This window comes from Streptomyces sp. NPDC047017 (assembly GCF_040644175.1).
Taxonomy (GTDB): Bacteria; Actinomycetota; Actinomycetes; order Streptomycetales; family Streptomycetaceae; genus Streptomyces.
Genome location: NZ_JBEYVW010000005.1, coordinates 1 through 56,119, shown reverse-complemented (window position 1 = coordinate 56,119; position 56,119 = coordinate 1). Strand labels below are relative to the sequence as shown.

The following is a 56,119-nucleotide window of genomic DNA, read 5'->3' as shown; positions in this document are numbered from 1 at the left end:
CAGTCCGATCCGCTCGTGGCCGAGGGAGGCCAGGTGGCGCCATGCCTGCTCCACCGCGACCGCGTCGTCGCAGGAGACCGACGGGAAGCCGAGGTGCTCGATGCCCGCGTTGACCAGCACCACGGGGATGTTCCGGTCGGCGAGCAGCCGGTAGTGGTCGTGGGGCGCGTCCGACTGGGCGTAGAGGCCGCCGGCGAAGACGACCCCGGAGACCTGCTGTTGCAGCAGCAGCTCGACGTAGTCCGCCTCGGAGACACCGCCCTTGGTCTGCGTGCACAGCACGGGCGTCAGGCCGAGCTGGGCCAGCGCGCCCCCGATGACCTCGGCGAAGGCCGGGAAGATGGGGTTCTGCAACTCGGGCAGGACCAGGCCGACCAGCCGGGCGCGTTCGCCGCGCAGCTGGGTGGGGCGCTCGTAGCCGAGCACGTCCAGCGCGGTCAGGACCGCCTGCCGGGTGGCGTCGGAGACTCCGGGCTTGCCGTTGAGGACCCGGCTGACCGTGGCCTCGCTGACTCCGACCTTCTTCGCCACTTCCGCAAGTCGTCGTGTCATGCGCGCAAGAATAGCGCAAGCAGTGCAAGTGACTTGCGAAGTGTGGAGGTGAGTGGGGGCCGCGTCTACGGGGCTGGCGCGCGATGTGCTGTGGTGCGCGGCGCGCTGTGGTCCGCAGTGCGCGGTGCGTGCGTGGCCGCGCGAGGCGCTACGGGGATGCCGCCGGGCTTCGCGGCGGGGCTGGAGCGGGCCTGCCGGGGCGTGCCCGTGGCCAGGGAGGGCGGGCGGTGACCGGGGACGGGGTCCGGTGTGGCCCGCCCGGCGCCGTCGGCGACCTGAACGCCGACGGTGCCGGGTCAGGTCCCGGAGTCCGGCACCACGCTGAGGTGACCGGCCGGGCGGTGGGCGCGGCGCGGCCTGCGCGGGGCCGGGGCGGGGCGGGACTCGCGCAGCACCAGGGTGAGCCGGGTGTAGCCCAGGTCGCGCAGGGTCGCCGGGGCCTCCTCGACGATACGGCACTCGGTGGCGCCCCAGCGCGGGTCGGGGTGCAGCACCGGACGGACGGCGCCGTCGGACTCGGCGGCCGACTCGCCGACCGCGCGGATCCAGTGCGGCAGGCCGTGCCGGTAGGCGGCCTCCATGATCGGGTCCTGGGCGATGTCCTGGCGGATGGAGTGGAGCCCCTGGTCGGGGCCGCAGCGCTCCAGGGTGGCCGAGAAGGCGGCCAGCATCGGCAGGCACCAGCGGGACTCGTGGTCGCCGAGGACCGTGCCCGCGTCCGGGTGGAAGAGCACGAACCGCAGGAAGTTGTCGCCCGGCATGGCCGTCGGGTGCGGGCCGATCTCCCGGAAGAGCGCGGTGAAGGCGCTGTTGGCCAGCACCACGTCCCAGGAGTGGTCGATGACGAGTGAGGGAAAGGAGACGGCCTCCAGGAAGGTGGCGTAGTCCTGCAGATAGGCCTGCGCCTCGGGTCGGACGGGAACGGACCGCGGCGCCGGCCGCTGCCCTCCTGCCTGAAATGCCATCGGGAGGTCACCCCTCTTGCCTCTGCGGCCTTCACGCGGCGCCTTGATCCTCCTGCGCCGACGCGAGCCATGTCAACTATCGTGGCATTTCATGCTGGTTGACGGCTGAAATTGGCCACAGTTGTGGCGAGACCTGGATGCGGGATCGGGCGACCGGCTACTCTCCGGGAAGTTCCCGCCACCCCGACCTGTGAAGAGTCGGTGAGAGACGTAGGAGATCTGTCGGTGACGGACGGCATCGAGGATCCGGGCACCACGGTGCCGGCTGCGCTGCCGGCGGTCGTCGCACGTGTCACCGCGCTCGCCGACCGGCTCGGCGTGCCCCAGGCCCAGGTCTTCGGCGTCGCCCGCCTCTCCGTGGCCTGCGGGGTGCCGCAGGCCGTGGTCACCTCGCTGCTCGGCGGCCGCGACGCGGGCGAACCGGACGTGCAGGCCCGGTTCCTGCAGCGGCTGGACCTGCTGCGCCGCACCCGGCTCAAGCCCAACGGGCGGCGCTACACCCAGCAGGAGATCGCGGACGGCGCCGGCATGTCGCGGCAGCAGGCGGGCGCCCTCATCAACGGCGACCGGCGCCCCACCATGGAGCACTGCGACGCCATCCAGCGGTTCTTCCGGGTGCACGCCGGCTTCCTCACCGCCGAGGACCCCGAGGCGCTCGCCGGGGCGTTGCAGCGCACCGAGCAGGAACTGCTCCAGCGGCTCGCCGACCGCGAGCGGGCGGCGGCCTCGGCCGCCGACGACCCGCTGGAACGGCTGCTTGAGAACCACGGGGTACGCGGGATCGCCTGGCGGGCCGCCCAACTGCCCACCGACCAGCACCGGGACAAGGTCGCCGAGTGGCTGGACATGCTCCTGGAGAGCGTCAAGCGACCCGAGGAGTGAGGAGCGCCACCGCGGCCCTCCGGGCGGCTTTCCGAGCCGCTGTCCTGACCGCTTTCCTGATCGCTGTCCTGACCACTTTCCGGGCCGCTTTCCGGAATGCGTGAGGGCGTTCGGCCCGGCGCGCCCCGCCTGCGGCTCTGCCGCGGTCGCGCTGCGCCGAGTGGGCGAACCGGAGCCGGGCGCGGGGGCATTGTCAGTGGGGCGCGGCAAGCTGGTGGACGCGTCGCCGCCGTGCGGGGGCGCGGCGCCGTCCGGGCCGACCGGGCGGACGCGTGACCGTGCGACGCCGAAACCGGGGAGCGAGCCATGGCGACCGCCGTACTGACCGACCGCGAGCGCACCGCCGTCCAAGCGTATCTGCGGCTGCTGCACACCGTGCGCGCCGCCTTCGACCATCCCGCGGGCACCGGTGGGCCGCCGCTGGTCCCGCCCGCCGTCCTCGCCGAGGCGGAACACGCCCTGGCGGGCGCGGGACTCACGGGCAGCGAGGAGGCGTTCTTCCGGCTCGTACGCCAGTGGTGCCCGCGGCTGTGAAGGAACTGCGGTGAGGGGGCGGGTGGCCGGATTCGTTCGCCGGGGCCGCTCAGGGGTGCGGGACGGTCACCGCCGTGACCAGCAGCCCCTGGCGCACGGCCCAGCGTCCCGTGAAGCCGGTGAGGCGGCCTCCGCCCACCAGCGGTCCCTCGACGAGCAGTTCGGCCCGGAATCCGCCGGAGAGCGCGGCGCCGGGGTCCGCGTGGAGGTCGACGTCGGCCTCCTTGAAGTCGAGCCAGGCGCCGGTCAGCGGGAACCACGCCTTGTAGACGGACTCCTTGGCGCTGAACAGCAGCCGGTTCCAGTGCACGTGCGGCATCCGCTGCGCCAGGAGGTCCAGCCGGTCGCGCTCGGCGGGCAGGGTGACGGCGGGCAGGACCTCTTCCGGGAGCGGCTCGTGCGGTTCGGCGTCGATCCCCAGGGAGGCCAGGTCGGTGGCCCGGGCCAGGGCGGCGGCGTGGTAGCCGTCGCAGTGGGTCATGCTGCCGATCAGGCCGTCCGGCCAGCGCGGGGCGCCGCTGCGGCCGGGCAGGACGGGCTGCGCCGGCACGCCGAGCTTCTCCATGGCGCGGCGGGCGCAGTCCCGTACGGTGGCGAACTGGCCGCGGCGCTTGGCGACCGCCCGCGCCATGACCGCCTCCTCCTCCGGGTACAGCGGGGCGTGGCCGTCGCTCGCCTCGCCGTGCGCCTCCACCGCCACCACCGGGGCGGGAAGCAGCTCTTCGATCACGGGTTCTCGTCCTCCGGGGGCAGGATGCGGCGCAACCGGCCCGGCGGCTGGTCCCGCTTGCGCCATTCACGGGGGTAGCCCACCGACACCTCCTCGAACCGGACGCCCTCGTGCCGGGTGGTCCGCGGGATGTGCAGATGGCCGTAGACCATGGCGGCCACCCGGAACCTGCGGTGCCAGTCGGCGGTGAGCCGGGTGCCGCACCACATGGCGAACTCGGGGTACCAGAGCACGTCCATCGGATGCCGGTCCAGCGGATAGTGGTTGACGAGCACGGTGGGCAGGTCGTCGGGGAGCGCGGTGAGCCGGCGTTCCGTCTCGGCGACCCGGGCCCGGCACCAGGCCTCCCGGCTCGGATACGGGTCGGGGTGCAGCAGGTACTCGTCGTTGCACACGATGCCGGTGCCGTGCGCGTAGGCGAGTCCCTCCTCCTTGGTGGCGCAGCCCTCCGGCAGGAAGGAGTAGTCGTACAGCAGGAACAGCGGCGCCACGGCCACCGGGCCGCCGGGGCCCGCCCACACCGGGTAGGGGTCCTCGGGGGTCGTCACGCCCAGGTCGCGGCAGAGTTCGACGAGGTACTGGTAGCGGGCGACGCCGCGCAGGGTGACGGTGTCCTTCGGGTGGGTCCACAGCTCGTGGTTGCCCGGCGCCCACAGGACCCTGCGGAAGCGGCCCGCCAGTGTCTTCAGCGCCCAGCGGATGCTGGTGACGGTCTCCGCGACGTCCCCGGCCACGATCAGCCAGTCGTCGTCGGAGCCGGGCTCCATGCGTTCGACCAGGGCCCGGTTCTCCTCGTAGCCGATGTGCAGGTCGCTGATGGCCAGCAGCCGCCCGGCACCCCCGACCGTCGCCGTCACCTCTCGTCCTCCCCGTCGTCCGCCCGCCCGATGCTCCCCACGAGATCACACCGGCCGAGGTGGGGACAAGGTGTTCCGGGGCCACGGCCGTCGGCGGTGGCGTGATCCGGTGCCCGGGGAGGGGAATTTTTTTTCCGCGAGATTCTTCGCCCGGGGTGTATCAGGGTCCGTACCACGGACTCTGAAAGGTAGGGGACGGGGAAAGGCGGGGGACGGGGAGAGAACGGGGGAAATCGGGGGAGCACGGGGGAACGGGGGGTCAGGGCGGTCGGTCGCTCAACGGGGGAGCGACCGGCCGCCCCGGCATGTGCCGGGCTCTGGTGGCTACTTGAGGTAGGCCAGGCCGGGGTGGACCTCCGTGTAGTCCTCGACCAGCGCGCGGGCGATGTTCACCGAGTCGACGAGCGGGTGCAGCGCGAAGGCCTTCACCGCCGCGGCACGCGAGCCCGAGCCGGCCGCGGCGAGCACCTCGCGCTCGACCGCCTTGACCGAGCAGACCAGCCCGGTGGCGTGGCCGGGCAGCGGGGCGACCGAGACGGGATGCGCGCCGTTCGCGTCGACCAGGCAGGGCACCTCGACGACCGCCTCGGAGTCCAGCGCCGAAAGGGTGCCGCGGTTGCGGACGTTGAGGATGAGCGTGGTGCGCTCGTCGCGGGCGATGGCCCGCATCAGGGCGAGGGCCACCTTCTCGTAACCGCCCGAGAGGTCGTCGGCCTCCCGCTCCCCCGCTCCGGCGGCCTCCCGGTTCTCGGCCATGTAGGTGGCCTCGCGCTCGGCCCGGGTACGGTTCCACGCGTCGAGCGCCGGCGCCGCCGGGTCCCGTACCTCCTCGTAGAACCGGGCCTGCTGGTCGCGCAGGAACGCGCCGCGCGTCTTCTCCGCCTCCTGGTAGGCGCGTACGGTCTCGCGGCCGAAGTAGTAGTAGTGCAGGTACTCGTTGGGGACCGCGCCCAGAGCGCGCAGCCAGTCGGCGCCGAAGAGGCGGCCCTCCTCGAAGGAGCCGAGCAGGGCGGGATCGGCGAACAGGCGCGGGAGTTCGTCGCGGCCGGCCACCCGCAGCCCGCGCACCCAGCCGAGGTGGTTGAGGCCGACGTAGTCGATCCACGCCTCCCGCGGGTCCGCGCCCAGCACACGGGCGATACGGCGGCCGAGGCCGACCGGTGAGTCGCAGATGCCGATGACGCGGTCGCCGAGGTGGCGGGACATGGCCTCGGTGACCAGTCCGGCCGGGTTGGTGAAGTTGATGACCCAGGCGTCGGGCGCGAGGCGGGCCACCCGCCGGGCGATGGCGTCGGCCACCGGGACCGTGCGCAGGCCGTAGGCGATGCCGCCCGCGCCGACCGTCTCCTGGCCGAGCACGCCCCGCGCGAGCGCCACCCGCTCGTCGGCGGCGCGCCCCTGGAGGCCGCCCACCCGGATCGCGGAGAACACGAAGCCGGCGCCGCGCAGCGCCTCGTCGAGGTCGGTGGTGGACCGCACGGCGGGGGCGCCCGGCTGCCCGGCGGCCTGTTCGGCCAGCACCCGGGTCACCGCGGAGAGCCGGCCGGCGTCCAGGTCGTGCAGGACGACCTCGGTGACCCGGCCCTCGGCGCGGTCCCCGAGCAGCGCCCCGTACACGAGCGGCACCCGGAACCCGCCGCCGCCCAGAATCGTCAGCCTCACCCTCGCACCTCTCCCGCGACGCCCACGGCACCGGACGACGGGTCCACCGCCGGGCCGACACCCACACGCCCCGCACCCTACTCGGCGCACGCCACCCGGCCGGTGAGCCGGCTTCGACGGGTGGGCCGCGGGCGATGCCCCTCCCCCCCCCGGCGGCCCGGCGCCGCCGAGTCCTGTCGGGTTCGTCTCCGCCGGTGTCGAAACGGTGCCCCGGCGGGCCGATACGTGGTTCCATGCGAACCCCACCCCCGACTACTCGGCAGGAACATGATGAGACGTCAACTTCTCGCGGTGGCCGCCCTGTCGGCGGCCGTCACGCTGGGCGCGGCCACCTCCTCCTCGGCCGCGTCCGCACCGGTCTGGCAGGAGACCGGCACCTCCCACGTCGACTCGCTGAGCGGCAGTCAGGGCCTCGCCTCCCGCGCGGACGGCTCGCTGCTGTACCGGGGGCTCGCCTCGACCCCGCTGGACCTGCGGATCAAGGGCTGGAATCACGTCGGCGACCCGGACTCCGCACAGGGCTACGTCTTCGACGCCTACCAGGGCGCGGACGACGCGAACTCCAAGATGTTCGCGGTGACGACTCCGGGCGGCCGGCGCTACGAGTACGTCCATCCGCTGGACGCGGGCGAGAAGGTGAACAACTCCTTCGCCGCCGTCTCGCCCGACAGCCAGTGGCTGGTGTCGGGCGAGTGGGGCGACCAGAACCGGCTCCAGGTCTTCCCGGCCCCGCTGCTCAACCCGTCCACACCGCCGGCCGGCGGCACGCTGCCGCAGGCCCCGCAGATCACCCTGGACAAGCCGGTGCGTGACATCCAGGGCTGCGACTTCGTGAACGACACCCGGCTGCTGTGCGCCTCCGACGACGGCTCGAAGACGCTGTTCCCCGAGGACCGCCCGCTGCTCCAGGTGGACCTGCCCCACGCGCTGGACGGCGGTCCGGTCACCGGGCATGTGACCAGCCTGTTCGCGCTGCCCCAGCGCAGTCTGTGCTCGGGCACCTTCGAGACGGAGGGCGTCGACTACGACGCGGCACGCGGTGTGCTGCGCGCCGAGGTCGTCCCGCCGGGGGTGTGCAAGGTGGCGACGACCGTGTACTCCTACCGCCTGGGATAGCCCCTCCCCCCTGTCGAGTCAGGCGTAGAAACGCGACAGACTCTGCAGGACGGCGGCGGGCCTGCCGCCGCCGTCCGTCTCGATCGTGCTGTCGACGGTGATCTGCGCCCCGCCCGGCACCTCCTCCACCGCGGCCAGCCGCGCGGCGAGCCGGATGCGGGAACCGACCCTGACCGGGGCCGGGAAACGCACCTTGTTCAGGCCGTAGTTGACCTTGGTGGTCACGCCCTCGACCTCCAGCAGCCCGGTGAAGAGCGGGATGAACAGGGAGAGGGTGAGGCAGCCGTGCGCGATGGGCGCGCCGAACGGTCCGGCGGCGGCGCGCCCCGGGTCGGTGTGGATCCACTGGTGGTCGCCGGTGGCGTCGGCGAAGGTGTCGATCCGCGCCTGGGTGACCCGCCGAGGCGACCACCCGTCAGTTCTCCGCGCGAGCCGCGGCTTCGACAGGGGTCCACGGCCCGACCCGACGTTGAGTCCCGCGCGGGCGCGCGCGGGACCCCGCCCGGGTGTCAGCGCAGCTCGGCCCGGAAGGCCACCGGTGTCAGCCCGGTGTGCAGCTGGAAGAACTTGGAGAAGTTCGCCGCGTCGGGGAAGCCGACGGCCGCGCCGACCCGGCCGATCGGCAGTTCGGTGTGGGCGAGCAGGCGCTTGGCCTCCAGGACCACGCGTTTGTCGATGAAGCCCTTGGGTGTCTCGCCGGTGGCGGCGCGGACCGCGCGGACCAGGGTGCGGCGGGAGTAGCCGAGCGCGTCGGCGTAGGCGCTGACGCTGTGGTTGCGGGTGAAGCCGCCTTCCACGGCGTCCCGGAAGAGGGTGAACGTCGTGTCGGCCGGCTCGGCCTGCTGCCGGTCCGCCTCGGCGGAGCGGGCCGCGAGATGGGCGAGCCGGAGCAGGAACGCGGTGAGCGAGTGCCGCAGCACCGCGGTGTGCAGGCTCAGCGGGAGGGTGTCGGTGTCCTCGTACTCGCGGCGCAGTTGGGCGAGCGCGGCCGTCAGTGCCGCGCGCTGGGCGGCGTCCGGGTGCAGCAGCGGCGGCAGGTCGTAGCGGTACAGGCCGGTCGCCTCGACCGTGGCGCGGGGCAGGAAGCCGGGCTGCATGGTCAGCACGGTTCCGCGGTACTCGGCCGCGCGGGAGAAGCGATGGACCTGTCCGGGGCGGATCCACAGCACGTCGCCGGCGGCGGCCTCGTACTCGGCGAAGTCGACCATGTGCCGGACCGGGCCGTCGCCGAAGAGCATGACGACGTGGAAGTCGATGCGGTGGACGCGGTGCAGAGGAGCCTCGGCGTGCCAGGTGTGCCCCGCGCCCATGGGTCCGATCTGGAGTCCGACGCCGCCGAGGCTGAGGTCGACCGGGAAGGGGAAGGTCCTGATCGCCTCAGCGCGGCCACTCCCGCCGCCCGCCGCGCCGCCGCCCTGGGTGATTCCGTCCGCCATGTCCTTCTCGTACCGCCTTGACCGTCCACCGGCCGCTTCGTTCGCCGGGAGGGTGTCCCACTTTCACCACAGGCTGACACACGGAGACCTTCCGGCGAAAAAGTCAGACTTTTAAGTTTGAACGCGTCCGACAGCAATCCCGCTTCCTCCGAGGACTTCTTGAAGATGAGCGAGCAGATGACCGACCGCTTCGAGTGGACCGACCTCGACCGGCGTGCCGTCGACACCGCCCGGCTGCTGGCGGCCGACGCCGTGCAGAGGGTGGGCAACGGCCACCCCGGCACGGCGATGGCCCTGGCCCCCGCGGCCTACACGATCTTTCAGAAGGTGATGCGGCACGACCCGGCCGACCCCGAGTGGACGGGCCGCGACCGCTTCGTCCTCTCCCCCGGCCACGCCTCGCTCACCCTCTACACCCAGCTCTATCTGGCCGGCTACGAGCTGGACCTCGACGACCTGAAGGCGTTCCGCACCCACGGCTCGAAGACCCCCGGCCACCCCGAGTACGGCCACACGGCCGGGGTGGAGACCACCACCGGGCCGCTCGGCCAGGGCGTGGCGATGGCGGTGGGCATGGCGATGGCCGCCCGCTACGAGCGCGGCCTGTTCGACCCCGACGCGCCCGAGGGCGGCTCGCCCTTCGACCACACCGTCTGGGCGATCGTCTCCGACGGCGACCTGGAGGAGGGCGTCTCCGCGGAGGCCTCCTCGCTCGCCGGCCACCAGCGGCTCGGCAACCTCGTCTTCCTCTACGACGACAACCACATCTCCATCGAGGGCGACACCGCCACCGCGTTCTCCGAGGACGTGCTGAAGCGGTACGAGGCCTACGGCTGGCACACCCAGCGCATCGCGCCGGACGAGAACGGCGACGTCGACGTGCGCGCCCTGCACGCGGCGCTGACCGCGGCCCGGGCCGAGACCTCCCGCCCCTCGATCATCGCGATGCGCACGATCATCGCCTGGCCCGCCCCGCACGCCCAGAACACCGAGGCCGCGCACGGCTCGGCGCTCGGTGAGGACGAGATCGCCGCCACCAAGCGCCTGCTGGGCTTCGCCCCGGACCGCTCCTTCCAGGTGGACGACGACGTCCTCGCCCACGCCCGGCAGGCCCTGGACCGGGGCGCCGAGGCGCACGCGGCCTGGGACAAGCGGCTCGCCGAGTGGCGCGGCGCCCAGCCCGAGCGCGCGCGGCTGCTGGACCGGATCGTGACCGGGAAGCTGCCCGAGGGCTGGCAGGACGCGGTGCCGGTCTTCGAGGAGGGCGGGAGCGTGGCGACCCGCGCGGCCTCCGGCAAGGTGCTCCAGGCGCTCGGCGAGGTGCTGCCCGAGCTGTGGGGCGGCTCCGCCGACCTGGCCGGCTCCAACAACACCACCATCGACAAGACCTCCTCCTTCCTGCCGAAGGGCAACCCGCTGCCGGAGGCGGACCCGTACGGGCGCACCATCCACTTCGGCATCCGCGAGTTCTCCATGGCCGCGGAGCTGAACGGCATCGCCCTGCACGGCAACACCCGCGTGTACGGCGGCACCTTCCTGGTGTTCTCCGACTACATGCGCAACGCGGTGCGCCTGTCCGCCCTGATGCAGCTCCCGGTGACGTACGTGTGGACGCACGACTCCATCGGCCTGGGCGAGGACGGCCCCACCCACCAGCCGGTCGAGCACCTGGCCTCGCTGCGCGCCATCCCGGGCCTGAACATCGTCCGCCCCGCCGACGCCAACGAGACCGCGATCGCCTGGGCCGAGATCCTCAAGCGGCACGCCACCCGCCCGGCCCCGCACGGCCTCGCGCTCACCCGCCAGGGCGTGCCGACGTACGCGCCCGACCCGGACGCGGCCAGGGGCGGCTATGTGCTGCGCGAGTCCTCCACCGCCACCCCGGACGTGATCCTCATCGCCACCGGCTCCGAGGTGCGGCTCGCCGTGGCCGCCCGGGAGGCGCTGGAGGCCGAGGGGACCGGCACCCGGGTGGTGTCGATGCCGTCCGTGGAGTGGTTCGAGGAGCAGCCCCGCGCGTACCGCGAGCGCGTGCTGCCGCCGTCGGTGCGGGCGCGGGTCGCCGTCGAGGCCGGTATCGGCCTGACCTGGCACCGCTATGTGGGGGACGCCGGGCGGATCGTCTCCCTGGAGCACTTCGGTGCCTCCGCGGCCGCCGGCACCCTGTTCGCCGAGTACGGCTTCACCCCCGAGAACGTCGCCGCCGCGGCCCGCGCCTCGCTGGCCGCCGCGCGCGCATGATCCGATCGCAACAAGGAAGATGATCACTGTGACCGAAACAACCGCGACCGCCGGAGCGCTCCAGCGCCTGTCCGGCCAGGGCGTGTCGATCTGGCTGGACGACCTGTCGCGGCGACGGATCGACTCGGGCAACCTGGCGGCCCTCGTCGGGACGCGGCACGTCGTCGGCGTGACCACGAACCCGTCGATCTTCCAGGCGGCCATCGGCTCCGGCGCGGGCTACGAGGAGCAGCTCGCCGACCTGGCGGTGCGCGGCGTCACCGTCGACGAGGCGGTGCGCATGATGACCACCGCCGACGTGCGCGCCGCCGCCGACGTGCTGCGCCCGGTGCACGAGGCGACCGGCGGCCGGGACGGCCGGGTCTCCATCGAGGTGGACCCGCGCCTGGCGCACGACACCAGGGCGACCGTCGCCGAGGCGCGGCAGCTGGCCTGGCTGGTGGACCGGCCCAACGTGATGATCAAGATTCCGGCCACCCGGGCGGGTCTGCCGGCCATCACGGAGGTCGTCGGAGCGGGTATCAGTGTCAATGTGACGCTGATCTTCTCCCTGGAGCGCTACCGCGAGGTCATGGACGCCTACCTCGCCGGCCTGGAGAAGGCGCGCGCCGCGGGCCTGGACCTGTCGGAGATCCACTCGGTCGCGTCCTTCTTCGTCTCCCGGGTGGACGCCGAGATCGACAAGCGGCTGACCCTGCTGGGCACCGGGGAGGCGCTCGCCCTCAAGGGCCGGGCGGCGCTGGCCAACGCGCGCCTCGCCTACGCGGCATACGAGCAGGTGTTCGGTTCCGCCGACGGCGCGACCGCGCCGGGCGAGCGGTTCGCCGCGCTCTCGGGCGCGGGCGCGAACCGGCAGCGCCCGCTGTGGGCCTCCACCGGGGTGAAGGACCCGGCGTACAAGGACACCCTGTACGTGGACGAGCTGGTCGCGCCGGGCACGGTGAACACCATGCCGGAGGCCACGCTGGACGCCACCGCCGACCACGGCGTCATCACCGGTGACACGGTGACCGGCGGGTACACGCGGGCCCGCGACGACCTCGCGGCGGTCGAGCGGCTGGGGATCTCCTACGACGAGGTCGTGCAGCGGCTTGAGGACGAGGGTGTCGCCAAGTTCGAGACGGCCTGGCAGGACCTGCTGGACGCGGTCACGAAGTCCTTGAACAGCAAGGGAGTTGACGCGGAATGAGCAAGAAGCCCGCCGAGCCGGCGGCGCGGGACGCACAGGCGGCGGCGAGTCCGTCGCCCGGCCCCGCCGTACGGCCCGAGGAACCGGAGCCCAAGGCGATGCAGCAGGCGCGGGCGGCGCGGGGCACGGGCTCCCGCGGCGCGCGGCCCGAGCCGTCCGAGGTGCGCGTCCCGGTGGTGCCGGCCGCCGACTGGGTGAATCCGCTGCGCGACGCCCAGGACCGCCGGCTGCCCAGGATCGCGGGCCCCTCCGGGCTCGTCATCTTCGGTGTCACCGGTGACCTGTCCCGCAAGAAGCTGATGCCGGCCGTGTACGACCTCGCCAACCGGGGTCTGCTGCCGCCGGGCTTCTCGCTGGTCGGTTTCGCCCGCCGCGACTGGGAGAACCAGGACTTCGCGCAGGTGGTGCACGACGCGGTCAAGGAGCACGCGCGCACCCCGTTCCGCGAGGAGGTCTGGCAGCAGCTCGCCGAGGGGATGCGCTTCGTCCCCGGCGACTTCGACGACGACACGGCGTTCAAGCAGCTGCGCGAGGCCGTCGAGGAGCTGGACGCCTCCCGGGGCACCGGCGGCAACTTCGCCTTCTACCTGTCCGTGCCGCCGAAGTTCTTCCCCAAGGTCGTGCAGCAGCTGAAGAAGCACGGTCTGGCGGAGGGCCCCGAGGGGTCCTGGCGGCGCGCGGTCATCGAGAAGCCGTTCGGCCACGACCTGGCCAGCGCCCGCGAGCTGAACCGGATCGTGCACGAGGTGTTCGACCCGGAGCAGGTCTTCCGGATCGACCACTACCTGGGCAAGGAGACCGTCCAGAACATCCTGGCGCTGCGCTTCGCCAACCAGATGTACGAGCCGGTGTGGAACCGGTCGTACGTCGACCATGTGCAGATCACCATGGCCGAGGACATCGGCATCGGCGGCCGGGCCGGCTACTACGACGGCATCGGCGCGGCCCGGGACGTCATCCAGAACCACCTGCTCCAGCTGATGGCGCTCACCGCGATGGAGGAGCCCATCGCCTTCGACGCGGAGGCGCTGCTCACCGAGAAGCTGAAGGTGCTCAAGTCGGTGCGGCTGCCCGAGGACCTGGGCGGGCACACGGTGCGCGGCCAGTACGCGGAGGGCTGGCAGGGCGGTGAGAAGGTGCCCGGCTATCTCCAGGAGGAGGGCATCGACCCCGCCTCGAAGACCGACACCTACGCGGCGGTCAAGCTCGGCATCGACAACCGCCGCTGGGCGGGCGTGCCGTTCTACCTGCGCACCGGCAAGCGGCTGGGCCGCCGGGTCACCGAGATCGCGGTGGTGTTCAAGCGGGCCCCGCACTCCCCCTTCGACTCCACCGCCACCGAGGAGCTGGGGCAGAACGCGATCGTCATCCGCGTCCAGCCGGACGAGGGCATGACGGTCCGGTTCGGCTCCAAGGTGCCGGGCACCTCGATGGAGATCCGGGACGTGACGATGGACTTCGCCTACGGCGAGTCCTTCACCGAGTCCAGCCCGGAGGCGTACGAACGCCTCATCCTGGACGTGCTGCTCGGTGACGCGAACCTGTTCCCGCGCCACCAGGAAGTGGAAGAGTCCTGGAAGATCCTCGACCCGATCGAGGAGTACTGGGACGAGCACGGCAGGCCGGCCCAGTACCGTTCGGGCACCTGGGGTCCGCGGGAAGCCGACGAGATGCTCGCACGAGACGGACGGAGCTGGCGCAGGCCATGAAGATCGACCTGACCGACACCACGGCAAGCAAGATCAACAAGGCGTTGGTGCAGGGCCGCCGCGCCATCGGCACCCCGGCCGTGGGCATGGTCCTGACGATGGTCATCGTCACGGACGAGGAGAACGCCTACGACTCGCTGAAGGCGGCCGAGGACGCCTCGCGCGAGCACCCCTCGCGCACCCTGGTCGTGATCAAGCGGCACGCGCGCACCCTGCGGGACCGCACCCACTCGCGCCTGGACGCGGAGATCCGGGTCGGCTCGGAGGCCGGCACCGGCGAGACGGTGGTGCTGCGCACCTACGGCGACGTGTCCGACCACGCCGACTCGGTGGTGCTGCCGCTGCTGCTGCCGGACGCCCCGGTCGTCGTGTGGTGGCCGGTGGAGGCGCCGGCGAACCTCGCCGAGGACCCGCTGGGCGCGCTGGCCCAGCGCCGGATCACCGACCTGTACGCCGCCGAGCGCCCGCTGGAGGTCCTGGAGACCCGGGCGCGGCACTACGCGCCCGGCGACACCGACCTCGCCTGGACCCGGCTGACCCTGTGGCGTTCGATGCTCGCCGCGGCCCTGGACCAGGCCCGGGTGAAGGTGACGTCGGCCGCCGTGGAGGCCGAGCCGGACAACCCGAGCGCGGAGCTGCTGGCCCGCTGGCTCGGAGCCCGGCTCGGGGTCGCGGTGGACCGCGTGGGCAGCGCGGGCCCGTTCGTGACGGCCGTGCGCCTGGGCACCGACAACGGTGAGATCGTCATCGACCGGCCCGAGGGCCCGCTCGCCACGCTGACCCTGCCGGGCCAGCCCCCGCGCACCCTCGCCCTCAAGGTCCGCCCCACCTCCGAACTCATCGCCGAAGAACTGCGCCGCCTCGACGCCGACGAGATGTACGCCGTCGCCCTGAAGGGCGACGGGATCAAGGAGACCGTCTGACATGTCCGACACCCCCAAGCTCACCCGCCGGCCGGAGTGGACCGCCCTGGAGGACCACCGCGCCCAGTGGCAGCCGCACCTGCGGGAGCTGTTCGCCGAGGACCCCTCCCGCGCGCAGCGCTACACCGTGCGCGTCGGTGATCTGCGCATCGACTACTCCAAGCACCTGATCACCGACGAGACACTGAGCCTGCTCCAGGAACTGGCCGCGGCCACCGACGTCTTCGGGCTGCGGGACGCGATGTTCCGCGGCGAGAAGATCAACGTCACCGAGGACCGGGCGGTGCTGCACACCGCGCTGCGGGCCCCGCGGGACGCGGTGATCGAGGTCGACGGGGAGAACGTCGTGCCCGAGGTGCACGAGGTCCTCGACAAGATGGCCGCCTTCGCGGACCGGGTGCGCTCGGGCGAGTGGACCGGTCACACCGGCCGGCGGATCCGCACCGTCGTCAACATCGGCATCGGCGGCTCCGACCTGGGCCCGGCGATGGCGTACGAGGTGCTGCGCGCCTACACCGACCGGGAGCTGACGGTCCGGTTCGTCTCCAACGTCGACGGCGCCGACCTGCACGAGGCCACCCGGGACCTGGACCCGGCCGAGACGCTGTTCATCGTCGCCTCCAAGACGTTCACCACGATCGAGACGATCACGAACGCCACCTCGGCGCGCGACTGGCTGCTGCGCGGGCTGGGCGGCGACGAGAAGGCGGTCGCCAAGCACTTCGTGGCGCTGTCCACGAACGCGGAGAAGGTCGCCGCCTTCGGCATCGACGTCGACAACATGTTCGAGTTCTGGGACTGGGTCGGCGGGCGGTACTCCTACGACTCCGCGATCGGCCTCTCCCTGATGATCGCGATCGGCCCCGACCGCTTCCGGGAGATGCTGGACGGTTTCCGGATCGTCGACGACCACTTCCGCAACGCGCCCGCCGAGGCCAACGCCCCGCTGTTGCTGGGCCTGCTGGGCATCTGGTACGGCGACTTCTTCGACGCGCAGACGCACGCGGTGCTGCCGTACTCGCACTACCTGTCGAAGTTCACCGCCTACCTCCAGCAGCTGGACATGGAGTCCAACGGCAAGTCGGTGCAGCGCGACGGCGAGCCCGTCGAGTGGCAGACCGGGCCGGTGGTCTGGGGCACCCCGGGCACCAACGGCCAGCACGCCTACTACCAGCTCATCCACCAGGGCACCGAGCTGATCCCCGCCGACCTGATCGGCTTCGCCAACCCGGTGGCCGAGCTGAGCGGCGGGCTCAGGGCCCAGCACGACCTGCTGATGGCCAACCTGTTCGCGCAGGGGCAGGCGCTCGCCTTCGGCAAGACCGCCGACGAGGTGCGCGCCGAAGGGGTGAGCGAGGAGCAGGTGCCGCACCGCACCTTCCACGGCAACCACCCCACGACCACGATCCTGGCGACCGAGCTGACCCCGTCGGTCCTCGGCCAGCTGATCGCGCTGTACGAGCACAAGGTGTTCGTGCAGGGCGCGGTCTGGAACATCGACTCCTTCGACCAGTGGGGCGTCGAGCTCGGCAAGGTGCTGGCCAAGCGCGTCGAGCCCGCCCTCACCGAGGGTGCCGACGTGCCCGGTCTCGACCCGTCCACCGCCGCCCTCGTGGCCGCCTACCGCGAACTCAGGAAGTGAACTGACATGGCATCGACGCAGTTGGGCCTCATCGGCCTCGGCAAGATGGGCGGCAACATGCGGGAGCGCCTCCGCAACGCCGGCCTCACGGTCGTCGGCTACGACCGCAACCCCGAAGTGTCCGACGTCGCCAGCATGGTCGACCTCGTGGACGAGCTGCACGGCCCGCGCACGGTGTGGGTGATGGTCCCGGCCGGCGCCGCCACCCAGCACGTCATCGACCAGCTGGCGACCCTGCTCAAGCCCGGCGACCTCGTCGTGGACGGCGGCAACTCCCGCTGGGACGACGACGAGAAGCACGCCAAGCAGCTGCACGCGCGCGGCATCGGCTTCGTCGACGCGGGCGTCTCCGGCGGTGTGTGGGGCCTCAAGAACGGCTACGCGCTGATGGTCGGCGGCGACACGGAGCACGTCGACCGGCTGAAGCCGGTCTTCGACGCGCTCAAGCCGGAGGGCCCGTACGGCTATGTGCACGCGGGCCGGGTCGGCGCGGGCCACTTCGCGAAGATGGTCCACAACGGCATCGAGTACGCGATGATGCAGGCGTACGCCGAGGGCTGGGAGCTGCTGGAGAAGGTCGATTCCGTGGACAACGTCCGCGAGGTCTTCCGCTCCTGGCAGGAGGGCACCGTCATCCGTTCCTGGCTGCTCGACCTCGCGGTGAACGCGCTGGACGAGGACGAGCACCTGAACAAGCTGCGCGGCTACGCGGAGGACTCGGGCGAGGGCCGCTGGACCGTGGAGGCGGCCATCGACAACGCGGTGCCGCTGCCCGCGATCACCGCCTCGCTGTTCGCGCGGTTCGCCTCCCGCCAGGAGGACTCGCCGCAGATGAAGATGATCGCCGCGCTGCGCAACCAGTTCGGCGGCCACGCCGTCGAGTCGGCGAAGAAGGACTGAGCCGCCGTGGGGGACCTTCTCCTGGTCCGCCACGGCGAGACGGAGTGGAGCGTGTCGGGGCAGCACACCGGCCTCACCGACCTGCCCCTCACCCAGCACGGCGAGGAACAGGCCAAGTCACTCGCTCCACTCCTGTCCGCGCGGACCTGCGCCCTCGTCCTGACCAGTCCGCTCGCCCGCGCGGTGCGCACCGCCGAACTCGCGGGCCTGATCGGGGCGGTGCCCGACCCTGATCTGCACGAGTGGGACTACGGCGCCTACGAGGGCGTGACCACGGCGGAGATACACCGCACCCGCCCCGGCTGGGACCTGTGGTCCGACGGGGTGCCACCGGGCCCGGAGGGCCTGCCCGGCGAGTCGCCGCGGCAGGCCGGCGAGCGCGCCGACCGGGTGCTCGCCCGCGTGGCGCCGGCGCTGGCCGCCGACGACGGGGACGTGGTGCTGGTGGCGCACGGCCACTTCCTGCGGGTGCTGACGGCCCGCCGGCTGGGCCTGCCGCCCGAGCAGGGCCGGCTGTTCCAGCTCGCCACGGGCACGGTGAGCCGGCTGTCGACCGAGCACGGCCGGCCGGTGATCGCGGAGTGGAACACGCGCGCGTAGCGGCGTGGCGCCGTGATGTGACGGAGGGGCCCCGGCCGATCGGCCGGGGCCCCTCCGTCGCGTCAGGGTGCAGGACGTACGGGCGCGGGGCGGTGTCCCGGTGCCAGGGTGCTGATCATCAAGGTGGCCGGGGACGGCGCCCGCCCGGCGGGCACGCCCGGGCCGGTCAGCGCCCCGGCCGGCGGTTCGCGCCGGCTGGTGAAGGCGGTGGCGGCCGGCCGGCGGGTAGTGGCGGCGGCGCGGTCGACGGTCGCGGCGGCGACTGGGCAGCCGCCCAGGGCGCCGTCCCGCTCGTCCTCGTCGGTCCACTGCCCCACCATCGCGGCGAACAGCGCGCTCGGGCCCGGCCGGTCCAGGCCGGCCAGGAAGCGGGCGACGCGCTGGCCGGCGTACTGCCGGGGAACGGTCCGGCTCAGCCCTCGTTCGCACCTTGGGGAATGCCGTACGCCCGCTCCACCCTCAGCCGCAGCACCAGGCGGCGGTCCTGGACCATCGCCGCGCGATAGGCGTCCCAGTCGGGGTGCTCGCCCAGCACGGCGCGGTACAGGCCGATCAGCTCCTCCACGGTCTCGTCGTGCGGGTCGGCGGCGACCGGCGTCAGGTCGGCGGTGCCCTCGGCGACGGTGTAGGCCCAGCGGTCCGCGCTGGTGACGTGGTAGGAGGCGCGCGGGTCCCGGCGCAGGTTGCGGGTCTTGGCGCGGTCGTCGGTGATCGAGACGCGGATGACGCGCTCGTCCGGGTCGTAGGCGTGGCTGACGTTCGACAGCTGCGGTCGGCCGTCGCGCTTGAGGGTGACCAGCACCCCGCTGTGGCCCTCGCCCAGCAGGGCGAGCAGGGCGGCGTCCGGCACGGGAGCGGGCCTCGGGCCCTGGGTGTCCTGAGTCATACCGCGGTCAACCGCGGCGGCCCGGCTCGTCATTCCCGTCGGCCCAGAACATCACTCACCTGCCCCAAAGGCGGGTAGACACTGTCTACGAATGACTGGTAGACAGTGTCTATGATTGAGTCCGAGAAGGAGAAGGGCCCGGACGGGCTGCGCGAGCGGCTGGTCGACGTCGGGGTGGAGCTGGTGGCCGCCGAGGGGGCGCAGGCGCTGACCCTGCGGGAGATCGCCCGCCGGGCGGGCGTCTCGCACGGCGCGCCGCGCCGGTACTTCCCCACCCACCTGGAGCTGCTGTCCGCCATCGCCCGCCGCGGCTTCGCCGAGCTGGCCGGGCGGGTGGCGCGGGCGACCGGCGAGGGCCCGGCGCACCCGCGCGCCCGGCTGGCCGGACTGAGCCGCGTCTACCTGGACTTCGCGCTGGACAACCGCGGCATGTACGAGCTGATGTTCCGCCACGACCTGCTGGAGAGCGGCCACCTGGGGCTGCGGGACACCAGCCTGCCGCTCTTCGGCGTTCTGGTCGACCTCGTCGGGCGGGTACGCCCGGACGCCGACGCCCGCACGGTCGCCGGTTCCCTGTGGGCCGGGCTGCACGGCATCGCCCAGCTGTGGGGCTGGGGCAGCCTTCGGCTCGCCACGGGCGCCGACACCCCCGGCACCGTGCTGCGCGCACTCCTCGACGCGCACCTCGGCGCGGAAGACCACGGCTCGTCCGCAGGTGACCGTGGCCCGTCCGCGGGGGCCCGCGGATGAACCGCGCTCAGGCGGTGACCCTGGCGAGCAGCATCGCGGGCGCGGTGATCGTCGCCCTGGACGGCACGGTGCTCACCGTCGCGCAGCCCGCGCTGCGCCGGGACCTGGACGCGTCGTACGGGCAGGTGCAGTGGACCAGCACCGGGTACCTCGTCGCGGTGGCGAGCCTGCTGGTGTTCGCCGGGCGGCTCGGCGACCGGTACGGGCACCGGCGGACGTTCGCCATCGGCATGCTCGGCTTCGCGGCGGCGTCCGCGGGCATCGGCGTGGCACCCGGCATCGGCTGGGTGATCGCGCTGCGCGTCGCCCAGGGGGCGTGCGGGGCGCTGCTCCAGCCGGCCACCCTCGGGATGCTGCGCGCCGCTTTCCCGCCCGACCGGCTCGGGATGCCGCTGGCGGTGCGGACGAGCGCCATCGGCCTGGCGGCGGCGGCCGGACCGGTGGCGGGCGGCGCGCTGGTGGCCGGGCCCGGCTGGCGGGCGGTGTTCTTCCTCGGCGTCGGCCCGGCGGTGCTCTTCGGCGCCCTCGCGCTCGCCGGGCGCGAGGCGCCCCGGGCACGCGCCCGGTCCGGCGCGCCCCGGCTCGACCTGCCCGGCGCGCTGCTGCTCGCCCTCGCGCTCGGCTGCGCGGTGCACACCCTGGCCACGGCGGGGCAGCCCGGCCGGGCGGGCCCGGTCACGGTCACGCTGACGGCCCTCGCCGCCGCGGCCGCCTTCGTCCGGCACGAGCGGCGTGCCGCCGACCCGCTGCTCCCGCCGGACGTCATCGGCTCGGCCGCCGTCGGAGCGGCGCTCGCCGTCCTGGTCGCCGCGTCGGCGGCGCTGTCCGGCACGCTGTTCGTCATCACGTACGTCCTCCAGGACACGCTGGGCCTTGACCCCTTGCAGAGCGCCCTGCGCAGCCTGCCGCTGGCGGCGCTGATGATCCTCGCGGCACCGGTGTGCCCGGTGCTGCTGCGGCGCCTGGGCGCCCGCGCGACGGCCGGGGCGGCGATGGCTGCGCTCGCGGTGGGTGTGCTGGTGCTCGCCCGGGCGTCGGGCACGTTCGCCCTGTGCGGCGGCTTCGCGTTGCTCGGGGCCGGGTTCGGCACGGTACTGGTGGCGGCGACCCAGGTCGTCGTACGGGAGGCGGCCGTCGCCTCCGCCGGGGTGGCGGGCGGGCTCCAGCAGACCATGATGAACGTGGGACCGGCACTGGGCGTGGCCGCGGCGACCGCGCTGCGCGGCCTCGGCGGGGGCGCGGGGCTGCCGTTGGCGGTGCTCGCCGGGACCGCGGCGGCCGGGGCGGTGGCGGCCCGCGCGCTGCCCGGGCGTACGCCGGCGGATCGCGCGCCGGTGGACGCCGCGGGTCAGGACGGGTGGGCCAGCACGTCCAGGTGGGGCAGGTGGTGGTCCAGCCGCTCCCGTTTGGTGCGCAGGTAGGTGATGTTGTTCTCGCACGGCGGGATCAGCAGCGGCACCTGTTCGGCGACCCGGACGCCGTGCCGTACCAGCGCCTCGCGTTTGCGCGGGTTGTTGGACATCAGCCGCACCGAACGTACGCCCAGGTCGTGCAGGACCCCGGCGGCGGCGCCGTAGTCCCGGGCGTCGACGGGCAGTCCGAGGGCGAGGTTGGCCTCGACCGTGTCCAGGCCCTCCGCCTGGAGGGCCATCGCCCGCAGTTTGCCGAGCAGTCCGATGCCCCGGCCCTCGTGGCCCCTCACGTAGACGACGACACCGCCGCCTTCGGCCACCACCGCGCGCAGCGCCGCGCCGAGCTGGTCGCCGCACTCGCAGTGCCGGGAGCCGAAGGCGTCACCGGTCAGGCACTCCGAGTGCAGCCGGACCAGCACCCGGTCGGTGCCGATGGCACCGTGGACGAGGGCCACGTGCTCGTCGCCGCGGTCGTGGTCCAGATAGCCGACCGCGCGGAAAGGACCGTACCGGGTGGGCAGCGGGGCATTCACGACGCGCTCCACCCCCGTACGCCGTGGGGACTTCTCACCGAATACGCCGAGGTTCTCTGTCATGATCTGCTTTCTGAGCGGAGACGAAGGGCCAAAAAACAATGACGGGTTCACCTTCACGGCCGGCGGCGCGCTGCCCGGTGCCGGCGGACACCACGGAGGACATACGGAATCGGGAGGCCGGCCGTTCACGCCGGGTCGCCGTCCTGCCGGTGGGCAGTCACGAGCAGCACGGCCCCTTCCTCCCGCTGGCGACCGACACCCTGGTCGCGTGCGCCCTCGCCCGGGAGATCGCCGCCGTGTACCCGGTGCGGTCGCTGCCGCCGGTGACGGTCTCCTGCTCGCACGAGCACGCCGCCTGGCCGGGCACCGTCAGCATCTCCTCGGTGACCCTGCACGCGGTGGTGCGGGACATCGCGGACTCGCTGCGCCGCTCCGGGGTGGAGGCGCTGGTCGTCGTCAACGGCCACGGCGGCAACTACGTGCTGTCCCACGTGGTCCAGGAGGCGTCCGCGCGCGGTGAGCGCATGGCGCTCTTCCCGGCCGCCGAGGACTGGGAGACGGCCCGCGTACGGGCCGGGGTGCGCACCTCGCTGCTGACCGACATGCACGCGGGGGAGATCGAGACCTCCGTTCTTCTGCACGCCCATCCGGAAATGGTCCGGGCCGGGTACGAGAAAGCCGATGTGGTGGCGGACGACCGCCGGCAACTGCTCACCACCGGAATGTCCGCCTATACCGAATCGGGCGTCATCGGCCGTCCTTCCCTGGGCAGCGCGGAAAAGGGGAAGGAATTGCTGGCGAGCCTCACGGCGTCCTTCGCGCCGTATTTCTCACTGCTCACCTCGGACGCGTAGCCGCCGGACGCGTAGCCCTCGGGCGCGGGGGCTGCGGAGGCGGGGGCGCCGGGCACAAGGCCCCTGGGCGCGGGGGCGGCCCGGCCGGCGAGCAGGACGAGGGCGCCCGGCAGGCTCGCCGCGCAGCCGAGCACCCCGTACACCACGGCCACGGCCACGCCGTCGCCCGCGCCGAGCCCGGCGGCCGCGAACGACCAGGCGGCGACGCCCTCCCGGGGGCCGAACCCGCCCACGTTCAGCGGCAGTCCCATGGCGGCCAGCGCGAGAACCGCCAGCGGCAGCAGCACCGCCACCGGGGCCCTCACCCCGGCGACCCGCGCCGCGACCACGAACATCACGAGATGCCCGGCCAGCACGACCGCGGAGGAGAGCGCCACTTTCGGCCCGTGGCGGCGGGAGAGCAGCACGTCGCGCGCCTCACCGGCGAGGCGGCCAGGCCCGCCCCCGGGCCCCGGGTCGGCACCGCTGCCCGCGCGGGTCCGGTTGCCGGTCCCGCGCAGGGCGAGCAGCACGGCCAGTACGCCCATGGCCGCGAGGGCGGCCGGCGGCGCGAGGTGCCGGGCCTGGGTGCGGACCGGGGACGGCAGGGTCAGCAGGACGGCGGCGCCGGTGACGGCGAGGGCGAGTTGCCCGGCGGCCCGTTCCAGGACGACGGCCCGTACGGCGCGGCCGAGGTCCCCGGCGCCGCGCCCGTGCCGTACCGCCCGGTGCGCGTCGCCCAGGACGCCGCCGGGCAGGACCGCGTTCAGGAACAGCGCACGGTAGTAGTCGGCCACGGCCGTCCCGAGCGGCAGCCGGACGTGAAGCGCGCGGGCCGCCGACTGCCAGCGCCAGGCGCTGAACACGGTGGTGACCGCCCCCACCCCGAGCGTCACGGCCAGCGTGGGCGCGTCGACGCGGCGCAGGCCGTCCAGGAGTGCCCCGGTGCCCAGCCGCCACATCAGCACACCGAGGACCGCGAGACCGCCGAGGGGTCCGGCGCGGCGGCGCAGGGCCGTGAGTGCGCGGCCGCCGGTGGCGCGGCGGGTGCGGGTACCGGCAGGGGACGGCGGCGGTGTGGACGGGCGCGGGGTCGCGTCCGGCCACCGCGGCCGTACGTCCGCCGTCGGCGCGCTCATCGGCACACTCGCCGGTACGCTCATGCGCCACCGCCCGGCGCCGGGGGCAGCGCCAGCAGGTCGGCGTGGTGCACGACCACCCGCAACTCCCCCGCCGCGCAGGCTTCCAGGCGTGCGGCGAGGTAGCGGTCGGCGCGCGGTCGCAGCGCGGGGCGCTGTGCGACGGCCGCGCCGACCCAGCCGCGCAGCCACTGGGCGGTCAGCTCACGCGGGCCGGGGCCGAGCCGCCAGGGACTCGGGTACACGCGCACACCGGCTCCGTGCGCGGCGAACGCCTCCCCGGCCGCCGTGACCGCGTCCGGGCCGAGCAGTCCGGCGCGGCGCTGGTGCGCGTCGAACGCCTCGGTGATCTCGGTGTCCAGCGGGTCGGCCGGGGTGAGACCGACCCGGCCGACCACCGAAAGCGTCAGCAGGGCCGGGCAGTTCGCGGCGGCGCAGGCGGCGGCGAGGGCGTCGGTCTCCTCGCGGGTGAGCACGTCGAGCAGCGCCGACGCCGTCACCAGCGACGCCCCGGCCAGGGCCTGCGCGGTCAGCCCGGCCACCTCGTCCCGCCGGGTCCGCACGGTGACCGGCGCGCCGTCGGCGGCGCGGTGCGCGGCGGTGCCGGCCGCGAGGCGCAGCAGGTGGGGGTCGCGGTCGTGCAGGACCCAGTGCTGGCCGCCGTCCAGGCGGGGCGCGAGCCAGCGGCCCATGGAGCCGGTGCCGCACCCGAGATCGTGCACGACGAGCCCGCCGTACGGAGCCGGTGTCCGCGCCAGCCGCTCGCGCAGCGCGCCGACCGCCGCCACGGACCGCGCCCGCGCGTCGGCCGGCTCCCGCAGCCGCAGCCACTCGGGGGCGTAACGGGGCGGCCGCGTCGCCTCCTTCGGGGACGGGGGCGGGGGCGGCTGCGTGGAGCCCCCGGCCCGGAGGCGTACGGTGGCCCGTTCCTCAAGGGGGGAAGCGGGGCCGGCGCCAGGAAGGGCCTGATCGCGGGTGTGCTCGTTCATGCCGCCCTCCGGGGTTCCCCCGGCAGCCGGTCCAGGACGCCCGCCAGGGCCCGCGCGGTGGTCGCCCAGCCGGCGAGGGCGGCGCGGCGCGCCCGGGCGGCCGCCTTCAGGCGGCGGCGCGCCTCGGGCTCGCCGAGCCAGTCGCGCAGTGCGGTGGCGAGGGCCGCGGGGTCCTCTGGCGGTACGAGGATGCCGGGCACCCCGCCGCCGGGGGCGCGGCCGACCGCCTCGGGCACCCCGCCCACATCTGTGGCCAGCACGGGGATGCCGCGCGCGAGCGCCTCGGTGACGGCCATGCCGTACGTCTCCGCGGAGGAGGCGAGGACCGTCAGGTCGGCGCAGGCGTAGCGGGTGTCGAGGCCGGCGCCGCCGCGCGGTCCGGTGAGGCGGACGCGGTCCGCCAGGCCGTGCCGGCCGATCAGGTCCCGCAGGCGGGCGGTGTAGGCGGGGTCCGGGGTGAGGGCGCCGACGCACTCGCACTCCCAGGGCAGGTCGGTGACCGTGGCCAGGGCCTCGACCAGCCGGTGCTGCCCCTTGCGCGGGGTCACCGCGGCCACGCACAGCAGCCGCGAGACGCCGTCGGTGCCGGGGGCGAGGGGGGCGATGTCCGCGCCGGGCGGGGCGGCGTGCACGCGGCCGGGGTCGAGGCCGTGGTGGGCGACGAGACGGCGTACGGCCCAGTCGCTGGTGGCGACGACGGCGGGCACCGCGCGCAGCACCTCGCGTTCCCGGGCGTCCAGCGCGGCGGCCGCGGCGGTGCCGGTTCCGGTCTCGTCGCCGAGCGGCAGGTGGACGAGGACGGCCGGCCGCAGCCGTCGGGTCTCGGGGACGACGATCTCGGGGACCCCGCAGGCGACGAGTCCGTCCAGCAGGACGACCGCGCCGTCCGGGAGCCCGCGCAGGGTCCGGGCGAGTTCCGCGCGGGCCCGTTCCCCGGGCCGGGGCCAGGTGCCGTGCACCGGGTGCTGCCGGACCCGCCAGCCGAAGCCGGGCAGGTCGAGGGTGATCCGGCGGTCGTAGGCGTTGCCGCCGCTGGGGGTGGCCGGGTCGTCGATGCCGCCCGGCACGACGAAGTGCGCGGTGCGCAGGGACATGGGGATGATCCCGGGGACGCTCGGGGGCGGGTACCGGCCGGGCGCGCGGGTGCGGGGGCCGGTCCGGTCCGTGGTCGTGCCGGTCACAGCGCACGCTCGTAACTCGCCCAGGCCACATGGGACTCGTGCAGGGTCACGGTGAGTCCGGCCAGTCCCCGGGCGCCCTCGCCCAGGGCGCCCCGGTGGACGCGTGCGGCGAGCCGGTCGGCGATGACCTCGGCCAGGAACTCGGTGGAGGTGTTGCGTCCGGCGAAGTCGGGTTCGTTGTCGAGGTTGCGGTAGTTCAACTCGCTGAGCACCGCGCCCAGTTCCCGGGTGGCGAGTCCGATGTCGACGACGATGTCGTCCTCGTCCAGCTCTTCGCGCCGGAAGGTGGCGTCCACCAGGAACGTGGCTCCGTGCAGCCGCTGCGCGGGCCCGAACACCTCGCCGTGGAAACTGTGGGCGATCATGATGTGATCACGGACGGTGATGCTGAACAACGGACGACCCTCCAGGTGCGGCACGCCGGTCCCCGGCCGGTACCGGCGGGGTGCCGTGTAGTACGGCTCCGCGTAGTACGGCCCCGCGCTTCCCGTCGTTCAGCGACCGCCCACCGGGTCACTCGTCTCCCGTCGTTCAGCGACCGCCCACCGGGCCACTCGTCGCCGCCGGATAGCGGACCCGGTGGCACAGGGCCGGGATCTCGCCCGAGGCGAGCTTCGGCATGACGGCGGGCAGTTCCTCGAACGCGCACTCCCCCGTGATCAGGGCGTCCAGCGCCGGGTCGGCGAGCAGGTCGAGCGCGAGGGCGAGCCGGTCGCCGTACGTACGGCCGCCGCGGCGGGCCGGGGAGACGGTGCCGACCTGGCTGCCGCGGATGACCAGCCTGCGGGAGTGGAAGTCCTCGCCGAGCGGGAGGGAGACCTTGCGGTCGCCGTACCAGCTCAGTTCGAGGACGGTGCCCTCGGCGGTGAGCAGTCCGAGCGCGCGGGTGAGGCCCTGCTCGGTGGCGCTGGCGTGCACGACGAGGTCGCAGCCGCCGAGCGCCTCCTCGGGCGTGGCGAAACCGACGCCGAGCGCCCCGGCGACCTCGGCCCGCCCGGGGTCGGTGTCGACCAGCTCGACGCGCACGCCCGGGAACCGGGCGAGGAGCGCGGCCACCGAGCAGCCCACCATGCCCGCCCCGACGACGGCGATCCGGTCCCCGATCAGCGGCGCGGCGTCCCACAGCGCGTTCACCGCGGTCTCCACGGTGCCGGCCAGGACGGCCCGCCCGGCGGGCACGGCGGACGGCACCGGGGTGACGGCGGCGGCGGGGACGACGTAACGGCTCTGGTGCGGGTACAGGCAGAAGACGGTCCGCCCGGCCAGGCCGTCCGGGCCCTGCTCCACCACGCCCACGTTGAGGTAGCCGTACTTCACCGGCCCCGGGAAGCCGCCCTCCTGGAACGGCGCCCGCATCACGTCGTACTGGCTGACCGGCACCCGCCCCTGGAACACCAGGGTCTCCGTGCCCCGGCTGATCCCGGAGTACAGGGTGCGCACCACGACCTCGCCGGGTGCCGGGCCGGGCAGGGTCACCTCGCGCAGCTCGCCGTGTCCGGGCGAGCCGAGCCAGAAGGCGCGGGCCGGGCTGTCCATGGCGGGGCCTCCTGAACGGTCAAGGCGGTGGGCCCGTACCGACGGGTGCACGGGCCGCGCACAACGTACGCGGCGTCGATCGACTCTGTCACTCGGCCGGAGGGTGTGCGGTGGCCCTGAACGACACGTACGAGGCGCGGTTCGTCCAGCAGGAGCCGGCGGTGGGGGCGGGGGCGCAGCTCCTGCTGCTGGCGCTGCTCGGCACGGCGGTCGGCATGGGTCCGGCGGGCTGGGCGGCGGGCCTCGCGTGCGCGGTGGGCACCTGGGCGGTGCTCTCCCGGGCCCTCGCCCGGTCGCGGCCGCGCGCCTTCGGCGCCGCCAACCGGGTCACCCTGGGCCGGGCCGCGCTCGTCGGCGGGGTGACGGCGCTGGTCGCGGACTCCTTCGAGGGGTCGCCGCCGGTGGCGGTCCTGGCCGGGCTGACGGCGGTGGCGCTGGTACTGGACTGCGTCGACGGGAAGGTGGCCCGCCGCACCGGCATGGCCACGCCGCTGGGCGCGCGTTTCGACATGGAGGTCGACGCGTTCCTGATCCTGGTGCTCAGCGTGTACGTGGCGGCCGGGCTCGGCCCGTGGGTGCTGCTGATCGGCGGCATGCGGTACGCCTTCGTCGCCGCCGCCCACCTCCTGCCGTGGCTGCGCGCGCCGCTGCCGCCGAGCACGGCCCGCAAGACGGTGGCCGCGCTCCAGGGCGTCCTGCTGCTCCTGGCGGGCACCGGCCTGCTGCCCCGCCCGGCGGCCCTGGCCGTGGTGCTGCTGGCGCTGGTCCTGCTGGCGTGGTCGTTCGGGCGGGACGTGCGGTGGCTGCGGCGGACCGCGCTGTCCTGACCGCCACCGCGCCGGACGAAGGACACGAAGAGGGACCGGCCGCCTCCCGCGCGGCCGGCCCCTCGTCCCGTGACGCCCCTGCCCGGACGCCCGGCCTAGGCGGCCCTCCTCCCCCGCTCCCGGTGCGCGCGGACGATCTCCGCGTACCGGTGGCCGCTGCCCTTGATGGTGCGGGTCTGGGTGGCGTAGTCGACGTGGACGAGGCCGAAGCGCTTGTCGTAGCCGTACGCCCACTCGAAGTTGTCCAGCAGCGACCAGGCGAAGTAGCCGGCCAGCGGGGCGCCCTTGCGGGCGGCGGAGGCGCAGGCGGCGAGGTGGCGTTCCAGGTAGTCCCGGCGCTCGGGGTCCTCGACCGTGCCGTCGGGGCGGACGGTGTCCGGGAACGAGGAGCCGTTCTCGGTGACGTAGAGCTTGCGGGCGCCGTACTCGTCGGTGAGGCGCAGCAGCAGGGTCTCGATGCCGCTCGCGTCGATCTCCCAGTCCATGCCGGTGCGCGGCACGCCGGGGCGGCGTACCGCGCGGGCGTGGGGGGCCGGTCCTTCGGGGTCGTCGGTGACCGTGGCCGGGAAGTAGTAGTTGAGGCCGAGCCAGTCCAGCGGGGCGGCGATGGCCTCCGCGTCGCCCGGCCGCTCGGGCAGCTCGACGCCGTACACCTCGCGCATGTCGGCGGGGAAGCCGCGGCCGTGCACCGGGTCCAGCCACCAGCGGTTGACGTGGCCGTCGTGGCGGCGGGCGGCGGCGTGGTCCTCGGGGCGGTCGGTGGCGGGGTGGACGGTGGAGAGGTTGTTGACGATGCCGATCCGGGCGCCCGGCACGGCGGAGCGGATCGCCTGTACGGCCAGTCCGTGGCCGAGCAGCAGGTGGTAGGAGGCGCGGACGGCGGCGGTGAGGTCGGTCAGGCCGGGGGCCATCTTGCCTTCCAGGTGACCGATCCAGGCCGAGCAGGAGGGCTCGTTGAGGGTGGTCCAGTGCGTGACGCGGTCACCGAGGCGGTCGGCGACGACCGAGGCGTAGGCGGCGAGGCGTTCGGCGGTGGCCCGCTCGGGCCAGCCGCCCCGGTCCTGGAGGATCTGCGGCAGGTCCCAGTGGTAGAGCGTGACGGAGGGGGTGATGCCCGCCGCCAGCAGGCCGTCGACCAGTTCGTCGTAGAAGGCGAGGCCCTTGCGGTTGACCGGGCCGTCGCCGCCGGGTATGACGCGCGGCCAGGCGATGGACAGCCGGTAGGCGTCGGTGCCCAGCCGCCGCATCAGGCCGATGTCCTCGCGCCAGCGGTGGTAGTGGTCGCAGGCGGTGTCGCCGTGGTCGCCGTTGTCGGTCTTCCCGGGCGTGTGCGAGAACGTGTCCCAGATGGACGGCGACCGGCCGTCCTCGGCGACGGCGCCCTCGATCTGGTACGCCGAGGTGGCCGTGCCCCACAGGAAGTCGTGCGGGAGCGCGGCGAGGTCGATGGTCACGGGGGTCCTTTCCGAGCGGGCGGGGTCGGTCACTTCACGGCTCCCGCGGTCAGTCCGGCGACGAGGTAGCGCTGCAGCAGCAGGAAGCCGGCCACCACCGGGACGCTGACGACCAGCGAGGCGGCCATGATCTGGTTCCAGTAGACGTTGTTCTGCGTGGAGTAGCCCTGGAGGCCCACGGCGAGGGTGCGGGTGGTGTCGTTGGTCATGACGGACGCGAAGAGCACCTCGCCCCAGGCGGTCATGAAGGCGTAGACGGCGACGGCGACGATGCCGGGGACGGCGGCCGGGACGACGACCCGCAGCAGCGCGCCGAGCGGCCCGCAGCCGTCCACCAGCGCCGCCTCGTCGAGGTCGCGCGGCACCGAGTCGAAGTACCCGATCAGCATCCAGATCGAGAACGGCAGCGAGAAGGTGAGGTAGGTGAGGATCAGTCCGCCGCGCGAGCCGAACAGCGCGATGCCGGTGGCGTTGCCGATGTTGACGTAGAGGAGGAACAGCGGCAGCAGGAAGAGGATGCCGGGGAACATCTGGGTGGAGAGCACGGTGACGGTGAAGACGCGCCTGCCCCGGAAGGTGTAGCGGCTGACCGCGTACGCCGCGAAGACGGCGATCACCACCGAGCAGACCGTCGCCGTGCCCGCCACGATCAGCGAGTTCACGAAGTAGCGGGCGAGCGGGACGGTCGACCAGATGTCGAGGTACGGGCGGAAGGTCACGTCGCCGGGCAGCCAGCGGAACGTGCCGGTGACGTCCGCGAGCGGCTTGAGCGAGCTGGAGAGCATCACGTACACCGGCAGCAGGACGAAGCCGGTGAGCAGGGTGAGGAAGATCCGCCGGGACCACAGGAAGGAGCGCGGCGGCGCGGTGGGGGAGGCGGGCGGTCTGGGGCCTCTCGTTTGGATCATGCGGGGCTCGCGGGCCCTGGCGCCGCGCCTCGCCGCGTTGTCGTCGGTTGCCGTGGCTCCGCCATGACGCCCTCCTCCGCCTTGCCATGCACGGCGCCGGACCCCGCTCCCTGATCCGGCATGATCCAAACGAAAGACCCTAGGCATCGGAGGTCCTCCGTCGTCCGCGGGAGGTGAGGATCAGGTAGCCGCCGGTGACGGCCAGCAGGAACAGGAGCAGCAGCACGGACATGGCCGAGCCCGTGCCGAAGTCCCAGCTGACGAAGGACGCCTGGTAGATGTGGACGGAGACGAGGTCGGCGGCCTCCGGCGCGGCCCGCCCGAACAGGACGTACGGCGTGTTGAAGTCGTTGAACGTCCACAGGAACAGCACCAGGACCAGTACTTGGTTGACCGGGCGCAGCGACGGCAGGGTGATGCGGCGCAGTCGCTGCCACAGGCCGGCGCCGTCCAGCGCGGCGGCCTCGTACAGCTCGCGCGGGATGTTCTGCAGTCCGGCCATCACGATGAGGAAGGCGAACGGCCAGCCCTTCCACACCGACACCGTCAGCAGCGCGACGAAGCTGTTGTCTCCGATCAGCCAGAAGGACCGCTCGCCGGTGAGGTGCAACTGGTCGTGCAGGACGTGGTTCACCAGGCCGTTGTCGCGCTGGAACATGAACACCCAGGTGATGACGGCCGCGTAGACGGGCAGCGCGTACGGCACCAGGAACAGCGCGCGCAGCAGGCCGCGGCCGCGGAAGGCGTCTTGCATGAAGACGGCGGCCGCGGTCCCGGTCAGCCAGCACAGGCCGACCGAGAGCAGGGTGAAGGCGACGGTGACGAGGAAGGAGTGCAGCAGGGCCTCGCCGACGGGGGCGTCGAAGTCCACGGACACGTGGTAGTTGCCGAGGCCCGCCCAGGGGGCCGTGCCCCAGTCGCGGATGTAGGACTGGGTCAGTTCCTTGAAGCTCATGACGATGCCGATCACCATCGGCACCAGATGGACCAGGAGTTCGAGGAGCAGGGCCGGCAGGAGCAGCAGGTAGGGCAGGGTGGCGCGGCGGAGCCGGCCGGGCGCCGCCGCACCGGGCGGGTTCGTGGGCGCGGCCGGTGTGGCCGCCTTCACCGGGGAGGTGGTGGTCATCTCGTCCATGCTCACTTGGCGGGCATCTGCTGCTGGGCCTTGAGGAGCTTGGCCTTCACCGCGTCGGCGGTCACCGCGCGGCCGGCCGCGGCGTCGGCGAACAGTTCCTTGACGGCCGTGCCGACGGTCGTCTCGAACTGCGACTCGGCGGCCACCTGGGGCAGCGGGGCGGCGCTGGTGACGAGGGTGTTCTTCAGGACGGCGTTGTCCCGGGTGGTGAAGGCGGGGTCCGACTGGGCCGACTTGACCGGCGGGATGGAGCTGTACGCCTTGTTGAGGATCTTCTGCTCCTCGTCGCCGGTCATGAACTTCACGAACTGCGTGGCGCCGTCGAGGTTGTGGGTGTCCTTGAAGACGGCGAGGTTGATGCCGGCGACCATCGAGTCCACCTGGGTGCCGCCGCCCGGGGTGCCGGACCGCACGGGCACGGGGGCGACGCCGTACGCGTCCTCGTTCATGCCCTGCGACTTCAGGTTGGCGGAGGCCGTCTGCCACAGCAGCATCGCGGTGCGGCCCTTGGCGAAGTCGCTCACCGACTGGTTCTGCGCGTACTCGGCGTTGCCGGGCGGGATGACCTTGTCCTTGGCCATCAGGTCGACGTACTGCTCGACCGCCGCGACCGCGACGGGGTTGGCGAAGTCGGGCTTGCCCTCGGCGGTGAAGAAGTCGGCGCCGTGCTGCTTGGCGAAGACGAAGACGTGGTGGATGTTCTCGGAGACGTTGGCGCCCTCGGCGCCGAGCACCTGCTTGCCCTTGGCCTGGATCTTCTTCCCGTCGGCGACCAGTTCGTCCCAGGTGGCGGGCGGCCCCGCGATCCCGGCGTCGGCGAAGATCTGCTTGTTGTAGTAGAGGGCGTACGCCAGTGAGTACAGCGGTACGGCCGCCGGGTCCTTGCCCGGCACCCCGGTCGAGCCGAGGGCGGCGGCGACGAAGCGGTCCTTGCCGCCGATCTTCGCGAAGTTCGCCGCGTCCCACGGCAGCAGCGCGCCGGTCGCCTGGAGGGAGGCGCTCCAGGTGTTGCCGATGTTGAGGACGTCGGGTCCCTGCCCGGAGGTGGCCGCGGTCAGGATCCGGTTCAGCAGGTCCGGCCAGGGCACGACCTCCAGTTTCACCTTGATGCCGGTCTGCTTCTCGAACTTGTCGAGTTCGGGCTGGAGGACCTTCTTGTCGACCTCGACGCCGGCGCCCTGGTTGGAGGCCCAGTACGTGAGCGACTCGGGCGAGTCGTCCGACCCGCCGCCCGTAGGCGAACCGCCCCCGCAGGCCGAGGCGCCGAGGGCGAGAGACAGGGTGACGGCGCCTATGGCCGCCGCTCGGATGCTGCGCATGGCTGCTGGTGTCCCTTTCCGGCGTCGAGGACCGTGAGGAGGACTCGGCGGGCCGAACTCGGCGAGGGGTCAAGCGTGTTCGACTTCCGAAGACGTGCGGTGCCTCCTCATGGCTTAATTTAGGACGTGAGTTAAACCTTCGGGGGGAGGTTCGTCAAGGGATATGGCGGGGGAAGGGGAGGGTGGGGGCGAAGCTTGAGGGTTGAGGGGCTGGGCGGGGGCGGTCCCCCTGCGCGGAGGGCAGGGGGACCGCCCGGCCCGGGTGGCGCCCGGCCGGGCCGACGGGCCACCAGCCGGGCCACCGGCCGGGCCGACGGGCCACCGGCCGGGCCGACGGGCCACCGGCCGGGCCGATCGGCGTTCGACCGGCCCGGCCGGCCCTGGGGCGGCTGCCGTCCTGTCGGCTGTCCGGCCGTGGGGCGGCCGCTGCTCTGTCGGCTGTCCGGCCGTGGGGCGGCCGCTGCCCTGTCGGCTATCCGGCCGTGGCCGGGGTGTTGCCGTAGCCCGCCGGAGCCGTACCGCCCGCCGGAGCATTGCCGCCCGCCGGGGCATTGCCGCCCGCCGGGGCGTTGCCACCCGTCGCGGCCTTGCCGTTCGTCGCGGTGCCCGGGACGGGGGCGTAGCCCGCGGGCCGGGTGGTGAAGGTGCCCCGCCCCTGGGTGCGGCTGCGCAGCCGGGTGGCATAGCCGAACAGCCCGGCCAGCGGAACGGTGGCGGTGACCACCGCCGTACCCGCGCGGCCGGTCTGCCCCGAGACCCGGCCGCGCCGTGCGGCCAGGTCACCGAGCACGCCGCCGACGGCGTCCTCGGGAACGGTCACCGTCACCTCGACGACCGGCTCCAGCAGACGCAGCGCGCACCGGCGCAGCGCCTCGCGCAGACCGAGCCGCCCGGCCGTACGGAAGGCCGTCTCCGAGGAATCCTTGGGGTGGGTCGTCCCGTCGGTCAGCGTGACGCGCAGTCCCATGACGGGATGGCCGCCGAGCGGCCCCTCGGCCAGGGCGTCCCGGCACCCGGCCTCCACCGCGCGGACGTACTCGCGGGGCACCCGGCCGCCGACGACGCCCGACCGGAAGGCGAAGCCCTCCTTGTCGACCTTGTCGACCTTGTCGACGGGTTCGACGTCGAGCGTCACCTGTGCGAACTGCCCGGCGCCGCCGTCCTGTTTGACGTGCCGGTACAGCACCCCGCTCACCCCGTGGACGACGGTCTCGCGCAGGGCCACGCGGGGCCGCCCGACGGTGACGTCGATGCCGTGCGTCCGCCGGAGTGCCTCGACGGCGACCTCCAGGTGGAGTTCGCCCATTCCCGACAGCACCGTCTGCCCGGTCTCGCCGTCGGTGCGCACGGCGAGGGACGGGTCCTCCTCGACGAGCCGGGCGAGCGCCGACGCCAGCGGGCCGGAGTCGGTGCTCCTGCGGGCCTCGACGGCGACGGAGACGACCGGCTCGGCGACACCGGGCGGTTCCAGGACGAGCGGGGCACCGGGATCGCACAGGGTCGCCCCGGCCCGGACCGACTTGAGTCCGACCACGGCGACGATGTCGCCGGCGAGCGCGCGGTCGAGGGGCGCCTGCCGGTCGGCCTGCACGCGCAGGATCCGTCCGACGCGCTCGGTACGGCGTGCGGTCGCGTCCCACACGGTGGCTCCCTTCTCGATCGTTCCCGAGTACACCCGCACATAGGTCAGCCGTCCCGTGGCGGTGGCGTTCACCTTGAAGGCGAGCGCGGCGAACGGGGCAGCCGGGTCAGCGGCCCGCTCCTCCTGCCGGGTGCCGTCCCGGCCGTGGTCCCGGCTGTCGTACCGGCCGTCGCGGGTGCCCCGCACGGCCGGTACGTCGAGCGGGGAGGGCAGGTACGCCACGACGGCGTCGAGCAACGGCTCGATCCCCCGGTTCCGGTAGGCGGACCCGCACAGCACGACGACTCCGTCTCCGGTACGGGTCAGGTCGCGCAGCGCGGAGACCAGGGTGGCCGTGGTGAGCGACCCGCGCTCGCAGAACTCCTCCAGGGCGGCGGGGTGGCGTTCGGCCACGGCCTCTTCGAGGACGCGGCGACGGACGGCGGCCTCGGCACGGCACTCCTCGGGCACGGGCACGGGCACGGGCACGGGCACGACGGCGAGACCATCACGACCCTCGTCATGGCCCCCGTTCCACATCAGGGCACGCATCCGCACGAGATCGACGACGCCCCGGAAGCCGCCCTCCGCCCCGATGGGTGACTGCACGACCAGCGGGGCGGGGTGCAGCCGCTCCCGTACGGAGGCCACGGCGGCGTCGAGATCGGCCCCGGCCCGGTCCATCTTGTTGACGAACGCGATCCTCGGCACTCCGTGCCGGTCCGCCTGCCGCCACACCGACTCGCTCTGCGGCTCCACGCCCGCGACGGCGTCGAACACGGCCACCGCCCCGTCGAGCACCCGCAGCGACCGCTCCACCTCGTCGGCGAAGTCGACGTGCCCGGGGGTGTCGATCAGGTTGATCCGGTGCCCGTCCCAGGCGCAGCTCACGGCCGCCGCGAAGATGGTGATCCCGCGCTCACGCTCCTGCGGATCGAAGTCGGTCACGGTCGTACCGTCGTACACCTCGCCCCGCTTGTGCGTCACGCCGGTGGCGTACAGGATCCGTTCGGTCACGGTGGTCTTGCCGGCGTCGACATGGGCGAGGATGCCGAGGTTGCGGATAGAGGCAAGGGGATTGACGGAGGTGCGCACGGCCCAGGGCCTTTCGAGATGATCCGGAAAAGGGCAGCGCGATTTCCCGCACGAGGACACCCCGGACAAGGCCGCCCCACATGGCGGCCGGCCACCCGTAGCAGCGGTGAATCAGATCCTCGGCACGGACATCCGGCACCGGCCGCGCAGCGGGCGCCGGACGAACGGGGACACGAGGATCACGTCGAACCGGGACAGGGGGAGCATGGCAGCAGCGGCACGGACGCGCACGGCTGGTCTCCCCTCACTGGTCACGGTGTGCGCGCCGCCACCGGCCAGGTGGGGCACGCGAGTTGTCGACGAGTCTAGAGACCCGCCCGAACACCGGACAGCGAATTTCGGCGGCACTCCGGTCCGGCCCGGAGGACAGTGGACAAGGAACTGCCCGGCCTGTTAGGCAGTGCGTACGAGAAGTCGATCACCTGGGGGGACCGGGCCAGTGCATCCGAACCGAGCCGTGCGTCGTACGGCGCCGATACTGCTGGCGGCGATCGCCCTGACGGCCTGCTCGTCCGGGCACGACGACGCGTCGGCCCCGCCCGCCGCCACGGGGACCGCGTCCTCGTCCGCTTCGTCCCCGGCCGCCGCCCCTTCCTCGCCCGTTCCGAGCCCGTCCGCCACGTCGGGCTACCCGACCACGGACGCCGCACCGGGAGCGGACGTCCCGGCGGTCCGTGACTCCTTCGCCGTGCTCCAGGCCACGTACAACGACGGCTGCACGACCCCGGGGAACTGCGAGTACTTCCTCAACCGGGTGGTGGACAACCTCGACGACCTGTACGTCTCGATGAAGGCCGGCCCGAAGACCCCGAGCCACTTCGCCACTCCCGTCTCCGAGATCCACTCGATGCAGGAGTCCTTCGGCGGCGATTTCTCCTTCCCGAACCTCAAGCGACACCAGAAGCTTCTGCTGAGCACGCGCGACCGGGTCAACACGTGGATGCAGTCCCATCCGGAGGACTATCGCTGAGGTCCGCCATCCTCACCTGCTCACGGTAGGGGCGGCTGTCCCGACAGGCGTGTTGTCCCGACAGGCGTGGCGCCCCGTCAGGCCACCGGCTCGGGCCGGACGGCACTGCCTGGGGAGTCTCCAGCTCGGGGCCAGTCTTCCCGGGCGCCCTCTCGGCGTTCTCCGTCATCCGCCCCGGCCTGTCGGCCGCAGCCGCTGGCCCGTGTCCTGGCCTCGATGTCGTCCTCACCTCCGCGAGCAGGCTTCCTCGGTGTCACCCTCGGTCGCCGAGCCGGGGTCCGGTGGCTACGGGTGAGCCGGACGGCGAAGAGGAACGCGGGCAGGAAGCGGGGCGAAGGCATCGTCGGTGCCTCTGAACTCGTACCTGAAGGTGTCCCTCGTCCCCGATGCTGCAAGCCGTGGCCCGTGGCTGGTACCCCGACCTCGCGCCCCGGCTCGTCGCCCGCGCGGAAGCCCTCACCGGTGTTCGCCCACCCGACCCGGTGAGCTACGAGGTGAGGATCTGAGAGGTCACGTGGTTGGTCGCGCCACAGCCCGGGAAAACAGAAAGACCCCGGATCAACTGGGGTCTCTGCTGGTGTCCGAGGGGGGACTTGAACTCTCCACTCGGGCACCAGCTCATTAGTTAGCTAAACTGGGAAAACATGCCCCGGAGTGCCCATTCTTGACGGACTGGACTGGATTGGTCATGCGTACCCCCTGTTTCAGGCTGTTTCGGACCGCTGTTGGTCATGGGCTGGTCACGTTGCCAGCCGCTCAGCTCAGGTCAGAGACGCCACCGCGTCGGCGATGAGCGAGCGTGCCGCTGCCCCCCTCACACCCCCCTGTGAGAGTCGCTCGAAAGCTCGGGTGTACAGCTCGACCTGGCTGGGCTGTGTGAGCGTGGAGGCAGCATCGAGGGTGTCTGCATGGACCCGTTTGGTGTCGAAGATCGTGAAGGTCGGCATGGGCCACACCGTCCGTAGCTCCGAAAACGGGACGATGCCCACGGCGACGTTCGGAAGGTCCATGATGCCGAGCAGGTGGCCCAGCTGGGCTGCCATGGTTTCAGCGCTGCACAGGCGATAGCGCAACACCGCCTCTTCCAACACGAATGAGAACCGGTGCCCACCGTTGTACAGCACCTCGTTACGCCGCATGCGGGCCGCCGCGGCGTCGCTCACGTCGTCCGGTGTTCCTCGGAAATCCGCGATGGAGGTCAGCAGGGCGGTGGCGTACCCCGCAGTCTGAAGGAAGCCAGGGATCACGTCGGACACGTAGACGCGAAAGGTCTTGGTTTGTTGGTAGAGGTCGCCGGTGCTCTCCTGGAGTCGCCGGAGGCCGGTCCGCTGGAGTCGCTTCCACTCCACATGCGCTTCCGCGGACTGCCGGTTGGTCGCCACCAGATCCGGAGCCTGGCCCTCGGCATCGCAGGCCCGGCACCACGCCCTGATATCCGCATCGGACGGAGGCGTCTTGGCGTTCTCGATCCGGGACGACTTCGATTCCGACCAACCGCACCTGACGGCCAGCTCCCGCCCACTGATCCCCGCGTCCTTTCGGATCTCGCGTAGTCGGCCGGCCAGGGCTTCGCGGGCCTTCTGAACACGTGAGGAGGGGTGCGGAGGCATGGAGCTGGCTTTCGTCAGACCTTGTACTGGTGGTGCGGGATCGCTCGCTCCCAGACCGCTTCAAAGGCGGCGGAGCACAGCTTCACTGCCTCCGGATCGGCCGTGATCTCGTCCTCCACCACCGCACCGTCACCCGAGAAGTGGTGCACCCGGAGAAGAGTGTCATCGAACAGCCAGAAGTCATTTCCCGGAAGGGGGATGGTCGTGGCTCGCCGCCGGGGCAGCCAGCGGACCTGCTCCCCTGCCGTGACATTGGCGTGCGTGACGTAGTGCTCCCAACGGATGTACTCCGACACCGGCTCGGAGACTACTCGCGCCCTTCGGATCACCACGCCCCTGGCGACGGTGTCAGCGATCAGCTGATCGTAGGGATGCCACCAGGACTCACGGTCCTCCCAGTTGATCCGCTCCCCGCGCTTCCACGCCTCGAACCGGTCCGTGGCGGCGTAGGAGTCGCGCAACTCCAGGTGAACGGCGGACCGCCCGCACTGGCCAAGCAGCTCAGCGAAGCTGGGCACGCTCGACGGCATCGCACGCCTCCCTGATCACCGGAATCATCCTGGCCGGAATCCTGACGATGGCCTCGGTCTCGGGTACTGAGCCGTTCGCGGGGCTGGTCACCTCGCAGTCCGCCTGAGTCTCAGGGGTCGGCTTCCACCCCTGCAACAAGATCTCCTGTGCTTCCCGCGTCCGCCCACACCGTGGGGCAGTGGTCCCGGTCGGTGTCGGGGTCGATCCCAACGAACTCTACGACCATGGCAGGCTCCCTGGTCTAGGTACTTGCTCGGGCTAGCACCAGCATCTTTGAACAGGGAAGAAAGCGTCAATACCGTCATGAGCCAAGTGAATTGGCGTGCAAACTCATGCAAGTTTGTGGAGCACGATCCTCCCTGCTTCCTACGGTCACCACATCGACGTGGAATCGATCGGGAGGCCAGCATGGCGAGCAGGATGAAAGCGGTTGAAAGGGCTGGGGAGTTCGCGGCGTGCACGCTCGAAGGGGTGTCGGCATGAGTGAGCCGAGAACCTATCCGAGTGGGCCGGTAGAGCTTCCGCTGACTGCGGACCCGGAACCCACACCCGTGCCGGGCTGCGCCGGGTGTGCAGAACTCGCCAACGCGCGAGATCGTGCGCGGGTCGTTGGCGACATGACCACGGTGTCGGACTGCAACGTATTCCTCCGGCGGCATCCGGAGGGCCACTGATGGTCACAGCCCGAGACATCGGGGCCCTCGTCACGGACGCATGGGGCAGGGTCGGAGTTCTGCGCGACATGATCGCGGACTTCGAGGATCCCGCCGACCTGCCGCAGGACCGCCGGAAGCGCCCGACAGCGTTTCTGTGGCCTGAGTCCGGAGGCGCTGAGTGGCTGGTCTCGCCGGATTCCGTACAACGGGTTGAGAAGGCTCCGGTGCGTCCGTCGCCCCCGTGACAGACCACCGGGCCATCCCACCCCGGCAGCGGAAACTTTGGCGAGTCGGGCTACCGGGGTGGGCTATGAAGTGCCACAACAGGGAGGAACGCACATGCACGATGTACGCGCATTACTCACCCCTGCCGCGTTCGGGGGTGTCGTCGCCACCGTCATCGACAACAACCCCGGCATGGGGCACGCTACGGCCGAGCGGATCGTGGTGGAAGCGCTCAAGTTCATGGACGCCGCAGCACAGTTCCCGACCGTCAAGATCACGCCCTCGAATGTGGTGGACGAGGGGTGGCACGCGCTGATCCTGCATACGAACCTGTACGAGAAGCTGTGCAAGCGCCTGGGGCGGTTCGTGCACCACTGGCCCGAGCGCCCCGACGCCGAGCGGCACGACGAACACGCGCTCACACGTACGGTGGCCATCATCGAACAGGCCGGGCACACCGTGGACAACGAACTGTGGACAGGCCCGACCAAAGCCCTGGTGGCGGTGGCGGCGAACTGCTCCCACACACCCAAGCCCGGCGGTTGCGGCCCGATCAATCCGGGCAAGTGCGCTTCGCACTGCTCAGGCGGTAGCGGTAGCTAGGCTGGCCACGAGCAGACGGAAGGCGGAAGTGTGAACGCTGAGCAGGCCCGTCAAGTTGAAGCCGTGCTGAGGAAGTTGGGAATCCCCGGTGTGGTCGCACCGGAGGACCCGGAGAATACGGCAGGGCCTTGGCGCGTGTTCGACACGGCCGACCCAGCCACGCGCCGGGACATGACCGCTGAGGCGCTCGCAGCCGTGGCCGCCAAGTTCCCGGAGGAGAAACCGGGGTCAGGACCGATGCGAGGATTCGTCATTCCGCCCAAGGACGACTGAGCCTCTGCGACGCTGACCAACAAACGTACGCCCCTGCCGTGAATGGCAGGGGCGTTCTTTGGTTTGTTCGAGCGGCTAGAGCAAGGCGCGGAACGGGGTGGCGGCGAGCGGTTCCGCACGCTTCGGTTCCGGAGCAGCCGCCGGGGCCTGCGCGGGTGCCGGACGGTAGGCGTCCATCTGCACGACCGTGGCCCGGTTCTGGTCACGCTGAGAGTTGGCTGGCCGCGACACAGAGCTACCGGAATCGCTGCCGCTCTGGTCACGCTCCGCGCTGGCCGGCTGCGCAGCTGCGTGATGGGAACCGCCACCGCGGAGTGTGAAAACGGCGGCCGGGCGGCCAGTCCTCCCCGACCGCTCCACCGTGACGACGATTTCAGGCAGTTCCTTCACCTCTGCCGCCGACGCTCCCACGTACGGGAGCACCTGGGATGACGTGGCCCGACCACCGTGCAGTTCGATCCGGGCCCCAGCCTTGTCCGCGAGACTGAGGGCCTGCCGCTTCGCCTTCGGTGTGGTCGCTCCCTTGGTGATCCGGACGGCGTCCGGGACCGAGCGGCGAACCCGCGTGAACGCGGCCGACAGCATCTCGTCCACGCATACGCGTCGGAGAGGTCCCGGCCGTCCACCTTGGGCAGGCTCACCCGATCGTCATCCAACATCGATACCGACCCAAGCAGGAACGGCAGGATGCGGTTGTACGAGCCTCCGGCCGCCTCCGACTCACCCACCCACGTACTTGGACCAGTCGGAGGGCGTGACGTGGCAGTGCAGCACCATGGCCGAGTCGCGGACTTCCTGCGCCTCTTCCTTGGTGGTGTTCCGGAGCGTGGCGCCATCCCATGCGGCCCGGAGTTTGGTCGTGAACGACGCGTCCCGCTTGACGCTGTGGAGCACTTCCGACCACTCCTCTTCGACCACCAATGCCCGTACATCCCTGCCGTGTTCGGTCTCTGCCGTGGCCTCTTGCTGCTCCACAGGTGGTTGACCATGCTCGCCCCGGAGGTGATCCCGGAGGTGGTGTGCGTGGCCAGGAAGCGGCCCAGGGAAGCGTCCAGGACGTGAAGCGCGGCCCGCGGCGCGGTTCCCATACCCCTGCCCGTTCCGGCCACGAGGGCCGACCACAGCAGCACGGGCCGGGCGGAGCCACGGCAGGACACCTCGATCGTGCCACCGATGGCGGCCGACCACATCGACAGGGGGGCAACACCTACCGGCTTCGCAAGCTCATCAACGACGGCGACGCCAACACCGTCATCTACGTGGACCAGGCCGTGATGAACGTCCTCAAGTGGCAGAAGGAGCGCCAGGACGCCGAGCGCGAACGGCTCGGCTCCGCGTGGACGGAGCATGACCTGGTGTTCGCCCGCGACGGCTTCAAGCTCTACCGGGGCGAAGCAGGAGGGCCCCAGGACCCCGAGAAGGTCTCAGCCCGGTGGCGCACTCTCCGGAACCGGCTGCACCTGCCGGACGACTTCCGGATTCACGACTGGAGGCACAGCAAGGTCACGAACGATCTGGAGGCCGGGGAGAACCCCGTCGAGGTCTCCGCCAACGTCCGGCACCACTCGCCGGGCTACGCGATGGGCCCGGTACGGGCACTCACGTAAGAACGGAGCACGGAAGCTCGCCGCTTCCGGAGCCAACAGGCTCGGCCTGTCATCCCTGGTCTGACCTGGGGATTCGCTCGGCTGTTGGTCATGTGGTTGGTCACGCCACAGCCGGAGAAACAGAAAGACCCCAGATCAACTGGGGTCTCTGCTGGTGGGACGTTCACGAGATCCCTTGACCAGGCGCAACAGGGCCAATTGATGTTGAGGTTCCCGTGGGCCGCAAGATCACCCCCCGGGCATATGCACATGCAATAATTTCTGGGATGTACTTATGCCCCCTGAAGTAGCCGTCGAGCAACTGCCATGTCGCTGCTCTGTCTGCACCTCGCACGAGTAACACGAGCCGGAGAATCGCGCACTTGGACCGCGGCAGCGAGCCCGGGTTCAACCAGTCGTGGCAACACTCCTGACCAGAGAAATGTGTTGTGGGACGACCAGCGGGTTGGATGACGGAGCTGACGGGTCGGGCACCGATGAAGTCGCCGGGGCGACCCTCAACTCGGCGCGAGATCGAGCGGCTGTTCTGGGGCAGGATCGCCAAGGGTCTGACCAGCGAGGATGCGACGGTCGCCGTCGGAGCTACGCACCGGCGGTCGGAACGCAGTGGTTCCGGCATGCTGGCAGGATCGCAGATCGATCTTGCTGTCTCGGGTCGCTACGTTTCGTTCGCCGAGCGAGAGGAGATCGCTCTGCTGCGAGTGCAGGGTGCCGGAGTACGGGAAATAGCCGGGCGCCTGGGCCGGTCGCCGTCGACGATCTCGAGGGAACTGCGCCGCAATGCAGCCACCCGCGGCGGCAGACTCGAGTACCGGGCCTCCGTCGCACAGTGGAAGGCCGACCTGGTGGCACAACGACCAAAGGAGGCGAAGTTGGCCACGAACCACCGGCTGCGGGAGTATGTCCAGGACCGGCTGCTGGGCGTGATCCGCACGCCGGACGGCACGGTTCTTCCCGGGCTGCAGGTTCCCGAGTGGAAGGGGCGCAACAAGCCGCATCGCAACGATCGCCGGTGGGCGAACGGATGGAGCCCGGAACAGATCTCAGCCCGGCTGAAGATCGATTTTCCCGAGGACGAATCCATGCGCATCAGCCACGAAACGATCTACCAGGCCCTCTACATCGAGGGCCACGGCGCTCTGAAGCGTGAGCTCGTGGCCTGCCTACGCACGGGCCGTGCTCTGCGTGTTCCGCGCGCAAGGACCCGCAAGAAGCCGGGCGGCCACGTCACCCCGGAGGTGATGATCAGTCAGCGTCCCGCCGAAGCCGCCGCCCGTGCTGTTCCCGGTCATTGGGAAGGGGACCTGATCATCGGGCTGAACCGATCGGCGATCGGCACGCTCGTCGAATGCACCACCCGCTACACGATGTTGGTCCACCTGCCACGGGCCGAGGGCTATGGCACGATCTCGCGTACGAAGAATGGGCCTACGCTGGCCGGCTACGACGCCGTGGCTATGAAGGACGCCCTGGCCATTACGATGGCCACGCTGTCTAAGCAGCTCCGCCGATCCCTGACTTGGGACCACGGCAAGGAGCTCTCCGCTCATGCCCAACTCACCGTCGAGACCGGACTGCCGATCTTCTTCGCTGACCCGCACTCTCCCTGGCAACGCGCCACGAACGAGAAACACCAACGGGCTGCTACGTCAGTACTTCCCCAAGGACACCGACCTGTCACGGTGGAACGGCGACGAACTGACCGCCATCGCCACCGTCCTCAACTCCCGTACGCGCAAGACCCTGGGCTGGAAGACACCCGCCGAAGCCCTCGACGATCATCTACGATCAGTGCAAGCCCGTGTTGCCACGACCGGTTGAATCCGCCAAGCTGGATCGGGCGCGTCCTGGCAACTTCCAGAATCCAGTCGACCGTGCTGGCCTCTCGTCCGAAATCAGCACCTACCCTGAGGCAGGGTCAGGTAGCTCCTGCCGATGCAACACTCCGGCAGCCTACAAGGGGTGGCAAGTGACAGCCGATGTCCGTGGCCGGCATGGGCACTCGAGGGATGGGGCGTGCGGTCCGGGCGGTGTCCCTTGGCGGTGGAGGGCCCGGTGATACGCGCCGTGGACCGGTTGGTTCCCGGGGTGTCGACGGTGACCCGCTACATCCGCTACCACTCGATGTACGCGGCGATCGCGGCGGACGCGGAACAGAACGCGTGGGACATCGCCATGTGTCGGCGGTCGGTCCGCCGCAGCGAGGTACTGCTAGCGGCCCTTCAGCACCATGCGGAGACACCCGGCATGGCTGGCCCACGGGATGGACCGTGTGCGGCGCTTCTGCACGGACGAACTGGACCTCGCGCGAGCCGCGGACGAGGAGCAACTGAGCCAGTCGTACTCGCCCCACCGCTGGGGCCTTTGGGATCAGTACGGGGAACCCGCCATGGTGCTCGGCACCGTGGACGTCCGGGATGGGGCGCTGAGACCCGGACGGCATCGGTGCCCTCCCGCGATCGAGGAGTTCTTCGCACCTCTGCTGTCGCTCGCGGCGGCGGACGTCGTGACCTTTACGGATCTGGGGACGGCAGGGCAGGCGGCTCTCGGCGTCCCGTATCCGGCTGAGCCGGAATGGCAAGGTGCTGATCGCGACCCGCACCGGAGGAACCCACACCCCGGGGAAGTGGGCGGCGTCCGACCGCACCGGGCCCGCGACTCTCCGAATCCTCGGCAGGCCCTACAACGAGCTCCCCTCTGCATTCAGGACACGCTGGAACAAGATCGAACACCGGCTGAAGCTCCGCACCAAGGTCACCCGCAGCGAGGGCAGCCCATCCGCAGCCCCACAATGGCGTTCAAGCTGGCCGAGTCCGCCCAGGACCGCTGGCGCGCGGTCACCGCAGCCCACCTCGCCGCCCCGGTCCGCACAGGCGCCAAGTCCGAGAACGGTGTCCTGACCGAGCGCACGGTGGCCGTCGCTGCCTGACCACGCGTCACCCGAACCACAAATCTTGACAATTGCTAAGTCCGCAGTCCTTCACCCTGTTCGCCCGGGGTCGGATCCAAGCCGCCGAGCCGACGTGCGCGCGGATCTTGAACGGCTGCCGACTTGCTCGAAGTGCAGTCCGAAGAGCTCGATGATCGCAAGTGCGACCTCGGATAGAGAGGTTGGGGACAGCCCACGGCAGCCGTCCTGGGGGAGCGGGCCGATGGGAGGTGATCGGCACGGTCGGCGCTCCACCATGATCAGAAGACCTATGCCACCGGATGACCTGCTGGTAGCCTGCCAAAAAATCTTGTTCCTACGAGATCATAGGCGGGCGGCCGATCCATGGCCTGCCTGCGGGAGGTGCCTACGTGGCAGCCAACCATCTGTTAAAGGAGGAGCTGCACGCCAGCGTCTCCGATCCGGTTCTCGACACGATGAACTTCCTCAACGGGATCACGCACCACTACCCGGAGGCGGTCTCCTTCGCCCCCGGCCGCCCCTACGACGGATTCTTCGACACGGAAGAGATCTTCGAGCACATCCGCAGCTACCTGGACCACCTGGCGAAGACCGGGTACTCGCCGGCCGAGATCCGTGACGCGGTCTTCCAGTACGGACCGACCAACGGGCAGATCCGGGAGCTGATCGCCGACTCGCTCCGCAAGGACGAGGACATCGACGTGCCGCCCGAGGCCATCGTCGTCACCGTCGGGTGCCAGGAAGCCATGCTCCTGACGCTGCGCGCCCTCATGGCGAGCCGGGACGACGTGCTCCTGGTGGCGAGCCCCTGCTACGTGGGCATCACCGGCGCGGCACGGCTTCTCGACATCGACGTCACTCCCGTGGAGGAGCGGGCCGACGGGCTGCACTGCGATGACGTGGAGGCCTCCATCTGGGCCGTGCGGGCCCAGGGACGTCGGCCGCGGGCGCTCTACGTGGTCCCCGACCATTCGAATCCGTCCGGTGTGACCCTCTCCGTAGAAGCGCGCAGAGGGCTGCTCGACCTCGCCGCCCGAGAGGACTTCCTCCTGCTGGAGGACAGCCCGTACCGGATGGTCAGTCCCGGCCACCAGGTTCCCACGCTCAAGTCCCTCGACCGTGACCGCCGCGTCGTCCACCTCGGCTCTTACTCCAAGACGCTCTTCCCGGGTGCGCGAGTGGGCTTCGCCATCGCGGACCAGGTCGTCGTCGACCGGGACGGCAACACGGGTCTGCTGGTGGACGAGATCACCAAGATCAAGAGCATGGTAACGGTGAACACGTCCACGCTCGGCCAGGCCGCCGTGGGCGGGATGCTGCTGGCGGCCGACGGCCGGACCGCCGACATCAACGTCGAGACCTCCCGCTACTACGGCGACGCGATGCAGGCCGTCCTACGGGAACTGGACGAGGCCTTTCCGGAGAACGAGCGCACGGCACTCGGCGTGCGCTGGAACCGGCCCACCGGTGGTTTCTTCCTGACCGTGGACGTCCCGTTCCGCGCGGACAACGCCGCACTGGAACGTTCGGCGGAGGAGTTCGGCGTCATCTGGACGCCCATGTCCTACTTCTATCCCCAGGGCGGCGGAGCCAACAGCATCCGTCTGTCCATCAGCTACCTGACCCAGTCCGAGATATCCGACGGGATCGGGCGCCTGGCACGTTTCATCCGGGATGAGACCGCTGCCCATGACCCGTCGCAGCCCACAAGGAAACCGACACGTTGCTGAACGCACAGTCACTGATCCGCAGCAAGCCGCGTATGTGGGGGTGGACCTTCCGATGACCGCCACGATGAACCCCCGGTACGCCGAACTCCTCGAGCCCTCGATACCCTTCCCCGGCCCGGCACTGACCGCCCCGCGCATCGCGGGCGTCGCGACGGCCGTGACGGGGACGTCGTACACCCAGCAGGAAATCCTCGACCTGTTCGAGATATCGGACCCCAAGGTCCGGTCCGTCTTCCTCAACAGCGCCATCGAAAGACGCTTCCTCTCCCTGCCTCCGCGCGACCTGCACGGCGCCCTCCGTTCCGAGGCCCAGGGTGAACTCCTCGACAAGCACAGGAAGCTCGCCCTCGACATGGGGTCCAGGGCAATCCGCAAGTGCCTGGCCGACACGGGCATCGACCTGGACGATGTCGACTACTTGTGCGTGACGACCACGACCGGCTTCCTGACTCCCGGTCTGAGCGCCCTGCTGATCCGCTCCCTGGGGCTGCGACCACAGACGAGCCGGGTGGACGTCGTGGGCATGGGCTGCAACGCCGGCCTCAACGCCCTGCAGGCCACGGCAGGTTGGGCCACCGCACATCCGGGCCGGGTGGCCGTCATGCTGTGCGTGGAGGCCTGTTCCGCCGCCTACGTCATCGACGAAACGATGCGGACCGCCGTCGTCAACAGCCTCTTCGGGGACGGCGCCGCCGCCGTCGCCCTGGTCGCCGATCCGTCGCAGCCCCCGCCGCCCGTCGGCGCACGCGGCGGGTTCCACGGTCCGCGGATCCTGGGCTTCTCCAGCCACCTCATCACCGAAGCGATCGACGCCATGCGGTACGACTGGGATGACACGCAGGGCAAGTTCAGCTTCTACCTGGACCCGCAGGTGCCGTACGTCGTGGGTGCGCACGCGGAGCAGGTGGTCGACCGTCTGCTGGCCCCGGCCGGCCTGCGCCGCTCCGACATCGGCCACTGGCTGGTGCACTCCGGCGGCAAGAAGGTCATCGACGCGGTACGGATCAACCTGGGTCTCACGCGCCACGACCTGCGGCACACGACCGGGGTACTGCGCGACTACGGCAATCTCTCCAGCGGTTCGTTCCTGTTCTCCTACGAGCGGCTGCTCGGCGAAGACGCGATCACACCCGGCGAGTACGGCGTCCTGATGACGATGGGGCCGGGCTCCACCATCGAGACGGCGCTCGTCCAATGGTGAATGAGGAGCAGGTGAAGGAAACCATGACCGATTCAGGCACGACCTCCGCGGCTTACGACGCCGCCACCGCGACGCTGACCGTCGACGGCCGCCTGCCCTTGTCCGCCGCCGCCGTCGCCGCCGTCAACGCGGCCTGTGACGCTGCCGAGGACGGGCGCACCGCCGCCCACCTGACGCTCCGGCTCTCGGGCGCCCCCGCGGCCTCGCCGGTCGAGGAGGTGACGCTCTCCCTGGTGAGCAAGTGGGAGCGGGCGCTGCGCCGGCTCGAACGCCTGCCGGTGGCGACCTTCGCGACGGCCGAGGGGCCGTGCGGCGGTCTCGCACTCGACCTCCTCCTGTGCGCGGACCGCCGCATCGCCGACGACGCCGTGAGCCTGGTGATGCCGGTCAGGAACGGGGCGACCTGGCCGGGCATGACGCTGTACCGGCTCGGCAGGTCCCACGCCGGTGCCGCCGCGGTCCGCCGCGCCGTCCTCTTCGGCACCGCCATCGGCGCGCAGGAGGCCGTGGCCCTCCAGTTGGTCGACGTCCTGGCGGACGACGTCGAGGCGGTACTGGCGACCACCGTCGCAACGACCCCCTCCGTGCGGGGATCCGAGCTGGCCATCCGGCGCCAGCTGCTCTTCGACGCCTCGACGACCAGCTTCGAAGAGGCACTCGGCGCCCATCTCGCGGCATGCGACCGGGCGTTGCTGCAGGCGGCCGCGTCCGAGGCGGCCGCGTGAACGTCGACCACGTCTCGGCCCGACCACACGTCAAGAGCTTGGCCGTGCCAGCCGATCCGGACTCGGCCCGGCTGGCGCTGGCACGCGTGGCCGAGACCACCTCGGCCCTGCTCGCCGACCTCGGCGAGCCGGCGGACCGGTCCCCGGAACAGCGCGCCGAGGCCGCCGCGGCGGTCGACGCCGCCAGGGCACTGCGTGCGGCGTTCATGGACACACACGCGGAGGCGGTCTACGACGAGCTCACGGACCACCGGTCCCGCCACCTGCGGCTCGCCGAGCTGGTCCGGGAGGCCGCGGTGCGCTTTCCTGGACTCGTGCCGACCGCGGAGCAGCTGGCTACCGAACGCACCCGGGCCCAGGCGCACAAAGAGGGCCACGAGATCGACCAGGGCATCTTCTTCAGCCGTGTGCTGCGCTCACCCACGGCGGGGGCGCACCTGCTCGACGCGATGTTGCAGCCCACTCCCGCCGCCCTCGCGCTGCTGCCGGAGTTCACTCGCACCGGCACGGTCCAGTTGCGGTCCGTGACGGTGGAACGCCGCGGCGCGGTCACCCATCTGACCATGTGTCGCGAGGACTCCCTGAACGCGGAGGACGACCAGCAGGTCGACGACATGGAGACGGCTGTCGATCTGGTCCTCCTGGACCCGGGCACCGAGGTCGGCGTGCTGCGGGGCGGCGTCATGTCGCATCCCCGCTACCGTGGTCGGCGGGTCTTCAGCGCCGGCATCAACCTCAAGGCCCTGCACGGCGGCGGCATCTCGCTCGTGGACTTCCTGCTGCGGCGCGAACTGGGCTACCTGCACAAGCTGATCCGGGGTGTGAGGCCGGAAGGGGCGGCGGACTGGCGCCGGTCCACCGTCGACAAGCCGTGGGTCGCCGTCGTGGACGGTTTCGCCATCGGCGGCGGTGCCCAGTTGCTCCTGCTCTTCGACCACGTCATCGCCGCGTCGGACGCCTATGTGAGTCTGCCCGCCGCGCAGGAGGGCATCATCCCGGGCGTGGCCAATTTCCGGCTGACGCGTTCGGTCGGGCCCCGGCTGGCCCGGCAGGTCATCCTGGAGGGACGGCGCGTGCACGCGAGCGAGCCGGCGGCCCGGTTTATCGTCGACGAGGTGCTGGAGCCGACCGCGCTGGACACGGCTGTGGCCGAAAGCGCGGAGCGGCTTCGCGGCACCGCCGTCCTCGCGAACCGGCGCATGCTCAACCTGGCCGAGGAGCCGGTCGACCAGTTCCGTTCCTACATGGCCGAGTTCGCGCTCCAGCAGGCGCTGCGGCTGTACGACGCGGACGTGCTCGACAAGGTCAGCCGCTTCTCGGACGCTTCAGTCGGGAAGGCGGCCCCGGCCCAGAGCTGACGCATCCGCCCGCGCGCGGGCGGCTCACCCGTCCGGGGAGCCGCCCGCGCCGGCGGGTGCCGGACCGCCGCACGCCGGGCCGTGGCTCGGCTCCCGCCGTCACCGGCCCTCGCAGTCGGGCCCCACGTGCAAGGAATGTCGAGGAACATGGTTGCCGCAAGCTCACGGGGCCGCAGGATCGTGCTGTGGCGTCACGGTCAGACCGTCTGGAACCGGGAACAGCGTTTTCAGGGGACCACCGACATCGAACTGAACGCGGAGGGCATGGCGCAGGCACGGCGCGCCGCGCGCGTGCTGACGGCCCTCTCCCCCGATGCCGTCGTCACCTCCGATCTGAAGCGGGCCGTCACCACCGCGCGCCCGCTGGCCGCGCTGACCCGCCTGGCGGCCACCCCCGAGGCGGGGCTCCGCGAGGCGTACACCGGCCGGTGGCAGGGACTCACCCAGGACGAGATCGTGGCCGCGTACGGCGAGGAGTACGAGGCCTGGAGGAGGGGTGAGCCCGTGCGTCGCGGGGGAGGCGAGCTGGACACCGAGGTGGCCGAGCGGGCGACCGCCGTCGTGGAGCGCCATGCCGAGCGGCTCCCGGACCGCGGGGTGCTGGTCGTCGTGAGCCACGGCGGCACCATCCGGGCGACCGCCGGCCGTGTTCTCGGCATGGATCCGGCAGATTGGATGTCGCTGGCCGGTCTGTCGAACTGCCACTGGCACGTGCTGAGCGAGGAGCCGTCCGGGTGGCGGCTGTCGGTGCGCAACGCCGGCGCTCCGCAGGAGACGGAGTTCGGCGAGGGCTGACGTCGGGGCGCGCGCGTGCCGGCGCGACGCATGACGTCCATGCGTTCGGTCTATCGGGTCCGGTCGGGGAACAGACCAGCGATCCGTGCCACGAGGTCTTCCGCCGTGCCGTTCCGCAGGTCGGCCACCAGGGTCGGCTCCGCTTCGTGCAGGGAGTGGTCCCGTGCGAGGCGCGCCCGGCCCCCGCCCGTGATGTTCAGCAGGATGTGCTCCCGTTCGGGAATCCGGCCGTCGAGGACCGCCTTGCGGAGCCCGGCGAGCGCCACCGCGGAGGCCGGCTCGATGTCGATGGACTCGGCCTTCCCGAAGACGTCCCTTTCGTACTCCGCGGCGTCCTGCTCGACGGTCAGCACGTCGCCGGAGCTCTCGGTGAGCACGTCGTAGACGCCGCAGCGGACGGCGTACGGGGGGAAGCGGTTGGTCAGCTCGTCCGCGAAGACGGTCCTCGTCGCGGCCCGCGCGTCGTCGGCGCCGCACGGGGTGAGCTGTCGCGTGCCGGACTTCCAGGAGTCGGCGAGCGGAGCGAACGACGCGTTCTGGCAGAGCAGGAGCCGCGGCAGCTCCGTACCGTGGCGCCCTGTGCCGAGGAGTCTGGTCGCCGCCTCGTGGACGGCGATGGCGCCGGCTCCGCTGCCGACGGCCTGGACGTAGACCCCGGGCATCCGGCCCATGGCTTCCACGGCCGCGTACAGGACCGTCGCGAGTCCGTCGCGCCGGCCGATGTTGCGCACTCCGCCCTCGGCCTGGAAGCCGGGGAGCGCGGCCACCGACTCGGCGAGGGCTATCGCGTCGGAGTAGTCGGCGCCGTCCAGCACCACGAGCCTCACCGCCGGGTCCAGCGGTGCCCGGAACCTCATCCTGTCCAGACCGCGACGGGGCACGATCAGGAGGCACGGCCGCCGGTGGCGGGAGCAGATCGAGGCGAAGGCCGCAGCGGTGTTGCCGGCCGAAGCCACGACGAGCACCGGCGGATCCGACGGCAGACGCCCCAGGACCGCCCACGCCTCCAGCTCCTTGAACGTCGCCGTCTCGAGGAACGCGCCGCGCTCCGGCCAGTATCCGTTGAAGGCGATCCAGAGGTTCGGCAGGCCGAGCTGGACGGAGAGTTCCTCGCTCTGGAACACGGCCGTACGAGCCGTCGTCGGGAACGTCCTGGTGACCGGGAGCCAGTCCCGGTAGCGGAACAGCCCCTCGGTATCGGGCCGCGGCGTGAACTCCTTCACCTCGTAGTCGGACCGGAGCAGCGCCGGCCCGTGATCGCGGCTGCACGACAGTGTCATGCCGTCGTCCTGACCGCGCTGTCCGCACAACGGACAGAACACCGTGTAGTGGCGGCTCACCCGTTTCTCCATTCCGCGTTTCCTTTCTTAGGGCCGGCACCGGCACGTCCTCCGCAGACGCATCGGTCCGGTGATCCGTCGTCCCGGCCGCCACGGACGCCGGGTCGTCCCGCGGCCGGCACGGGTCGCACGTGCCGACCGTCGTCACGCGTCCGCCGGAGCGCCCTGGCTAGCCGGCCCGCAGTACCGTCCGGATCTCCCTGGCGGTCTTCACTCCGTCGCATCCCGCGAGGCCGAGGGCGTCACGCAGTTCCTCCGCCAGCAGGTCCAGGACGCGGCCAACGCCCCGCTCCCCCGCCGCGGCAAGCCCCCACAGCACCGGGCGCCCCACGAGGACGCCGTCTGCTCCCAGCGCGAGGGCGCGCAGTACGTCGGTGCCGCTGCGGATGCCGCTGTCCAGCAGGACCCGGCAACCACCGCCGGCCTCCGCGGCGATCTCCGCGAGGACGTCGACCCCGGTGACCGCGCCGTCCAGCTGCCGGCCGCCGTGGTTGGACACGACGATGCCGTCCGCGCCGACATCGACGGCGCGTCTCGCATCTTCCGGTGCGAGCACCCCTTTGAGAACGATCGGCAACCTCGTGCGGCGCCGCAGTTTCTCGATGTCCGCCCAGGTCAGGGAGGGACTGAAAGCCGATCCGGTGTGGGAGGCCAGCGCGGATCCGGACGCCGGCGCCCGATGGGCCTCGGAGCCCGATCCCCACGTCAGGTTGGAGGCCTCCACCCCCGGGGGCAGTGTGAACCGGTTACGGATGTCCCGCAGCCGACGTCCCATCCAGGGCACGTCGACGGTCGGCATCAGCGCCGCGCACCCCGCGGCCTCCGCGCGTTCGACCAGCTCGAAGGTCTTCTTCCGGTCGCGCAACCAGTACAACTGGAACCAGACGGTGCCGCCGATCCCGGTGATCTCCTCGATCGTGCAGCTGCTCAGGGTGCTGGCGGTGAAGGGCACTCCCGCCGCCTTGGCGGCCCGCGCGGCCGCCAGTTCGCCTTCCGGGTGGACCAGCTTGTGGTACGCGATCGGGGCGACGGCCACCGGCATGGCGTGCGGCACCCCGAAGAGCGATGTCCGCGGGTCGCAGTGCGCCACGTCGCGAAGGACGCGCGGTACGAGGGCGATCCGCCGCAGTGCCGCACGGTTGGCGGCCAGTGTGACCTCGCCGCCACTGCCACCAGAGACGAAGTCCCACACGTCCGCGGGCAGGACTTCCCGTGCTGCCTGGGCCATGTCCTCCCAGCAGTGCACGCGGGCGACGTCCCACGGCCCGGTGGCCCGCACGGCGCCCGTCACAGGGACTTGCTCTGGTTCGCGAGGCGCTCCATCTCCACCGCCTCATACAGGGCCTTGATGTTGGAGCTGCCGAAGGTCTCGGCGCCGCACCTCTCGATCACCTCGAAGAAGAGGGTGCTCCGCGGGTGGGTTGAGCGCGCGAATATCTGGAACAACTGCCCGGCGTGGTCCTCGTCGACGAGGACGTTCAGCTCGTGCAGGCTCTCCAGGGAGTGCTTGCTCAGTGAGATGCGCTGCTCGAGGAGGCTGTAGTACGCGTCGGGCGTGGTCAGGAACTCCACACCGCGGCCGGCCAGAGCCCCGACGGACCGCACCACGTCGTCCGCGGCGAAGGCAACGTGCTGCACACCCGACCCGACGTGGTTCTTGAGGAACTCGTCTATCTGACCGGGGTCCGCCTCGGGGTCGGGCTGGAGGATCGTGAAGGTCACCTCGCCCGACTTGCTCTGCACTACCTTGGACAGCATCGCTTGAGCGCCGACGACGATCCGTTCCGCGAAGATCTCGTCGAACCCGAACGACTTCTCGTACAGCTCCACTATCGCGTCCAGCTCGCCGACGTTCGCGCACACGGCGAAGTGGTCGATCTCCAGGAGGCGCAGCCCGTCTGCGGCCGCGGTGTGACTCGGCTCCCCGACGCCGGGGAGCCAGCGGAATCCGGCGGGCAGTCCAGCCTTCTGGCCCGGACGCCGCTGTACCAGGGTGTGCACGACGTCGCCGAATCCGGAGACGGTCGCGCTGATCGCGACGTCGTCTCCCGCGTGCTCCACGGGTTCGGCCAGGGACTGCGCGCCGTTGTCGACGGCCTGGCGGAACGCCTTGCGCACATCACCCGTGCGAAGAGCGATGTCGGCGATGCCGTCACCGTGGGCGGACACGTAGTCGAAAGCGGGATGCTGTTCCGTCGTCGCCTCCGTCAGGACGAGCCTCATCGCGCCCTGGCTCATCACCGTGGCCCGGAAACCCTGCTCCGGGGAACCTCCGGCCGCGACCTCCACGAACCCGTAGGAGTCACGCCACAGAGCGACCTGCTCGTCCACATCGCGGACGTACATCTCGACGTAGTCCAGCTCGAAGTCGTCGACGACTGTGTTGACCTGGGGAGACGTCATGGAAACTCCAGTTCTCTTGAATGACGAGACAGCATTTACGAGAAGAAGAAAGGACAAAGGCACTCCTGATGTCAGGTCTGCGCCCCACATGCGTGCGGCAGTGGCAAGGGGGTGGCACCGGGTGTGGACGCGCTCGGCGGGAGGGGCAGGCCGTACGGGGGCAGGGCGCACACGCGGCGCGCGCGTCCACGCCCTGTCCCTTGCGGCAGGTCAGAGGTCGTCGACCGGCCCGCTTCCGGGCCTCAACCGGTCCCGGAGTACCCGGCCGATGTGCTTGAGCGGCTCGGGTTGCATCATGCCGACGTGATCACATTCAATCACGTGTTCGTCAACTCCGCCTGTGACATGGGGAGTCCACACCTCATGACCGGTCATCGGCATGGGGTTGTCGACACCCGCGCGGAAGAAGAGGAGGTCTCCTTCCACAACACCCGGTGTCAGGGACCGGGCGAGCCTGCGGTTGTTCTCGATTACGTCGATCAGGCCAGCTGCCTGATCGACGTCGATGTCGAGGCTCCGTGCCACCTCACCCATCTGGTCGGCTGCGTAGGCTTCGAGCAGGTGCGAGACCCCCTCGGCGTCGTCGCCCACGGCCTCGTCGTCCGGGAAGGGGAGACCGGCGGCCTCGGCGAGGGCTCTGATGAGGCTCTGCCGGTCGTCCTCCACGTCGGACGCCTGCGACGACGGCGGATAGGCGTCGACGACCGCGAGGAGACCGACCTCCTGCTGCTGCCTCTGGAGCTCCTCGGCCACTGCATGCGCGACGAGCCCTCCGAAGGACCACCCCAGAAGGCGGTACGGCCCAGCTGGCTGGACGGAGCGGATGATCTGCACGTACCCGGCGGCCATCTCCTCGACCGTGGCGGCGGGTTCCCCGGAGCCCACGCCTCGGGACTGCAGGCCGTAGATCGGCAGGTCTGCCGGCAGCTCCTTGAGCAGGCCGGCATAGCACCAGCTCAAGCCCGCCACGGGGTGCACGCAGAAGAGGGGGCTGTCCGAGCCCTGTCGACGCAGAGGGAAGAGGGGGTCGAACGGGTCCGAGACATCACCCTCGTCGAGCCGGTCCACCAGCCCGGCGACGGTCGGGGCCTCGAACAGGGACCGGATGCTCACCTCGACCCCGAGAACGGTCCGGATCCGGCTCACCAGCCGCGTCGCCAGCAGCGAGTGCCCGCCGAGGTCGAAGAAACCGTCGTCGATCGACACCGACTCCACGCCCAGGATCTCGGCGAACAGACCGCACAGGATCTCCTCCCTCGCCGTCCGCGGTGCCCGTCCGGACCCGTCCGAGGTGTATTCGGGAGCCGGCAGGGCGTTGCGGTCCAGCTTGCCGTTCGGCGTCAACGGCAGCGCATCGAGGGTGACGAACGCGGAAGGCACCATGTAGTCCGGCAGCCGGTCCGCCACGTGCCGACGCAGCAGATCAGCCTGCGCCGCTTCACCGGCGGCGGTCACCACGTACGCGGTGAGCCGCTTGTCACCCGGAGTGTCCTCCCGCACCACGACAGCGCTCCGCGCGACCGATGCGTGCTCTGCCAGGACCGCTTCGATCTCGCCCGGTTCGATACGGAAGCCCCGCACCTTCACCTGCGCATCAGCACGCCCCACGAACTCCAGCACAC

Annotated in this window: 51 protein-coding genes and 4 pseudogenes (1 of these 55 cut by a window edge); 26 read left to right on the top strand and 29 right to left on the bottom strand. The window is 71.7% G+C overall.

The annotated features are described in order from the left end of the window. Both ABZ858_RS10090 and ABZ858_RS10085 read right to left on the bottom strand, forming a co-directional pair. Positions 1–552: the 5' portion of a LacI family DNA-binding transcriptional regulator gene (locus ABZ858_RS10090; RefSeq protein WP_361374648.1), read on the bottom strand. It extends 447 nt beyond the left edge of the window; only the first 552 of its 999 coding nucleotides appear in the window; its start codon is at positions 550–552; its stop codon lies off the left edge, out of view. A 296-nt stretch (positions 553–848) separates the two neighbouring features. Continuing rightward, positions 849–1,517: a hypothetical protein gene (locus ABZ858_RS10085; protein WP_361374646.1), complete on the bottom strand. Its 669-nt coding sequence runs from the start codon at positions 1,515–1,517 to the stop codon at positions 849–851. 225 nt (positions 1,518–1,742) lie between these two features. Here ABZ858_RS10085 and ABZ858_RS10080 point away from each other — a divergent pair, with 225 nt between their 5' ends. Continuing rightward, positions 1,743–2,399: a helix-turn-helix domain-containing protein gene (locus ABZ858_RS10080; protein ID WP_361374644.1), complete on the top strand. Its 657-nt coding sequence runs from the start codon at positions 1,743–1,745 to the stop codon at positions 2,397–2,399. 306 nt (positions 2,400–2,705) lie between these two features. Next, positions 2,706–2,933: a hypothetical protein gene (locus ABZ858_RS10075; protein WP_361374642.1), complete on the top strand. Its 228-nt coding sequence runs from the start codon at positions 2,706–2,708 to the stop codon at positions 2,931–2,933. 49 nt (positions 2,934–2,982) lie between these two features. On the opposite strand, the gene ABZ858_RS10070 is transcribed toward ABZ858_RS10075, so the two are convergent. The 3 genes from ABZ858_RS10070 to ABZ858_RS10060 form a co-directional block, all read right to left on the bottom strand. Continuing rightward, on the bottom strand, positions 2,983–3,663 hold the full coding sequence (locus tag ABZ858_RS10070; protein WP_361374640.1) for a 4'-phosphopantetheinyl transferase superfamily protein: 681 nt from the start codon (positions 3,661–3,663) through the stop codon (positions 2,983–2,985). Then, positions 3,660–4,520 (bottom strand): metallophosphoesterase, encoded by an 861-nt coding sequence (locus ABZ858_RS10065; RefSeq protein WP_361374638.1) that lies wholly within the window; start codon positions 4,518–4,520, stop codon positions 3,660–3,662. Before ABZ858_RS10065 ends, ABZ858_RS10070 begins: the two co-directional genes overlap by 4 nt. 324 nt (positions 4,521–4,844) lie before the next feature. Next, on the bottom strand, positions 4,845–6,182 hold the full coding sequence (locus ABZ858_RS10060; RefSeq protein WP_361374636.1) for a 6-phospho-beta-glucosidase: 1,338 nt from the start codon (positions 6,180–6,182) through the stop codon (positions 4,845–4,847). Between the two features lie 270 nt (positions 6,183–6,452). Between ABZ858_RS10060 and ABZ858_RS10055 the strand changes: the two genes are divergently transcribed. After that, a complete protein-coding gene (locus ABZ858_RS10055; protein ID WP_361374634.1) occupies positions 6,453–7,298 on the top strand; it encodes a hypothetical protein in 846 nt (281 codons plus the stop codon). 18 nt (positions 7,299–7,316) lie between these two features. Here the strand turns inward: ABZ858_RS10055 and ABZ858_RS10050 are convergent. Next, a pseudogene (locus tag ABZ858_RS10050) lies at positions 7,317–7,694 on the bottom strand (MaoC family dehydratase); the annotation flags it as partial. A 113-nt stretch (positions 7,695–7,807) separates the two neighbouring features. After that, positions 7,808–8,734, bottom strand: coding sequence for an AraC family transcriptional regulator (locus tag ABZ858_RS10045; protein ID WP_361374632.1), 927 nt, complete (start codon positions 8,732–8,734; stop codon positions 7,808–7,810). Positions 8,735–8,899: 165 nt separating this feature from the next. On the opposite strand from ABZ858_RS10045, the gene tkt reads away from it, so the two are divergent. From tkt to ABZ858_RS10010, 7 genes are all read left to right on the top strand, one after another. After that, the gene (tkt, locus tag ABZ858_RS10040; protein WP_361374630.1) at positions 8,900–10,975 is read left to right on the top strand and encodes a transketolase; all 2,076 of its coding nucleotides are present in this window, start codon (positions 8,900–8,902) and stop codon (positions 10,973–10,975) included. Positions 10,976–10,994: 19 nt separating this feature from the next. Then, positions 10,995–12,164, top strand: coding sequence for a transaldolase (gene tal, locus ABZ858_RS10035; protein WP_361374628.1), 1,170 nt, complete (start codon positions 10,995–10,997; stop codon positions 12,162–12,164). A 98-nt stretch (positions 12,165–12,262) separates the two neighbouring features. Then, positions 12,263–13,873 (top strand): glucose-6-phosphate dehydrogenase, encoded by a 1,611-nt coding sequence (gene zwf / locus ABZ858_RS10030; protein ID WP_361375306.1) that lies wholly within the window; start codon positions 12,263–12,265, stop codon positions 13,871–13,873. After that, the gene (gene opcA, locus ABZ858_RS10025) at positions 13,870–14,796 is read left to right on the top strand and encodes a glucose-6-phosphate dehydrogenase assembly protein OpcA (RefSeq protein ID WP_361374626.1); all 927 of its coding nucleotides are present in this window, start codon (positions 13,870–13,872) and stop codon (positions 14,794–14,796) included. The genes zwf and opcA overlap by 4 nt, the downstream gene beginning before the upstream one ends. 1 nt (position 14,797) lies before the next feature. Next, positions 14,798–16,438 (top strand): glucose-6-phosphate isomerase, encoded by a 1,641-nt coding sequence (gene pgi / locus ABZ858_RS10020; RefSeq protein ID WP_361374624.1) that lies wholly within the window; start codon positions 14,798–14,800, stop codon positions 16,436–16,438. Between the two features lie 6 nt (positions 16,439–16,444). Continuing rightward, positions 16,445–17,338 carry a phosphogluconate dehydrogenase (NAD(+)-dependent, decarboxylating) gene (gene gnd, locus ABZ858_RS10015; RefSeq protein ID WP_361374622.1) on the top strand — a complete coding sequence of 298 codons (894 nt, stop codon included), beginning with the start codon at positions 16,445–16,447 and terminating at the stop codon, positions 17,336–17,338. Between the two features lie 6 nt (positions 17,339–17,344). Further along, the gene (locus ABZ858_RS10010; protein WP_361374620.1) at positions 17,345–17,938 is read left to right on the top strand and encodes a histidine phosphatase family protein; all 594 of its coding nucleotides are present in this window, start codon (positions 17,345–17,347) and stop codon (positions 17,936–17,938) included. Between the two features lie 104 nt (positions 17,939–18,042). On the opposite strand, the pseudogene ABZ858_RS10005 reads toward ABZ858_RS10010, so the two are convergent. Beyond that, positions 18,043–18,333 (bottom strand): annotated as a pseudogene (locus ABZ858_RS10005) (TetR/AcrR family transcriptional regulator); the annotation flags it as partial. A gap of 17 nt (positions 18,334–18,350) precedes the next feature. Then, entirely contained in the window at positions 18,351–18,824 is a 474-nt protein-coding gene (locus tag ABZ858_RS10000; protein ID WP_361374618.1) for a PPOX class F420-dependent oxidoreductase, read from the bottom strand. Between the two features lie 111 nt (positions 18,825–18,935). Between ABZ858_RS10000 and ABZ858_RS09995 the strand changes: the two genes are divergently transcribed. Continuing rightward, a complete protein-coding gene (locus tag ABZ858_RS09995; protein ID WP_361374616.1) occupies positions 18,936–19,574 on the top strand; it encodes a TetR/AcrR family transcriptional regulator in 639 nt (212 codons plus the stop codon). Continuing rightward, positions 19,571–20,995 (top strand): MFS transporter, encoded by a 1,425-nt coding sequence (locus ABZ858_RS09990; RefSeq protein WP_361374614.1) that lies wholly within the window; start codon positions 19,571–19,573, stop codon positions 20,993–20,995. The genes ABZ858_RS09995 and ABZ858_RS09990 overlap by 4 nt, the downstream gene beginning before the upstream one ends. Here ABZ858_RS09990 and ribA read toward each other — a convergent pair. Next, complete coding sequence (gene ribA / locus ABZ858_RS09985; protein WP_361374612.1) at positions 20,923–21,582, bottom strand: GTP cyclohydrolase II; 660 nt, start codon at positions 21,580–21,582, stop codon at positions 20,923–20,925. The genes ABZ858_RS09990 and ribA overlap by 73 nt on opposite strands. Before the next feature lie 38 nt (positions 21,583–21,620). Between ribA and ABZ858_RS09980 the strand changes: the two genes are divergently transcribed. Further along, positions 21,621–22,376: a creatininase family protein gene (locus ABZ858_RS09980; RefSeq protein WP_361374610.1), complete on the top strand. Its 756-nt coding sequence runs from the start codon at positions 21,621–21,623 to the stop codon at positions 22,374–22,376. A 188-nt stretch (positions 22,377–22,564) separates the two neighbouring features. Here the strand turns inward: ABZ858_RS09980 and ABZ858_RS09975 are convergent. The 5 genes and pseudogenes from ABZ858_RS09975 to ABZ858_RS09955 form a co-directional block, all read right to left on the bottom strand. Further along, positions 22,565–23,317 (bottom strand): annotated as a pseudogene (locus ABZ858_RS09975) (lysylphosphatidylglycerol synthase transmembrane domain-containing protein); the annotation flags it as partial. A gap of 197 nt (positions 23,318–23,514) precedes the next feature. Further along, complete coding sequence (locus ABZ858_RS09970) at positions 23,515–24,483, bottom strand: SAM-dependent methyltransferase (RefSeq protein WP_361374608.1); 969 nt, start codon at positions 24,481–24,483, stop codon at positions 23,515–23,517. Continuing rightward, positions 24,480–25,664 carry a glycosyltransferase family 4 protein gene (locus ABZ858_RS09965; protein ID WP_361374606.1) on the bottom strand — a complete coding sequence of 395 codons (1,185 nt, stop codon included), beginning with the start codon at positions 25,662–25,664 and terminating at the stop codon, positions 24,480–24,482. Before ABZ858_RS09965 ends, ABZ858_RS09970 begins: the two co-directional genes overlap by 4 nt. Next, the gene (locus ABZ858_RS09960; RefSeq protein WP_361374604.1) at positions 25,661–26,059 is read right to left on the bottom strand and encodes a 6-carboxytetrahydropterin synthase; all 399 of its coding nucleotides are present in this window, start codon (positions 26,057–26,059) and stop codon (positions 25,661–25,663) included. The genes ABZ858_RS09965 and ABZ858_RS09960 overlap by 4 nt, the downstream gene beginning before the upstream one ends. Positions 26,060–26,195: 136 nt before the next feature. Further along, a complete protein-coding gene (locus ABZ858_RS09955) occupies positions 26,196–27,200 on the bottom strand; it encodes a zinc-binding alcohol dehydrogenase (protein ID WP_361374602.1) in 1,005 nt (334 codons plus the stop codon). Positions 27,201–27,310: 110 nt separating this feature from the next. Between ABZ858_RS09955 and ABZ858_RS09950 the strand changes: the two genes are divergently transcribed. After that, positions 27,311–28,027 carry a CDP-alcohol phosphatidyltransferase family protein gene (locus tag ABZ858_RS09950; protein ID WP_361374600.1) on the top strand — a complete coding sequence of 239 codons (717 nt, stop codon included), beginning with the start codon at positions 27,311–27,313 and terminating at the stop codon, positions 28,025–28,027. 95 nt (positions 28,028–28,122) lie between these two features. On the opposite strand, the gene ABZ858_RS09945 is transcribed toward ABZ858_RS09950, so the two are convergent. The 5 genes from ABZ858_RS09945 to fusA form a co-directional block, all read right to left on the bottom strand. Beyond that, entirely contained in the window at positions 28,123–29,481 is a 1,359-nt protein-coding gene (locus ABZ858_RS09945) for a GH1 family beta-glucosidase (RefSeq protein WP_361374598.1), read from the bottom strand. 29 nt (positions 29,482–29,510) lie between these two features. Further along, on the bottom strand, positions 29,511–30,389 hold the full coding sequence (locus tag ABZ858_RS09940) for a carbohydrate ABC transporter permease (protein WP_361374596.1): 879 nt from the start codon (positions 30,387–30,389) through the stop codon (positions 29,511–29,513). Between the two features lie 139 nt (positions 30,390–30,528). Then, positions 30,529–31,515 (bottom strand): sugar ABC transporter permease, encoded by a 987-nt coding sequence (locus tag ABZ858_RS09935; protein ID WP_361374595.1) that lies wholly within the window; start codon positions 31,513–31,515, stop codon positions 30,529–30,531. Positions 31,516–31,526: 11 nt separating this feature from the next. Next, positions 31,527–32,843: an extracellular solute-binding protein gene (locus ABZ858_RS09930; protein WP_361374594.1), complete on the bottom strand. Its 1,317-nt coding sequence runs from the start codon at positions 32,841–32,843 to the stop codon at positions 31,527–31,529. A gap of 472 nt (positions 32,844–33,315) precedes the next feature. Next, positions 33,316–35,559, bottom strand: coding sequence for an elongation factor G (gene fusA / locus ABZ858_RS09925; protein WP_361374592.1), 2,244 nt, complete (start codon positions 35,557–35,559; stop codon positions 33,316–33,318). Between the two features lie 439 nt (positions 35,560–35,998). On the opposite strand from fusA, the gene ABZ858_RS09920 reads away from it, so the two are divergent. Continuing rightward, positions 35,999–36,529: a hypothetical protein gene (locus ABZ858_RS09920; protein WP_361374590.1), complete on the top strand. Its 531-nt coding sequence runs from the start codon at positions 35,999–36,001 to the stop codon at positions 36,527–36,529. 761 nt (positions 36,530–37,290) lie between these two features. On the opposite strand, the gene ABZ858_RS09915 is transcribed toward ABZ858_RS09920, so the two are convergent. The 3 genes and pseudogenes from ABZ858_RS09915 to ABZ858_RS09905 form a co-directional block, all read right to left on the bottom strand. Next, entirely contained in the window at positions 37,291–38,139 is an 849-nt protein-coding gene (locus ABZ858_RS09915; protein WP_361374588.1) for a helix-turn-helix transcriptional regulator, read from the bottom strand. A gap of 14 nt (positions 38,140–38,153) precedes the next feature. After that, a complete protein-coding gene (locus ABZ858_RS09910; protein ID WP_361374586.1) occupies positions 38,154–38,669 on the bottom strand; it encodes a DUF6879 family protein in 516 nt (171 codons plus the stop codon). Continuing rightward, a pseudogene (locus ABZ858_RS09905) lies at positions 38,641–38,896 on the bottom strand (hypothetical protein). Before ABZ858_RS09905 ends, ABZ858_RS09910 begins: the two are co-directional and overlap by 29 nt. A gap of 253 nt (positions 38,897–39,149) precedes the next feature. Here ABZ858_RS09905 and ABZ858_RS09900 point away from each other — a divergent pair. The 3 genes from ABZ858_RS09900 to ABZ858_RS09890 all read left to right on the top strand — a co-directional run bounded on the left by ABZ858_RS09900 (position 39,150) and on the right by ABZ858_RS09890 (position 40,427). After that, the gene (locus ABZ858_RS09900; protein WP_361374584.1) at positions 39,150–39,344 is read left to right on the top strand and encodes a hypothetical protein; all 195 of its coding nucleotides are present in this window, start codon (positions 39,150–39,152) and stop codon (positions 39,342–39,344) included. 321 nt (positions 39,345–39,665) lie between these two features. Continuing rightward, positions 39,666–40,154 (top strand): hypothetical protein, encoded by a 489-nt coding sequence (locus ABZ858_RS09895; RefSeq protein ID WP_361374582.1) that lies wholly within the window; start codon positions 39,666–39,668, stop codon positions 40,152–40,154. A 30-nt stretch (positions 40,155–40,184) separates the two neighbouring features. Next, positions 40,185–40,427, top strand: a complete 243-nt coding sequence (locus ABZ858_RS09890) for a hypothetical protein (RefSeq protein ID WP_361374580.1) — start codon at positions 40,185–40,187, stop codon at positions 40,425–40,427. A gap of 75 nt (positions 40,428–40,502) precedes the next feature. On the opposite strand, the gene ABZ858_RS09885 is transcribed toward ABZ858_RS09890, so the two are convergent. Then, entirely contained in the window at positions 40,503–41,021 is a 519-nt protein-coding gene (locus ABZ858_RS09885) for a hypothetical protein (RefSeq protein ID WP_361374578.1), read from the bottom strand. A 126-nt stretch (positions 41,022–41,147) separates the two neighbouring features. Then, positions 41,148–41,402 carry a hypothetical protein gene (locus ABZ858_RS09880; RefSeq protein WP_361374576.1) on the bottom strand — a complete coding sequence of 85 codons (255 nt, stop codon included), beginning with the start codon at positions 41,400–41,402 and terminating at the stop codon, positions 41,148–41,150. A 284-nt stretch (positions 41,403–41,686) separates the two neighbouring features. On the opposite strand from ABZ858_RS09880, the gene ABZ858_RS09875 reads away from it, so the two are divergent. The 8 genes from ABZ858_RS09875 (at position 41,687) to ABZ858_RS09840 (ending at position 50,754) form a co-directional block, all read left to right on the top strand. Further along, positions 41,687–42,034, top strand: a complete 348-nt coding sequence (locus ABZ858_RS09875; protein ID WP_361374574.1) for a hypothetical protein — start codon at positions 41,687–41,689, stop codon at positions 42,032–42,034. A gap of 449 nt (positions 42,035–42,483) precedes the next feature. After that, positions 42,484–44,007 carry an IS30 family transposase gene (locus tag ABZ858_RS09870; protein ID WP_361374572.1) on the top strand — a complete coding sequence of 508 codons (1,524 nt, stop codon included), beginning with the start codon at positions 42,484–42,486 and terminating at the stop codon, positions 44,005–44,007. Positions 44,008–44,825: 818 nt separating this feature from the next. Then, positions 44,826–44,963 (top strand): hypothetical protein, encoded by a 138-nt coding sequence (locus ABZ858_RS09865; RefSeq protein ID WP_361374570.1) that lies wholly within the window; start codon positions 44,826–44,828, stop codon positions 44,961–44,963. Positions 44,964–45,334: 371 nt separating this feature from the next. Beyond that, on the top strand, positions 45,335–46,675 hold the full coding sequence (locus ABZ858_RS09860; protein WP_361374568.1) for a PLP-dependent aminotransferase family protein: 1,341 nt from the start codon (positions 45,335–45,337) through the stop codon (positions 46,673–46,675). Between the two features lie 52 nt (positions 46,676–46,727). Then, the gene (gene dpgA, locus ABZ858_RS09855) at positions 46,728–47,876 is read left to right on the top strand and encodes a 3,5-dihydroxyphenylacetyl-CoA synthase DpgA (protein WP_361374566.1); all 1,149 of its coding nucleotides are present in this window, start codon (positions 46,728–46,730) and stop codon (positions 47,874–47,876) included. A gap of 23 nt (positions 47,877–47,899) precedes the next feature. Then, on the top strand, positions 47,900–48,601 hold the full coding sequence (gene dpgB / locus ABZ858_RS09850; RefSeq protein ID WP_361374564.1) for an enoyl-CoA-hydratase DpgB: 702 nt from the start codon (positions 47,900–47,902) through the stop codon (positions 48,599–48,601). Between the two features lie 77 nt (positions 48,602–48,678). Then, on the top strand, positions 48,679–49,959 hold the full coding sequence (gene dpgC, locus ABZ858_RS09845) for a (3,5-dihydroxyphenyl)acetyl-CoA 1,2-dioxygenase DpgC (RefSeq protein ID WP_361375304.1): 1,281 nt from the start codon (positions 48,679–48,681) through the stop codon (positions 49,957–49,959). 147 nt (positions 49,960–50,106) lie between these two features. Beyond that, the gene (locus ABZ858_RS09840; protein ID WP_361374562.1) at positions 50,107–50,754 is read left to right on the top strand and encodes a histidine phosphatase family protein; all 648 of its coding nucleotides are present in this window, start codon (positions 50,107–50,109) and stop codon (positions 50,752–50,754) included. Between the two features lie 50 nt (positions 50,755–50,804). Here the strand turns inward: ABZ858_RS09840 and ABZ858_RS09835 are convergent, their stop codons facing one another. The 4 genes from ABZ858_RS09835 to ABZ858_RS09820 all read right to left on the bottom strand — a co-directional run. Further along, entirely contained in the window at positions 50,805–52,106 is a 1,302-nt protein-coding gene (locus ABZ858_RS09835) for a cysteate synthase (RefSeq protein ID WP_361374560.1), read from the bottom strand. Positions 52,107–52,263: 157 nt separating this feature from the next. Then, positions 52,264–53,322, bottom strand: a complete 1,059-nt coding sequence (locus ABZ858_RS09830) for an alpha-hydroxy acid oxidase (protein ID WP_361375302.1) — start codon at positions 53,320–53,322, stop codon at positions 52,264–52,266. Positions 53,323–53,381: 59 nt separating this feature from the next. Beyond that, positions 53,382–54,497, bottom strand: coding sequence for a 4-hydroxyphenylpyruvate dioxygenase (gene hppD, locus ABZ858_RS09825; RefSeq protein WP_361374558.1), 1,116 nt, complete (start codon positions 54,495–54,497; stop codon positions 53,382–53,384). A gap of 210 nt (positions 54,498–54,707) precedes the next feature. Beyond that, on the bottom strand, positions 54,708–56,119 hold a 1,412-nt coding region (locus ABZ858_RS09820), incomplete at its 5' end, for an alpha/beta fold hydrolase (RefSeq protein ID WP_361374556.1).

What these genes read in the sequence shown, in the direction of transcription:
- ABZ858_RS09900 (WP_361374584.1), top strand. Translation starts at nt 39,150, where the DNA reads ATGAGTGAGCCGAGAACCTATCCGAGTGGGCCGGTAGAGCTTCCGCTG.
- ABZ858_RS10045 (WP_361374632.1), bottom strand. Translation starts at nt 8,734, where the DNA reads ATGGCGGACGGAATCACCCAGGGCGGCGGCGCGGCGGGCGGCGGGAGT.
- ABZ858_RS09865 (WP_361374570.1), top strand. Translation starts at nt 44,826, where the DNA reads ATGGCGTTCAAGCTGGCCGAGTCCGCCCAGGACCGCTGGCGCGCGGTC.
- ABZ858_RS09840 (WP_361374562.1), top strand. Translation starts at nt 50,107, where the DNA reads ATGGTTGCCGCAAGCTCACGGGGCCGCAGGATCGTGCTGTGGCGTCAC.
- ABZ858_RS09930 (WP_361374594.1), bottom strand. Translation starts at nt 32,843, where the DNA reads ATGCGCAGCATCCGAGCGGCGGCCATAGGCGCCGTCACCCTGTCTCTC.
- ABZ858_RS10000 (WP_361374618.1), bottom strand. Translation starts at nt 18,824, where the DNA reads ATGACTCAGGACACCCAGGGCCCGAGGCCCGCTCCCGTGCCGGACGCC.
- tkt (WP_361374630.1), top strand. Translation starts at nt 8,900, where the DNA reads ATGAGCGAGCAGATGACCGACCGCTTCGAGTGGACCGACCTCGACCGG.
- ABZ858_RS10075 (WP_361374642.1), top strand. Translation starts at nt 2,706, where the DNA reads ATGGCGACCGCCGTACTGACCGACCGCGAGCGCACCGCCGTCCAAGCG.
- ABZ858_RS09915 (WP_361374588.1), bottom strand. Translation starts at nt 38,139, where the DNA reads ATGCCTCCGCACCCCTCCTCACGTGTTCAGAAGGCCCGCGAAGCCCTG.
- ABZ858_RS09895 (WP_361374582.1), top strand. Translation starts at nt 39,666, where the DNA reads ATGCACGATGTACGCGCATTACTCACCCCTGCCGCGTTCGGGGGTGTC.
- ABZ858_RS10085 (WP_361374646.1), bottom strand. Translation starts at nt 1,517, where the DNA reads ATGGCATTTCAGGCAGGAGGGCAGCGGCCGGCGCCGCGGTCCGTTCCC.
- ABZ858_RS09870 (WP_361374572.1), top strand. Translation starts at nt 42,484, where the DNA reads ATGACGGAGCTGACGGGTCGGGCACCGATGAAGTCGCCGGGGCGACCC.
- ABZ858_RS09990 (WP_361374614.1), top strand. Translation starts at nt 19,571, where the DNA reads ATGAACCGCGCTCAGGCGGTGACCCTGGCGAGCAGCATCGCGGGCGCG.
- tal (WP_361374628.1), top strand. Translation starts at nt 10,995, where the DNA reads ATGATCACTGTGACCGAAACAACCGCGACCGCCGGAGCGCTCCAGCGC.
- ABZ858_RS09980 (WP_361374610.1), top strand. Translation starts at nt 21,621, where the DNA reads ATGACGGGTTCACCTTCACGGCCGGCGGCGCGCTGCCCGGTGCCGGCG.
- ABZ858_RS09995 (WP_361374616.1), top strand. Translation starts at nt 18,936, where the DNA reads ATGATTGAGTCCGAGAAGGAGAAGGGCCCGGACGGGCTGCGCGAGCGG.
- ABZ858_RS09940 (WP_361374596.1), bottom strand. Translation starts at nt 30,389, where the DNA reads ATGATCCAAACGAGAGGCCCCAGACCGCCCGCCTCCCCCACCGCGCCG.
- ABZ858_RS09830 (WP_361375302.1), bottom strand. Translation starts at nt 53,322, where the DNA reads ATGGCCCAGGCAGCACGGGAAGTCCTGCCCGCGGACGTGTGGGACTTC.
- dpgB (WP_361374564.1), top strand. Translation starts at nt 47,900, where the DNA reads ATGACCGATTCAGGCACGACCTCCGCGGCTTACGACGCCGCCACCGCG.
- ABZ858_RS09835 (WP_361374560.1), bottom strand. Translation starts at nt 52,106, where the DNA reads ATGGAGAAACGGGTGAGCCGCCACTACACGGTGTTCTGTCCGTTGTGC.
- ribA (WP_361374612.1), bottom strand. Translation starts at nt 21,582, where the DNA reads ATGACAGAGAACCTCGGCGTATTCGGTGAGAAGTCCCCACGGCGTACG.
- dpgA (WP_361374566.1), top strand. Translation starts at nt 46,728, where the DNA reads ATGACCGCCACGATGAACCCCCGGTACGCCGAACTCCTCGAGCCCTCG.
- hppD (WP_361374558.1), bottom strand. Translation starts at nt 54,497, where the DNA reads ATGACGTCTCCCCAGGTCAACACAGTCGTCGACGACTTCGAGCTGGAC.
- pgi (WP_361374624.1), top strand. Translation starts at nt 14,798, where the DNA reads ATGTCCGACACCCCCAAGCTCACCCGCCGGCCGGAGTGGACCGCCCTG.
- zwf (WP_361375306.1), top strand. Translation starts at nt 12,263, where the DNA reads ATGCAGCAGGCGCGGGCGGCGCGGGGCACGGGCTCCCGCGGCGCGCGG.
- opcA (WP_361374626.1), top strand. Translation starts at nt 13,870, where the DNA reads ATGAAGATCGACCTGACCGACACCACGGCAAGCAAGATCAACAAGGCG.
- ABZ858_RS09935 (WP_361374595.1), bottom strand. Translation starts at nt 31,515, where the DNA reads ATGACCACCACCTCCCCGGTGAAGGCGGCCACACCGGCCGCGCCCACG.
- gnd (WP_361374622.1), top strand. Translation starts at nt 16,445, where the DNA reads ATGGCATCGACGCAGTTGGGCCTCATCGGCCTCGGCAAGATGGGCGGC.
- ABZ858_RS09970 (WP_361374608.1), bottom strand. Translation starts at nt 24,483, where the DNA reads ATGAACGAGCACACCCGCGATCAGGCCCTTCCTGGCGCCGGCCCCGCT.
- ABZ858_RS10055 (WP_361374634.1), top strand. Translation starts at nt 6,453, where the DNA reads ATGAGACGTCAACTTCTCGCGGTGGCCGCCCTGTCGGCGGCCGTCACG.
- ABZ858_RS09955 (WP_361374602.1), bottom strand. Translation starts at nt 27,200, where the DNA reads ATGGACAGCCCGGCCCGCGCCTTCTGGCTCGGCTCGCCCGGACACGGC.
- ABZ858_RS09910 (WP_361374586.1), bottom strand. Translation starts at nt 38,669, where the DNA reads ATGCCGTCGAGCGTGCCCAGCTTCGCTGAGCTGCTTGGCCAGTGCGGG.